This is a genomic window from Staphylococcus lugdunensis, assembly GCF_002901705.1.
Lineage (GTDB): Bacteria > Bacillota > Bacilli > Staphylococcales > Staphylococcaceae > Staphylococcus > Staphylococcus lugdunensis.
In genome coordinates, this window is the sequence record NZ_PPPV01000012.1 from 1128453 (window position 1) to 1186123 (window position 57671).

The window sequence follows — 57671 nt, forward strand, 5'->3', positions numbered from 1 at the left end:
CTTGATAATGAATATCCATGAAAGAACCTGTTGATGCAATTGCTGCACCTGCAATTGAACCAATCAAAGCATGAGATGATGAACTAGGTATACCATAAAACCATGTTACTAAATTCCAAATAATTGCTGAAATAATTGCTGCAAGTACGACAACGAGCCCATTATGTAATTCAAATGGATTTACAATATCCTTTGTAATTGTTCCTGCCACACCAGTAAATGTTAAGGCACCAATAAAATTCATAATTGCAGCTAATAGTATAGCTCTTCTCGGCGTTAAAGCACGAGTAGATACCGCTGTAGCTACCGCGTTTGCAGTATCGTGAAAACCGTTGATAAAGTCAAATATCAATGAAAAAACAACGATAGCTATCGTAATAATTAATACGTAATCCATCTTTAAGAACTCCCTTAGCTATTTTTCATAATGATTGTTTCAAAGTTATTTGCTACAACTTGGCATTTATCAGCGATTTCTTCCATGCTTTGGTAAATGTCTTTTATTTTAATTAATGTCATTGGATCAGTTTCACTATTAAATATATGCTTCATTGATTGACGTAAAATACCATCACAGTTTGTTTCAAATTCTTTAATATTAATAGAATGAATGCGCATATGTGATAATTTTTTATCTACAAGTAAGCCGACCGCTAATTTCATTTCAGCTACTGCTTTTTGAATGTTTTCAACAAATTCTGCCATATATTCATCAGTATATTCGATTGAATACATTTCAAACATTGCAGATGTTTCTTCCATTGCATCTAATACATCATCGATTGCGTTGCATAATGATAGGATATCCTCACGTTCAATAGGTGTAATGAATGTTTGATTTAAATCTGTAATAACTTGATGCATTAATTCATCACCGTGAGATTCATAAGTTTTGATATTGTCAGAATACGCTTTTAAATCTAAATGTGTATTGAAATCCATTTTACCGAATTCCATTGCTGCACGATCTAAATTGAAAACCATTTCTTCAAGTTGAACCATGAACTTATCCTTTTTCTTTGTAAACATTTTAAATCCTCCATTTAAGCGATTGAAAATCATCACTTCCGTAATTTAATACTACTAAAGACAATCCCTATTAAGAAAATTGTTACATTATAATCACTCTAACCCGATTCATTTTCTGACTTTTGTAAATATTTTGTAAGTATGTCATTATGCATCGCGAAAAAATGTTCTCAAATACTGACTTTGTCCCTCTTTGAAAATAGCATAAAATTTACAATATCACAATTCTATTTACAAATTCTTTACAATTAGACAATGTAATCGTAATGCTTGATGCAATAAGTAACTGGAATACACTTTTTAATGACTGTATTTTAAAGCAACTTAATATATGGCCATAACACCATATCTATGAATGATATATTGGCAGTAGTTGACTGGATTGAACATATGCTTATATCAAGCTTTTTCAATCCTAGTCAACCTTGCCGGGGCAGGACTACGAATTCATAATGAATGCTGTCCCGCTTCCTCTCTGTTGAGGCCCACCCCAACTTGCTTTGCTTGGGGAAACTAATTTTATTAGTTTTTTTGTGTTGGGGCCCCTATATCGAGTGGCTGATGGTGCGTTTGGTGTGGTTGTATGTGATGATTGCAAATATGGCGTATATGGTGCTGTATATGGTCATAACGATGTATATAGGGCTTGTATTATTGGTTCCTATGATGTCCATGAATCCTCTTGAGATGAAGTAGGCGTGCAGTAGTGCAATGATGAGTGGTAGACCAAAGTTGAATGTGACTTTAAGTTTTAGTCCTTTTGTCATATCGTATTGGTTGAAACCTAATTTACGCAGTATGGAATAGTTTTCGAGTTCATCTTCGGTTTCATCCATTTGTCTAATATATATAATACAGCCTACTGCGATGAGAAATGTGATGCCTAAAAATGATGTCACAAATAGCACAATTCCTGTTATGCTGGATACTTCGCTTACAATCTGACTACGTGTTTCTAGTTGATGATTCATATCATTAACAATCATCTCCAGTTTAGGTACGTCTTTCCGATGTGTTAAATCAAAGCCATATTGTACTATCTTATCTTTCTTTTTAGCATGTGTTTTGATTTTCTGATAGTCTGAATCATTCAATATAAACGTTGGGTCTCCTAAATCATTATCTTCTTTAAAATAAACGTCATGTATTACCTTGTTTAGTTTCACATTAATATGATGTTTTTTAGTACCTATACCTGTAGTACCATGTGGGTAATGTTTCATATACTGTCGAATTGTTCCATCAGGGATAATTAAATCTGCTTCACCTTTCTCTACGTTCCGATTAGGGAAAAAGGCAGCACTTGTGACATTAACATAATATGGTCTAGCAGTATCGCTATTGAATAATTTATTTTTATAAAGGTGTGTATAAATTAATTCTTTATAATTATAGTCATGTTCAATCTGTCGTTGATTTAACATATATGATAATTGATTAGCAGCAGCAGTTTGATTCGTTGTAACATCATATGGAGAGGCCAATAGTACTTCGTTCGTTAACGAGCTGCGACTTATTGCAGCAATACAAAGAACTGTAACAGTAATAGATGAAATAATCGCCATTACCGTTAAGGAAAAGGCGTTTTTACGCACACGATAGACTAAAGACGATGTAAATATGACATCACTCATATTCACAGACCCTTGCTTAAACCTTTTTAATAATTTTAAGACTAAAGATACAGAACTTCTAAAGAAAAAATATGGCCCTATTAATAATAAAATACAAATGATAAACAATACTGAAATATGTACAAAATCAACAAGATGATTCGTAATAAAGTAATAGCTTGTTGCGATCATCAGTAACCCTAATATGCCGAAGATCGCTTCCTTAAAACTCAACTTACTATTGCTTAATGCTTTAACTTCCGTGTCTTCAAATAATTCTGTAAGCGAATATCTATAAATAAAAATAATCGATTGCACCATAGTTAAGATAAACGCACTACCAATAAGCATACCAGTTTGTAACAGGGCTTCAGCACTAAATACAATTGGCGCAGTTGCTTTAGCGCCTAACAATTTCAAGACAATCATCAATAAAATTTTAGTGCTAAATAAGCCGATTAGAATACCAATAATAGACGTTACGAAATAAATAGCAATCTGCTCAACCATTACAATATGTACTAAATTACGCTTACTTAAGCCGATCACTTGATATAAAGCAAATTCTCGAAAGCGCCGCTTAACAAATAGCATATTTGAATAAATGATGAAAATAAGAATAATCACAAATAAAAAATAACTGCCAAATTGTGTTCCTTCACGGATGACATCGAAAGATTGATTAATATTAATATGGCGCACATACCTAATTGTGACAAAGCTAAAATATAAGACAATACTAATAATAAGTGACAATAAATACAGCGCATAATGCCTCATATTTTGTCTAAAGTTTTTCAAGATAATATGATTAAAATTCATGATGAACCCCACCTAAAACACTTTGTGTGCGAATAATTTCACGATAAAATGTTTCATCGTCATCATCCCCTTGATAGAGCTCAGTAAATATTTGTCCATCTTTCAACATGACTACACGATTAGAAAAGCTTGCTGCTAATGGATCATGCGTGACCATGATAATTGTCGTTTGTCGATATTTATTCATATAGACAAGTCGTTCCAATAAATCTTGAGAACTTTTGGAGTCTAAAGCGCCTGTAGGTTCATCTGCAAAAATAATTTTAGGTAATGTAATAAAAGCGCGTGCGGCAGATGTTCGCTGCCGTTGACCACCAGAAAGTTCTGAAGGGTATTTATCACCCAATTCTGCAATATTTAATGTTTCAACAACTTTATGATAACGCTTCATTGCCATCTCTTTACTAATTTTTTGTACAGATAACGGCAATAAAATATTCTCTTTTACCGTCAATGTATGTAGTAAATTATAATCTTGAAAAATAAACCCAATATCCCGCTTACGCATATCAGATAGCGCTTTATTCGACATTTTTTCTAGTTTATGTCCAGCTAATTCTACTGAACCTTGTGACATATAATCAATTGATCCCAAAATATTTAATAACGTCGTTTTTCCAGAGCCAGAAGGTCCCATTATTGAGACAAATTCACCTTCATCAACTGAAAGATTAATACCTCTTAATACTTCCTGCTGCATATCTTTACTTCCGTATATTTTAGTTAATTCTTTAACTACTAATATTGACACAACAACACTCCTTACATCCATCTTCACTCTTAATTATAACGAGTCGATATATGTAACGCCGCTATCTTAAGTAACAATACACTTATTTAATATGACAATTTTGTCACTTCTGACAACCGTTTCATAATCTCATTTTGTTTTGGGAAAATTAAAATAAATGTCGTACCTTTACCTATTTCAGACATCACTTCAATTTGGATACCTAATTGTGCTTTAACACTGTCAACCAAATATAATCCCATACCCGAAGAAGCTGTTTCATCACGATTAGCAGTTGATGTATAACCTCGATCAAAAATTCTTGGCAAGTCTTTCTGACTAATGCCTCTGCCCTCATCTTGAATTTTCAAATGGACGTGTTCACCTTTAATATAGCCTGACATATGAATATCAGAGTTTTTACTATATTTTAAAGAATTTGACAAAATTTGCCGAATCATCATGCGGCACCATTTTACATCTGTGTAGACCATTGTATTACCATCAAATGATAAGTTATAGCCAATACCTTTTGCTTGGCTAATGTGTCTTGTTAATTGTATTTCATCAATCACTAAACGTTTTAATGATACTTGTTCAAAGTACATATCTCTATTTTGAGACTCTAAGCGCGTTAAGTATAATTGTTTATCTAACATTTCATTAATTCTAGACCACTCATAAAGCAATGACTGTTTGCGCTGTTGATTTTGTTCCTGATCAATTAACAATTTCATTGCTGTCACAGGCGTTTTAATATCATGAACAAATTCAGTTATTGATTGTTCCGTTACTTTAATCTGATGTTGCTGTTTTGTTACTTTTTCCTTTTGTAAATTCAATTTGCGATACAAATAATCCACGATTTGTTCTTGAAACGGGCTTTCTGCGAGTCCTTTATGCTTTATTTCCTCTATTTCTTTATTTTCATAAAAATGTTGATATAACTTAATTTCTTTTAAAAAAGCAAAGAGTAAAAAGATAGCAGTCATTCCAATGTTTAACACCACTAAATAAATCATACTATCAACAGAAATATCGTAATCAATATAAGAAATACCCAGCATCATTAGGTTTAAAAATAAAAACCATAGCACCCAATTCTTACGTGTCTTGATAAACAGCCAAAACCATTTCACGTTATTCATGAGCCATATATCCTTTACCAACTTTTGTTTCAATCGCAGTATCCATATCTAATTCAGCTAATTTTTTACGCAAACGATTAACATTAACAGTTAAGGTATTATCACTAACAAAGGCTTCGTCTTCCCAGAGTGCTGTAATTAATGTGTCACGCGTCACGATTTGATTTTGTTTCGTAATTAACATTTCTAAGATAATCATCTCTGTTTTAGATAAATAAATCACTTTATCGTCTTTTTGAATACTATCTTTTGATAAATCGACAACTGCTTTTTGCCAATTTAAAATACGCTTTTCTTCTACGCCAAACTCATACACTCGACGATAAATCGCTTGTAATTTTGCAATAAGCACGTTGGTATAAAATGGTTTTTGCATATAATCGTCTGCACCTAATTCCATACTCATTACTTGATCCATTGGGTTATCACGAGATGATAAAAATAAGATGGGCACGTTGGACACTTGGCGCATTTTTCGACACCAATAGAATCCATCATATTTAGGAAGTTGAACATCCATAATAACAATCTCCGGTTGAACTTGTTCATATGTCTCCATCACATTGCTAAAATCTTCTACTCCCATAACATTAAAATCCCATTGCTCTAGTTCTTTTTTCAATTCTTTAAATAGCGTCTTATCGTCTTCTACGAGTAATATTTGCATGAATTTTCACCTTCATTATTTTGTGTATTTAATCTTTTCTCCATCCTGTATACGCCCTTGAAAATGTTTGATTCTACAATCAATTTCAAATCCACGCATAATTAATCCTTGTAATGGAGCTTGAATAACATAATATATTGGCCAAAATAATCGCGGAATGTAATCATATAAATGTACAATAACCATTTGGGTTCCTTTTAATTGTCTAAATTCCAATTTGCCCTGTTTTTTCAAATTTGGATGTACTAGACGACCTCCAACAAGGTTTAAAGTAATCATGCCATCTACTTCTGCACCAATTTTTATAATGGCAAGTGGTTTATGTTTAACTTTACCATAGATAATGTAATTATCTCCTTCTTTACACGTATTAACAAAAGTGCCTTTTGTATTACCTAGCCAAGTCATAAAATAATCTACTAATTGACTCAGTGTCCATTTTTTTGGCAAAACAATATGCATTGCATTTCTGACATCGTCATACTTAGAAACTTGTAATTCAACGTTAATATGTGGCCGTTTGACTATGTGCTCTGTTTGTTGTACGTTAACACCGTATGCGCTCAGACGCTCCACCGTTTCTTTGTCAAAACGACTACCAGTAATATATATAATAGTTGCCACGCTTGTCTTGGCGGCAGCACGTCCAAAATTATCAGCGGCAATTAGGTTTAAATCTCTCGCTGTTGCTTGTGTTAGCTTTGCTGAATGTTTATTTGGATCAATGTAGAAGATAGCGATGTCCATCCCTTCCATTGCACTTAGGACATCTTTATAATTATATATATCTTTCTTTAACCAAGTAATACTTTCAATTTTTGTCTCTTGAGGGTTTGGATATTTAGATAAAGCATATAAAGTTGCCTCATGTTCAATGGCAGTACCAATATGTTTACCTAAAAAGCCACTCCCCCCTGCAAGCAATACATTTGGTTTCATCTTAATATCCCCTTTAACAATCACTAAAGATATGAGCAATTATACTTTTAATATACTATACTATAGTAGAACGATAAATTCTAAACGATTGGAGGTCTACTATGGCTCCTATTATACGCGAAATAAGCATTAAAGATGTAGAAAACTTCATACAACTATTGTCGACAGTATATGATGAATCTGAATTCACATTATATAATCCAGGTGAATATGCTCCTACCATTCAACGTGCAAGTAAAAACTTAGAAAAATTTATAACATCTCCGGCAAATACGATTTTCGTGGCCGAACAAGATGAACAACTTGTTGGCTATGCCTTTGTAACTACAAAAAATTATGAACGTACAAAACATGAGGCTATTATATCCTTAGGCGTAAAATATTTATATCAACGTAAAGGTATTGGACAAGCCTTGATAAACGCTGCAGAAGCATGGGCATTAAATCGTCATATTCGTCGTCTTGAAGCTTCTATAGTTCCAGAAAATCAAAGCGCTGTCATATTGTTTAAAAGTTTAGGTTTTATTATTGAAGGCGAGTTGAGAGATAAGCTGTTCATAAATGGTAAATATTATAGCAAGTATGTGTTGGGCAAATTGTTAATTTAGTCCGTAATACCTATATAGCGTTAACGTGTTTTATACTATGATAAAGTACCACTGCTGAACCATATAATTTTATACATAATATTTAAATACGCTATAACGCCACGACCTATAATGTACTTTTTGGTCGTGGCGTTAACTCTTATTTATCATTACCTAATCGGAAATACAATTATTGTTATCATCATTCGATAGGTAGCAGATTAACTGTATTATTCTCTGGTGTATGCGTGTCTAAACTATGATTATTGCCTCGTTCAACACCTGATGAAGACGTATTTCGACTTAGAAATAGCAATACCCGCTTCATGTTTTCTTTAGATTCCGGCTTTTCTAAATGAAATTGATATTGATGATGTAAATGATGTGTACCATCGTAAAAAAGTGTCGTAGTAGGTACATGTTTACTTTTAAGTTTACGGATAAAACTTTCATTTTGGCTGTAAAATGGATCGCCGTCACCTACAGATAAATAAGTGGGAGGAAATTGCTTTGTCACTTGCTGAATCGTCGACATTTGTGAAATATTTTTAAAATCTGTTTCCCAATTGGCAGAACCAGTATAACTGCGCATAAACATTTGAATACGAGGAAATTCAGTTGCACGTACCGTCTGCATATTATAAAAGCCACCGAAAAAGATTGCTCCTTTTAACTGTTCTGGCGTGAATTGTTGTTGGAAACCCATTTCTTCACGCAATTTATCATTTGTTTGCATTGCAGTATATTGACTCATTAATTGGGCACCTGCCGAGTCCCCACCTAATATGACTTGGTCAAAATCAATTGGGAAGTCATGTTGATTATCTTTCATAAATTTTACCGCTGCATCCATTTGTTTTAACGGTGTTGGATATTTATAGTTAGGTGCTAAAGCATAATTAACATTTACAACGACATAACCCTGTTCAGCAATTTTAGAAAGCAATGGATTTTTATACTGCTTATCTCCTGCAACAAACCCTCCGCCATGCATCCAAAAGATGATTGGTAACTTGCTATTTTCATTAACTGTTTCAGGTGTAATGATATCTAATTTGCTATTAGGATAACCATGGCTATAAGTAATATCCGTAAAGACTTGGACATTTTTATTATTAATCTGTACTTTATTGTTTGTTCTATGATTATTTTGGTCTGAATCGTAATGATATTTTAAGTCAAGCGCAACCAAACTACCAATAACTAACACGCATATCAACGTAATCCAAGACCATTTTCTAGTCTCTTTCATTTTCTATCCCTTCATCCATAATCAATAGACTTCTTCTACTCAATTTAACATTGTAAAATTAAAGCAACTCGCCTTTTTCATAGTGACGAATTGCTTTTAAGATTAAAACAACTTAATTTAATTGTAAAGCGTAATTGCCATGATTCTTTACGCAATATGTTTTTTATTGTCATTTTTACGTTTAAAATATTTTATAAGTACTGCAACAACAATAAATAATCCTACAACTCCCATAATATTATAAAGTGAGTTAATTAAATCAGCAAAGCCTACGAAGCTTAAAATATATGCTGCAATCATCATGATTATTATAAAAATATGATACTTCTTACTGTACGGTTCAGTAAAACGTGCAGCAAATGAATAGCATAAACCTAATATCGTATTATACATGACAGCTAACATAATTATTGTCAATATCAATCCTAACCAAGAATTGATTTCATTAGCTAGGTTTAATGTAGGTATTGCCGCATCTTTAATATTTGGATATTCTGTTTGTAAAGCAAAGTTAATAAGTGCTAACAAAATAGTATAAACAATACCTCCAAACATTGCACCTGCCCCTGAGACGTGACGTTTTGAAGCATCACCCCCGATAGCTACAATGGTACTAAATCCAACAGCAAATGCTAATCCTCCGTATTGTAAACCTTTTAATATGCCCCAAACGATACTTGTTTTAGGAACAACTTGATCAACTTCATTTAAAGGTACTGTGCCTTTAAATAAGTACACAATAGCGATTAACACGACCATCACAATTAAGAATGGCGTTACTATTCCTAACGCCTGTACGATTTTATTGAAGTCTAAAAGTAATGTGCCGTAGATGACCAGTGTCATAATTAATGCACCAAGCCATGTAGGAATCCCAAAACTCTCAGTAAATGTAGATCCTGCACCTGCAATCATTGTAACTGCAATACCAAATAAGAAAAAGACAAGAATATAATCGAATATTTTACTAAACTTTTCACCAAAAATGTACTGAAGCGTTGATTCATGGTTTGTCGCTTCAAATGCTGTACCAATTTTAGCTACTTGGCGCCCAATGAATCCTAATATTAAACCAGATAAAACTACACCAATATATGACCATAAACCATAAGGTGTAAAGAATTGCATAACTTCTTGACCGGTTGAAAATCCTGCACCGACAACAATGCCGACGTAAGCGAAACCTATTTTAACAGCTTCTTTATTCAGCCCCATGTAAATAATTACCTCCTTAAAATTTAGACATTGAGCATTATAACGTACTGATTGCAATATGCAAGTATGCATAAAGTTGTTGTGACGGTGCAAATCAGCGTTATTGCCTATGCTAAACAGCAATAGAGCTCGTTGTAATATTACCCATTTTTTTGTTATGTAGTGCATCTTTGCTTCTGAATTTCTAATTAACCTTAATACTATAACAGTAAACACACGAAAGTAGAAGATAAGATGCAAACCGTTTTCAACAAAAGAAAAGCCCTAAACTCATCAATTGACAAGTTTAAGGGTTTTCTAACGCAGCTTAAATGATATTATGAATGTGCATCTTTATAGCGATTTAATTCGTTGAAATCTACAACAACGTTATCCATACGTTTAGCTGTCTCTTTAAGAATATTTCTTGCCACACTATTCGATGGATCTAATTTCAATATTTGTTTAGCTACTTTAAGTGCTTTTGCATCTGAAATGACTGGCTCAGGAATTGCATGTAGTAACAGCATTTGTAATAAGCTTTTCACTTCTTTACCTTCAGTTAATTGAATAGATGCTTGTGCATGATAATATGCAGAATTCAACGCACCTTCTGCTTCACTCAATGGGTAAACAAGTAATAAAAATGCTAAATCATGTAATTCAGCTGTTTCTTCATCTTTTATCATATCTAAAATGCACGTATAAAACATCATGCTTTCAACTTCATGTGCACTTGAGATATATGCTTCTTCAAATTCTAAATAATCTGCTTCGGACATTAATTCTCTTACAGCATCAAAGTTACCATTTAAAACTAAATTCTTTATTTGTTCTTGCATACTAATGTCCTCCTTTCACAGACGGACTCATTTTCCTTAGTTTAACATAAACCTTACATTTTCGCATGCACTATGCAAAAATTTCACAGTATAACTTTTACATTTTAATTTTATAATTAAAATGTTGATTTTTTGAATGAATATTGTTCAATATCATTTAATATTTTGTCAACAGTTTCTCCCATTGACAAATTTACTGTTGCGGTAAAACTACCCTCCACAATTGGCGCATTCACTTTATAAATATGAAAACTTCCACCATATGCCTCAATTGCTAAGTCTAAATTCATATCTGCCGATCCTAAGTCATAAAAACACAATGCATCTTCTTCTAATTGATTCAGTATTGTTAAAATATCGTCTGCTGACGTTCCATACTTATGATTTTCTCCACCATATGCAATAATATTAACATCTTTTGAGATATCCTTCAGTAAGTCTTTCGTACCATTTGCAATCGCTTCACTATGACTTACCAAAACAATTGCTGTCATAAGTCATCTCTCCCTGCATTTAGTATTTTTACCTTCTGCCATCTATCACAAGTTGTATTACTATAAATTATATAAAATATTACATATGAAATGCCAACATTAATTGTACTTTTCCACTTAAAACCCAACAAGATTCTACCTTCCGTTTTGACCAGGTCATATTCACTTATAAAATATACGATACATGCATTAAAATCAATCTTTCATCATTGTCGAATTTTCATTTTAAGAAACAGCTTGATATATCATTTATGGCTATATAAAGGATGCATAATGTTTTAACTGCATATCACATATTTACTACAACTACTACCAACACATAAATATAAGGAGCGGTACAAAATTCATTATGAATTCGTAATCCCGCTCCCAGCAACATCAAGTTATCAATCGTAATGTAATTTATCAAAATATAAAAAAGCAAGCACATTGGCTCATTAATACTTTTACAAATGGTATTAGCTGTATTGACTTAGCTAAATATTTTACCTTTTTGATTCATTCCAACACGAATTTTATTAAATAGATTTAGCTTTATACATTAAAAATAAGAAATAAGGTGCACCGATAATGGCTACTACAATGCCTGCAGGTATACCTGTTGGTTCTAAAACTAATTTACCAATTGTATCTGAAATAACAAGCAAGAACGCACCTATTACTACTGCTATAGGTAAGAAAAGTTGATGTCTTGGACCAACAATTGTCTTAGCAATATGTGGCCCCATCAAGCCAATAAAAGCAATCGAGCCAGCAACAGCTACGGCAACTGAAGAAAGTATTACTGCTACAAAAAACAACACGATTCTTTCACGTTCTAATTTAACACCTAAGCCTTTTGCAATGTGTTCATGTGTGTTAATTAAATTTAATTCATTAGATTTAAATAATAAATAAGGTAAAATAATCACAATCCATGGTAAGAATGCAAGTACAAATGCCCATTCGTCTCCCCATATACTTCCTGCAAACCAATTCGCGATGAACTCTGACTGATCTTCATCAAATTTAGAAGTTAACGTAATCGAGCCGCCATACAATGCTGCTTGCATTCCAACACCTACAAGCACCATACTCGATGGCGTAATGCCATCTCTTTTATTTAAACTAAATGAAAAAATTAAAAGTGCAGTTGCTACACCACCAATAATACTAATGAGTGGTAACACATAAATGAAATTATCTGGATCAACTTGCCCTATAGAAACAAAAATGGCAATGGCAAAACCGCCACCAGCATTAATACCTAAAATACCTGGTTCTGCAATTGGATTTTTAGTAACACTTTGAATAATCGCGCCACTCATACTTAATGCGGCGCCTGCTAAAATAGTAATAATCATTCTTGGAAACCTAAATTCCATCAAGATAAGCTGGTCAGTATATTCTCCAAAACCAAATAACGTCTTAAAAAAACGATCCATAGGAATTTTATATTCACCGGTCGAAACACTTAGGGCACATGCAAAAAGTAATAACACCGTGATGATAATAAATGTAATGATTTGTTTACGTCTAAGTCTTGGATCAATCATATCGAACGCCCTCCTCTTTTAACAAGATATAAGAAGTAAGGTACACCGATAAATGATATGATTGCACCCACTGGAGCATCTCCTAACATGCGCGCTACTGTATCCGCTACAATCATCAGCAAACCACCCATAATCGCTGTCAATGGCAATACTTTAGCATAATCCGTACCAACTAAAAATCGAACTATGTGAGGTACCATTAAACCAACAAATGCGATTTGCCCTACCATAGAAACTGCCACACCAGCAAGTACCATTGATAAAATTAAACTTAAGCCTCTAATCAGCGTTACATTCTGACCTAATCCTTTTGCTAAAGATTCACCTAGGTTTAAAATCGTCAACTGCTTACTTATGGTTAACATCACGATGATTGCAACAATAATGATCGGACCACTCCACCATAATTGATGCCACGTGGTACCTGATACACCTCCAGCTGACCAAAACGTCAACGATTGATTTAATCGAAATACCAATGCTATCCCTTGACTCAAAGCCGTCAACATTGCACTGACCGCTGCACCAGCTAAAATAATGCGCATGGGATTAAATCCGTCACGTCTTGACCTACCAATCATCAAGACAATCAATCCACCTATCATAGCTCCCAAAAATCCAGCCAACATCATGATTAAAAAAGGTGCACTTGGATAAAAAGCAAACGTTGTTGCCAATCCAAATGATGCACCTGAATTTAAACCAATTAAGCTAGGGTCTGCCAATCCATTTTTAGTTACGCCTTGAATGACAGCACCAGCGACTGCTAAAGCCATCCCAACAAGGACAGCACCTAAATCTCTTGGTATACGAATTTCACTAATAATATTATGCTGCTGATTATGTGGATTATAATTAAAAATTGCTTCCATGATAGTGCCAAAATCAATTTTAGCATCCCCTATTAGGATGGAGCATAATAATGCCATTATTAGCAATATTATTGTCGCTATCAAATAAACAATAAAACTGATTCTTTTCTTACTTACTTTGCTCGACATAAAAACGTATCCTTTTCAAAATATCTTTATGAGTATGTTTTATTAAACAAATCATAGGTAACTAATAATGGTTTGCCTGTACGTGGATCTTCACTTAACACAACATCAATATTAAACACCTGTTCTAAAATTTCCTTTGTAAGTACCTCTTTAGTTGTACCGTTTGCGACGATTTCCCCATCTTTCATAGCAATCAAATGGTCTGAAAAGCGAATAGCCTGGTTAATATCATGTAAGACCATCACAATGGTACACCCTTGTTCTTCGTTTAAACGCTGAACAAGTTCTAAAATTTCTAACTGGTGACAAATATCTAAGTATGTTGTAGGTTCATCCAAAAATATAATGTCGGTTTTTTGTGCTAAGGCCATTGCAATCCATACGCGTTGTCTTTGTCCACCACTTAAGTCATTAATTGAGCGGTGACGGAAGTCATATGTTCCTGTTACAGTTAATGCCCAATCAATTTCTTTTTTATCTTCAGCTGAAAGACGACCAAATCCTTTCTGATGCGGAAAACGGCCATATGAAACAAGTTCACCTACCGTTAAACCATCAGCTACTTCTGGAGATTGTGGTAAGATTGCAATCTTTTTAGCAATTTCTTTTGTTGACTGTGTATGAATACTTTCACCATCAAGTATAATTTGTCCTTTTTTTATCGACAGTAATCGAGATAAAGCTTTCAATAACGTAGATTTCCCACATCCATTTGGTCCAATAATTGATGTTATTTTACCATCAGGAATTTCTACATCAAGGTTATTAATTATCGTATGATCACCATATCCAATTTCAACTTGTTGTCCATTCAAGCGACTCATAATTCCCCAACTTTCTATTTATTCTCATTTATTTCTATTCTATATTTTAATTGTCACAACGCAATTGATAATCATTATCATAAAAGCTATTATAACATCTTTACAAGTTATTGACTAACAAACTTTTTTATTTATACAAAATGGTTGAGACATCAATATATTTTAGGCGATGAACACTATATTGACAGTAGTTGACTGAATTGAAAATACGCTTATACCACGCTTTTTTCATTCCTAGTCAACCTTGCCGGGGCGGGACTACGAATTTATAATGAATGCTGTCCCGCTCCCAACAACAATCATGTGGGATTCAACAAATATAAATAAGCACTACGTGTTCCAACATAGCATGATTATTGTGCAAAACAATACAACCTTTGTTAAGAAGTTCGATTTCTGTTCTATTCCTTTGATTATTCTTCGACAAGAAAACCATTCCCATAGACATCACGCACATCGTGAATCACTAAAAATGCATGATCATCAATACGCTTAATAATGCGCTTTGCTCTTGACACTTGCGTCTTACTGATGACCACGTACAAGACATCTTTTTGCTCTCGTGTATAATACCCATGCCCATTTAATATGGTCAGGCCTCTTCCTACCTGCTCACCAATTGCTTTAGCTACATCTTCAGACTTACTTGAAATAATGGTCATTGCTTTTTTTGTGTTTAATCCTTCAATGACATATTCCATAACTTTAGTACCTATATAGAGTGAAATAACAGTGACTAATACCATTTCTATTGGTAATACTGTTAAAGAAATCAGCACCACAATTAAATCAAAAAAGAGCAAAGCATAAGGTGTACTAACGTCTAAATATTTATTAGCAATCCGTGCAAGAATTGTTGTCCCAGCAGTTGTTCCTCCGGCTAACACGATTATCCCAATACCAAGTCCCACCGAACCACCACCAAATATGCAATTAATAATGATATTTGACGTTTTAATATGCCAGTTTTCAGTTAATCCTAAAAATACAGAGATTAATATGGTTGCCAAAATGGTTAAATACGTGCTTCGTTTACTTAGAAACTTGTAACCTGCGATGATTAAAATAGCATTAGCAACAAAATTAGTCACTGCCGGCGAAATATGAAAGGCATAGTAAAGTATGATTGCCATACCTGTCACACCACCTTCACCTAAATTACCAGAAATAATAAAGGCATTCACACCAGCAGAAAAAATAAAAGAACCTATAATAACAAATACTATATCTCTAATAAGTTTATTCACTATACTCATCCCCTCTGCAATGTCTTAGGTAAAAGCTGTAATATATAAACATCATACGAGACTTTATATGAAATTTAAACCTGTGATGATTAAATTTTCTAAAAGTTGAGACTAAAGTCGCTACTTTTAGAAAATAAGATATAAAAAAAGCGAAAGCAAAGTTCGTTACTTCTTTGCTATTTCGCTCTATTCTTTCTTAATTAATTTACAAGTCAACCGAATTTAATATAAATTACGTAAGTATATATTTCATTGAAGCTTAGAATAAAAAGATTAAAAGTGCTGTAGCGATAATTATGATATTAAATAAATTGATAAAAACGCTAATGTAGCAATGATTTTTCAAGTCATCATTGTATCGATAATAAATACTATAAATTATAGATAATAGTAATAACAGTAAACTTGTTGCACTAAAGGTAGCAACAATGTAAAATCCATAACTACTTAACGCATCTCTAAAGATAAAAATCATAGTTAAAACGATGATATAGTTAAGGATATTAATACCATATATTACACGTTCCATATCATATTCACCCACTTATATAAGTGTCCTATATGTACTTTTTATCGCCTTGCTTAAGCATTTTTTACATAATCCTTTCGATTATAATTATAAACATACCCTCTATATAACTACAAGTAGTATGAGCTTTTCAACACTTTTATGATGCACTTCATTTTCAGTTCTATACTTCTGATAACTATTCATTATAATTATTAAAAACATAAATACTATGCGTGCCATAAAATCAAGTTAAGCAATGAATTTATAAACAAATTTAAATTTTCTGAATTTTCTATTCACATTTTAGTTCTCTTCTGTTATAATGTGTATAACTTCTTATTAAGAGAAGTTATCTCCTTTGTGTTGTTTATATTAACAAACAAATTTTGCTCGAAGTACTGTGACAGTACCTAGTCCTTACCGTTACAAGTACATTAATATTCATTTCCCATAAAAACCAAGTGCAAAGAGTGTGTCCTTACTGTTCGTGCTTGGTTTTTATCTATTTACTAAACATAAGTACACCCCAATACTATACATTTAGTCATGTAATAGCATAGGGGCTTTTTATTTTTCATTACCAAGCAAATAAGCCAACAAAAGCAGCTGTTAATAATGACACTAAAATACCAGATAATAACATCATAGGCACATATTTAGACACAAAATCTGATGTCTTCTTATCGACAATGCCTTTTAATGTTCCAATAATCATTCCGATTGTCGAGAAGTTTGCAAAAGATACCAAGAATGTTGAAATCACTGCACGTCGATGTGGACTATATGTATCTATGACACTCGAAATTTTCCCCATTACAACAAATTCATTTGTCACAATTTTCTTAGCCATATCTTGTGCCACGTGCCAAGCTTGGTCTATTGGTAACCCTAATAGTAGCGCAAATGGATACATAATTGCACCTAGTATTTGGTCTAAACCAAAGCTAAATTTGAAGCCCATCCAACCAGCAATTAACCCTGTTATAAGATTAATAAAACGATCAAACAAATCTGCTAATGCTACAAAACTAATTACAAAGGCGATAATAATCAGTACTAACTTGCCTGCAGCTAAGACAGAATCGCCTAAAAATGAAAAGAACGGTTGACGTTCTTGTTTATTCGTATTAATACTATAGATAATATCTTCCTGTTCTTCAACCGTCACTGGATTGAGCAATGACGTTACAATAATAGCATTGATAATATTAAGCGGTATTGCCGTTAAGACTAAATCTCCTGGAATCATGCGAACGTAAGCGCCAACAATAGCTCCAGAAATCGAACTCATCGACATCATTGCTACGGTTAACACACGCATTTCATTCATACGCTTTAATTGCTCATTCGAAACAGCTAAAGCTTCTGTATTACCTAAAAACATCATTTCAACACCAAAGAATGATTCAAACTTTGGCTGACGCGTAATTTTTGCTAGTAACCAACCTATGCCCCCAATAATTTTAGGTAACACGTTAAAATACATTAAAATATCAAATAATGGCACAATTAACAAAATAGGAAATAATGCACTGACTGCCATGTCCATCATTTTCCCACTCACAAAACTTTTAAAGGCAAAGCCAGTTCCTTCATTCGCTGATTGAATAACCCAAGCTATCGCGTTAGCTAAACCTCTAACGACTTTTCTTCCCTGTTCAAAGTACACAAAGAACCATGCCAAAAAGAGATTAAGTGCAACTAATATTCCTATTGACTTCCATTGAATATGTTTCCGATTGCGCGAACATGCATAAGCAATGCCTAAAAATACAAATAACCCTATAATATTGATAATTAAAAACATAAGGCACCTACCTTTTTATTTCACCTTAGATGAACAATCTAAGATGAGATTTTGAATACACTTTTTAAAGTAAACATGTAAAATATCTGTAAATTCTACATGAAATATTATACCACGGGCTTACCATAAGAGGATATGACGTTTTAGCAAATTCATAATTACAACAAAATAGCATTCAGTATATAAATTGTTTCTAAACAAAGAAAATGGCAATTTCTACTTTGTTTTTAATAGAAATCGCCATTTTTTTATTAATATTATATTTATCGTGTTGTAGATCTAGTATTTTTCTTGTATTTAGTGATAATTTATCAAATTTTATATAAATAGCTATTGACTGAGGCAAGTCTTCTAGGAAATTGATATCCATCCAAAGTTATGATAGCACCCTTGAAAATTAAGACAATACTATAAATCATTAATATAAAAACACCCTAAATGAATTCTGACAATACATTTAGGGCGTCTCATTCTATGATTAATATTCTAAATTTGATTGGCGATTAATTATACTATTGATGACGATGAATATCATTATAAATATGATCACCAATAAACTGTGAAGCATGACCTTTCTCAAGTGAACAAAAGTCTTGATAAAACTTCTCAATTTTATCTTTATAGCGTTCTTTATGCTTATCAATGTGTTTGAGTTCTTCAGCTAATTTAAATTCATCAGTGATAATTTCTCCTGGTAAATCATTCATATAATCCATATAGAAGCCACGAAGGCCTTTATCATATTTTTCAATATCATAAGCAAAGAAGAATTGTGGTCGTTTTAGAATACCATAATCAAACATAACAGACGAATAGTCGGTAATTAAGGCATCTGAGATTAAATATAGTTCTGAAATATCATTGTAATTAGAAACATCTATCGCGAAATCTTCATATCCATTTAAATCTAAAGCATTTGCAATTAAATAATGCATACGCAATAAAATCACATAGTCATCACCGATTTGCTTTTGTAAGTTAGCCAAATTGATTTTTAAATCAAATAGATATTGTCCTTTTTTGACAAATTCATCATCTCGCCAAGTCGGTGCATACATGATTACTTTTTTATCTTCTGGGAGATTTAAATCTCTCTTAATTTGATTTAGATAATCTGTATCATTTTGACGTGTGACTAAGACATCATTACGTGGATATCCTATTTCCCAAATACGGGCCTCATCCATCCAAAAAGCAGTTTTAAAGATATTTGTAGAATATCTATTTGGAGACACTAAATAATCCCAGCGTGAAGCTTCAGAATAAAAGTTCTTCTTATAATTTGCTGTTGTTGTTCCTGGCATTCTGACAACTTTCATATCATTAGCCAAACGCTTAAGTGGTGTACCATGCCATGTTTGAATATATACTTGGTTTTCTTTTTTATTTAAGTACAGTGGTAGACGAGCATTAGAAACCCAATATTTTGCTTTAGCATATGCTTGATAATACGCCCTAGAACCTTTTTGCACTTTAATAGCATTTCCTGGAATGACAGTTTGTTCTGGTCTAGTACAAACCCAAATATAATTTAACTGTGGGTAGTGTTGTTGCATATATCCATAAATATATTTCGGACTGTCACTATAATTTTTACCACCAAATGATTCAAAGACAATTGTCTTGTCATCTACAATATCTTTATCATCTGTCAATTGATATCTTGAGCGTTCTTTCGCTTTGCTATTAGTAACAATATCTTTGACTAATCTCGTTTTTTTACGTAACTTATTGATATATTTCGCATGGTCCACATCATTCATAGCAAGGAAAAGCACTTCAAGATTATAAAGTAATTTACCATCTCGAATAATATTCCATTTCACTGCTTTAACCACTTTAATTAAACTGTCTTCCAATGCAACATAACGCACTTTTATATCTCTTAATGATGGATCAAATCCTTGTTTAATTTCATTTTTCATTTTATCTATTAAAAAGCTTTGAATTTTTTTATTATCAGTACGTTGCATCGCATCGAAAAAGCTCTCCACATAATCATCAAATGTCAAAACAAAATCTTGATCACTTAATGTATTGCCATTAAATGGATCATAAACTTCTCCACGATAATAAAATGGGAAGTCAAAAACTCTGACAAAATGTTCAGCGTATTTCAAATATTCCAGTGTAAATGACATATCTGTAAAAATTCTTAAACTTTCATTGAATCTAATGTGATGGGCTTTAATAATAGCTGTTCTGAATAATATATTACAAACTGTATGTTTTCGTAAAAAAGAATTAGGATTTGTTTGGTGTGATAAATACTCTAAACGTACTTTATCTTTATCAACGTACTGTGGTCGATGATTGGTAAACTTATGAATGGGAGCAATCAAGCCATCAAGTCCATTCACATGGTTTAAATAAAAGTCTATTGCATAGCTTGCTAATTGGTCATCCGCATCAAGGAACATCACATATGGGGTATCAACATAGTCTAATGCCACATTTCGTGCATGTGCATGCCCTGAGTTATGTTCGATTTGAACGAATGTCACATCTTTATCATACGTTGCTAATTGCTGTTGTAATATTTCTGTCGATGCATCTATTGAACCGTCATCGACAATAATGATATCAAAATCTTGATTTCTCTGTTTTTTTAAACTGGTGATACAATCACCAATATGGTCTTCATTGTTATAATATGTCACAATAACCGATAATTTATTCAATATGTTTCGCTCCATTTTACTTTAGTTACTTATCTCTTGGATAAGTTTTTGATAGTTTTTTACCGCTGCAGCTTCACTAAATTTTTCACTTAATTTTACATCTTCACGCTTGATATTTCTAACTTTTTCTATTCCATTAGCAAAAGCGGTCACGTCGCCCGCATCAATTAATAGCCCATTTTCACCATCAATAATCAGCTCACTAGGTCCATACCGAACGTCATATGATACCACAGGGCAACCGTTATGAATACTTTCCATAATCGTCATGCCAAAGCCTTCATATTGGCTGGTCAGCAATGACGCTGTAGCATGTTGAAAGACACGCTCTGGCTGATTTGTATGCGTATTAAACACTACATTATCACAAATACCTAATTCAGTTGTTAAGTCTTTTAAAGATAACACTTGATTGTCAACATCTTCTCCATAAATATGAAGTTGACTATTATATCCTTTAGCCAAATATTGTTGGAAAGCATGAATAAGATAATCGAGCTGTTTTTCTTTAGCAATCCTGCCAATAAAACAGAAGTAATCATCAACTTTCTCGGATGGTTCGGTCAATAATTGATGTTGAAAATGTGGAATCACTTCAATCTTATCATCACTTATATTAAATTGTTGCTGAATATCTGCCTTTTGATAGTGAGTCAACACAAGATATTTATAAATAGACGCGCTATTTTCTAAAGCCAAACCATAAGACTTTCGGATTTTACCATGTTCAAGATGATTGCTATGAAGTACTAAAATACGTTTAATATTATTTTCACACTGAATCAATGAACGATCTAATAGTCGCGCATCATTGAATACCACGCTGCCATCTGACAAAACATGATTAAAATAATAGGTAAACATTTCTTTTTCAGTATTAAAGACCCGTCGAGACTTATGCTTTGGATAATAAATAATTTGAAACAGTTTATTTTCTTGATCATTTGAAAAATGTTTTTCTAAATAAAGCGTACCCTTTTTTTCATAGTATTGTTCTTTCAACTTGAAGGTGTTTTTGGGGTTATACGTGACGATTCTGTGCAGTTTACCGTTTACAGTGTAGTCTTTACGTTGAATTTTAACTTTCGTTTCAGTTGCAAGTAACTCCTCTGTTTTCATTACGTTAGAATGCTTATAATATTTTCTAGTCATTACGTGTTGTTCATGTTGATAATAGTTAACCGTATTTCCCTTTACTTTAGAAGTCAACCCAGGTATTTTAACTGCGGTTTCCTTTGGACCTCGGTGTAATAGTGACTTCGTTTTTGGTTTTTCTAACAATTTATAATCTGCTAGCCAATCATAAATATTATCAATCTTCAAATTTTCCGTAATAATCCCTTGTTGTTTGAATTTATCATACACTTTTTTATAGTTAGGATTATAGTTTGTGGTCAATATTGTCGATGATTTGTTCAATTTTTCCTCTAAAAATTTAATTCTTTTTAATAATGATTTCGTTCTTCCACCATGCACTGGCGGTAAGGTTGAAGTCACCGTATATAACACATAATCTCCTCCAATATATCAAAGCATCACGCACAGTGATTAACGTCTGCATCAATAGCAAAAAATTTGCAAGTGATATAAAAGCCATTATAGCGCCAACTTCATATTGTCATCTTAACTTAAGATACAAATGAATTTGACGCTATTTAAAGTCGGTATTTTTGTGTCTCAACTTTAATCATCTTTGCTTTAGATATAGTTAAATTAGAGTTGATTATTTCATATTCATAAAATAATTTCAAATTAAATCTATTAATTCGTAGCTTAAAGATTGTTTATCATTTCATTGTTTTAAAGTCTAGCTCTAAAATTATTCTGATAAATTTTGAGTCGTAACAAATTTACGATATTTGTCATGCTCAGCCATTAGCTCTGAATGCGTACCCTCACCAGTTACTTGGCCTTGATCAATAAAGATAATTTGTCCTGCCTTTTTAATTGTCGATAAGCGGTGAGCGATTACAATCGTTGTACGTCCTTTCATGAGCACTTCTAACGCTTCTTGAATTTTTTGTTCACTTTCACTATCTAGATTTGCTGTGGCTTCGTCTAGTAATAAAATATCCGGATTTTTTACAAAGCTACGTGCAATATCGATACGTTGGCGTTGACCACCAGAAAGCTTAAGACCACGTTCACCTACTAACGTGTCATATCCATCATCAAATTGCATAATAAAATCATGACAATTAGCTAACTTACTATATTCAATGAGTTCTTCATCAGAAATTTGTCTATTAATACCATATAAAATATTATCGCGAATGCTCCCACTCATCATGGAGTTAGACTGCATCACATATCCTATTTTATTACGCCATTTAGACAGTGAGATATCATAAATACTTTGGTTATGATACTTGATATCTCCCCCATCAATATCATACATGCGCTCTATTAAGTTGAAAATCGTACTTTTACCAGAACCTGATGGACCTACAAAGGCACTAACCTGACCTTGTGGAATACGAAATGATACATCCTTCAATATATCCTTTACATCATATTTGAATGTCACATGATCAAATGTTAATTCTCCATCGTCAACGATGTTAATCGCTTCTTCGTCAGTGATTTCAGTCTGTTCGGTTGGCTCTTGCATAATTTCATAAATTCTATTACTAGCACCTACTGCTTTTTTGTAATCGGTAACTAATGTCGATAAATTTATCAATGGCATAGATAATTGAATCACATAAAAAATCATCGCAATCAATGTTCCGGCAGTGATGGCACCGCTGGCGATACGTATGGCACCAAATCCTAAAATGACAGCAATCGTGATTAGCATAATCACACTCGAAATGGGTTGAATAACTGCTGTAATCTTAGCTTGTTTTAAACCTAAATTATAAATAGATTGCAAGTTTCTGTGCGCGTTATCTAATTCTTTTCTCTCAGTATTAGATACTTTAACTAAACGCATTTCAGTTAATACACGGCCTAATAAACCACTAAAATTAGCAATTTCTGTTTGTGTATTTTTAGAAATATGTTGCATGATACGACCCAAAGGCATGATGATCGCAATAAAAATTGGAATCGTAATAAAGGTTAATAATGTCATTTGCCAATCCATGATAAATAGCATGATGAGAGAACCCACGAGCGTTAGAATTGATGGCAACAAATCAGGTAATTTTTGTGAAATAAATTCATTAATTACCTTTGTGTCATCTGTTAAACGACTCATAAGCTGACCGCTCTCATTTTTATCAAAAAATGGCATTTTTAGTTTAATAATATGTTCCCACAACAAAGAACGTATGGCGTAAATTACTTTTTCACCAATTTTACTTAGCAAATATAGGCCGATACCACTTAACAAAGCATTTAAGATGAAAATGCTACCAAAAATGACGGCAGTACGCCAGTTAACACTACTCATTGAAAATTTATCAACCATCTTACCGGTAAATAGTGGAATTAATAAACCACTAATGCTACCTAAACTAGTAATAATAACTGCTCCTATAATCAACCCAACTGGCCAATTAAGTTTTTTGAACAGGAAAAATAATGGATTTTGTGCTTTCATGCTTTTACCTCTACAATTTTTATCTTATTTATTATGAAGCTTGCTATTTTCTGTTATTTTGACTGTTTTCAATCATTTCTTATTTACTATCACAGTTTATTGTTACTATAACATTGCTAAGCTCTGAGTTCTATAGTATTAGTATAATACTAATATTAAAAAAACACACATTTAATATTTTTTTAAATTCAATAAAGTACTAAAACATCTTAATTATCAGATTTATAGTTTTATTAAAAGTATATTCGTGGTAAAATGTGAGCATTCTAACTTCAAAGAAAAGGACTCAATTTATGAAAAAAATTTTTATAATACTTATATTGGTGCTTGTTAGCTTTACTCAGTTTACCCCTTATCTATTCGCTGCAGAGTCGGATGCTGTGTTAAGCCCAAGTCAAATCGCTACCCAATATGGCTATACTGGCATAACTGCTGCATACGATCCAGAAGGTGCAATTAATGTCAGTCAAACTGGACAAATCTTGTATAATTACCATGGAAATAAAAAATGGTATCTTGCCTCGATGACTAAGCTTATGACGATGTATTTAACATTAGAAGCTGTCAAAAAAGGAGACTTATCGCTTGATGATAAAGTGAAAATCACACAAAATCATTATCGCATGTCAACGTTACCTGAATTAAGTAATACAAAACTCTATCGTGGAGAAGTGTATACCATTGCAGAATTACTACAAATTACTGTATCTAATTCAAGCAATGCAGCTGCATTAATATTAGCTAACAAAGTATCAGGCAACGTCACTTCGTTTACAAAGCTTATGAATAAAAAAGCTAAAGAGCTTGGAATGACGCATACATATTTCACTAACCCAACTGGGGCAGAAAACACGCAACTGCAAGAATTTGCACCTAAACTAACAACAAATGATAATAATTCAACATCTACAGCAAAAGATTATGCAATTCTTGATCAACATGTCATCGCAGATACACCGAATATACTTCACTTTACAAAACAACTCGCACCAACGCAACACGGTGTAACGTATTATACATTTAATCATTCATTAGAAGGTGCTAGCTTAAGCTTACCAGGAACAGATGGTTTAAAAACCGGTTCTAGTGATATTGCTAATTACAACCATACTATTACAACAAAACGTGGTAAGTTTAGAATTAACCAAGTTATTCTAGGCGTAGGTGATTATAATAATCTCGGTGGCGAAAAAGAGAGAAATAAAATGGGCAACGCTATAATGGAAAGTTCGTTCAATCAATATGCATACAAAAAAGTACTTTCTAAGGGCGAACATAATATCAATGGTAAAACATATTATATCAAAAAAGATCTTTACGATGTTGTTCCTAAAACATTACACGCTAAAGACTACCAATTTGTCATTAACGACGGTGAAGTCCATTTAGATTACAAACGTCAATTTATTTCTAAACAATACGGCCCACCAACCGTTCAAGTTCAGAAACCTATGATTCATAAAGCAGATACCATAGCTAAAAGCACATGGAGAGATCATCCAATCATAACATCCACCGCTATCGGTTTGCTTATCATTGCCATCGCACTGATTGTTTACCAAGTTATAAAACGTTTGTTTAAAAGAAAATAATAACAACCTAGGATACCTAGTTTAAGGAAGCGGGACAGCATTCATTATGAATTCTTAGTCCCGCTCCGGCAAGGTTGACTGGATTGAAAAAAGTTTGGCATCCGCGTATTTTCAATCCAGTCAACTACTACCAATATTTAGTTCATAGCCTAAAACATAATAATGTCCTAGACCCTCTTCATTATTTTTATATTAAGTGCCATTGCGAAACGCTTGAGGGAACAAGACAACTTCAGCCACCAATATGAAGTATTGATTATAAAAGAAGCACAAAGACGATTGTAAATTTCAAATCATCTTTGTGCTTCTTTAAGGATTTATATCTCTAACTTTTTATTTTGCATCTTTACCATAAAGCTCTTGTTTAATTTGCGTTGTAGAAATGCCTTCTGTACGTTTTAAATAAACTACTTCGCATTTATCTTTTAAGAAATCAAATTCGCCTTCCCAATCATGACCCATAACAAATGTATCTATCTCATAGCGCTCAACATCTGTTTCTTTTTGACCCCAGTCATTCTCTGGAATTACTAAATCTACGTAACGAATTGACTCAAGCATCATTTTACGTTGTTCATAATCATAATATGACTTTTTATGTTTAATCTGATTAAATTCATCTGAAGAAAGTGCCACAATGAGATAATCTCCCATTTCTCGTGCTCTTCTTAACAATTCAATATGGCCATAATGTAATAAGTCGTAAGTGCCATAAGTAATGACTCGTCTCATGATATGTTAAACTCCTTATCCTTAACTAAAAATTTACAATCTTAATGTAGCATAAATAATTTCTTTACACCATCTTTTAGATGTCACTTTATAATTATTGCATTATTTTTTTAATAACTTCTTGATTCTCTGTTTACTAGTGAAACGCACTTTTTTAGGGGTTACACTAAATTCAAAAGCCAATAAACGCTTAGGTCTTCCAACGCCAACTTCTAACAACGTTTGTCTCCACAATTTATAAGTTTCTTTAGTCCAATGCGATGCACCCTGTTCAACAGCTTGAATCACTCTAAATAAAGCATCTCCTGAATAATGCGTATGCTGCATATCTCTAATATATTGAATGATTGCTTCAATCACAGTTATATCAATTTTAGGATACTTTAATAAATAATTTTGGATCAAATAACTAACAATGAGATTATCTAAACGATGGCTATAATATATCTTCTCATTATCTAATAATAGAATTGACATCATTCTAGAACGTACTTGTCTAGCATCATTTAGATAAGGTAAAAATTGGTCTGCAATTTTAGCAGTAATAGAGTCTTCTCGTTCATTATAGCCTAATACCACGTCTGGAATTAATTGAATATCCCTAGCCTTTAAGAACACACGCCCCATAAATGTATGTTCTTCACAGTAGACGACATCTTCATCAAAGCGCTCATTTTTAAATTTAGCACTAAATAACTTAGCACTTGGTCCGATTGACTGTAGAACTTCCGAACATTCTGCTAATGTAACCCGAGCTTCTTGTTTTAAAACTTCATGCGTAGGAATATCACGCCAATTCCCTTCTTTTCCTCGTACCATTTGTCCGATAACAACATCCGTATCTTCATATTTGTTAAAATAGTGCACTAGTTTGTCGATACTTCCTGATAAATATTGATCATCCGCATCAAGGAATAAGAAGCCCTCGATATCGGCAGACATGGCTTCCAGTGCAATGTTTCTACTCACAGCGGCACCACGATTAACTTGTTTTATAATTTTCATATTTTTTACTTCTTTTTGGAGTGCTTCTAATACTTCATGCGTAGCATCTGTAGATCCATCATTTACACATATAATTTCAACATCATGCGTCGTATCAATAGATTTTACTGCCTGACGTATTGTTGTCTCAGCATTATATACAGGTATGATAACTGCTATTTTCATTTTTTCACCAACTTATCAATAAAATTCATCAATAACATTAAACTCTGTGTTGAATTATAATCATGCCAACTCTCAAATAACGGTTTAAGTTGTGTACTATCATTCTTCAATTTATTAATTATCTCCGCTTCATCTGTCACTTTGTAAACTTCAGGAATCGTCCAATAAAATTGATTTAATCCACGCTGATCATGATATTCCGTTTCATCATAAACATAAAATAATGTTGGTTTGTGTAATAAACTTGCTTCAATGGGCAATGAACTATAATCACTGATAAGCACATCAGCCATAATCAATAACTCTTGCGTAGATATTCCTGAAGATTGATGGACGATGCTTGGATGAAATTGACTAATCACACGATACTCTGGCAATGCTTGTTCAATCTTTTCACTGTTTATTTTGCGATTGTTGCCATGGTCTTCACGATATGTAGGAACGTAAACGATGAGTTTCTTCGTTATCCCATGCTGCTGTTTGAGATCGCGCTGCCTTTTTATCATATCCTGCTGTTGATAGTCTACTAAACGAGGCAGCCCAAATTTAAGCATTTGTGCTGCCTGCGCATCAAACGCACCTTCAAAGCACTTCCCCATTTCTTCTCCACCAATAAGATAATAATCTGTCGCATCGTAAACTTTTTTATATTGTGTCACCATTTGTGTGTTTGCAGTATCTACTTGATGATCTTGGAGACCAAATAATTTAAGAGCACCTGATGCGTGCCAGGTTTGAATAATCGTTTGGCCTCTTTTTTTTCGATAACCACCTAACATAAGATAATACGTATCTATTAATATTACCCTAGCTGAGCTTAATGCTTTAATATGTTGAATGACACCTTTATTACCAGCAATTAAGTAGTTTAGATGACCTAATGACTCAACCTCTTGTTGATATTTTTTAGGTCCAATAACCGTAATTTGATATGACTGTTGCACTAACGCTTTAATGATGGGCATCATATCTTCATAAAAAGTCATAAATACAACAATATGTTGCTTATTCACTTTTACAGGAAAAAACAACATATTTAAGCTACGAATAATGGCCATATAGAGTTTCTTGATTAAAATTCTCATAAGTCACCGCCAAAAATATAATATGTTTAAAATTATAAATGATTCTACAATAGATAGAAAATAAAAGCTGTACAATATGTCATAACTATTTCTTAGAAACAAGGCACGATTTTAACGTAATTCTTTTGTTGGAACCCAACTTCTTTTGCTTGTGGAATTTCTTGTCGAAATTCTCTTTGTTGGGGCCCACCCCAACTTGCCTTGTCCGTTGGCTTTCTTTTGGAAAGCCTCTTTGTTGGGGCCCCAACCCCAACTTCCTTTGCTTGTGGAAATGCGTTTCGCATTTCTCTGTGTTGGGGCCCCGCATTTTTTAGGCTGGGACATGTTTGGATGTCTCAGCCTAGTGGATGTTGATTATAGGAAGTCTGCAAAGTGATCGCGATAGCGTTTATGGAGTATTGATCCAACGATGAAGAAGAATAGTATGACTATTATATTGTATACTAATAATCTCCAATGCTGAATAAAGTACCATTCATGGAATAATATTGCGGCACGATAAGATTGAGCAATAAAGTAGACTGGATTTAATTTCATAATATTATGGATAATGCCACTCACACCGTGGTCTTTCGGCATCCATAATATAGGTGACATATAAAATAAGATCCTCATAATCGCTTGCATCATCATTTGTGTATCTCGAATTAAAATCCCAAGTGTCGATGTTAATAAAGCTACGGATGCTGTAAAGAAGAACGCAATCGGCACATAAATCAACAATTGTATGATATGAATAGATGGATAAATCCCTGCACCCATACATGCTAAAATAATTAATGTTAACAAGCCAATGTGTCCATAGAACTTACTCGTCACAATATATGTTGGAATAATAGATAATGGAAAGTTCATTTTAGCAACTTGATTAAATTTTTGAGAGATAGAACGCGTACCATCTAATGTTCCTTGATTGATAAAAAACCACATACTAATACCCACTAATAACCATAGTACGAAAGGCACGCCATCAATAGGATTGTTACTTCTAATTCCTAAACCAAACACAAGCCAATAAACCATAATTTGTAACGCTGGATTTAATAATTCCCATGCAATTCCTAAATAGTTATTATGGTTAGAAATTTTAATTTGGAATTGTGCCAAACGTTGAATTAAATAAAAGTTTTTTATATGCTCTTTTAACACAGTTAAGACTGCTGACATCGTATAAACCACACTTTCAAACGTATTACATATTTCTATTTTTACTTGACTGTCCACTGTTATTTGCGCATGCATAACCTGTGTTACACACTCATACGATAACCTGTAGTTGTAAACAGTTACCTTTTATTGTTGCACACGTTTACTTTATTACTTAACCATTATACTATCATTTAACTTAAAAAGTAGCTTTAAGTTGGCAAATATCGATAAATTTCATCCAAACTTATCGTTTTAGCAGTATCTTTCATCAATATGTAATCATCTTAATAGTCGAGTGATATCTTTTATGATGTATCACTGAAATCTTCTATTCACTTTACACCAGGTTAATAAATTTCACAACTGATGTGTGATATATTATAATCTATACAAATGCACGTAAGGAAGGTTTAATTATGAACGTATCGGTAAACATTAAAAATGTTACAAAAGAATATCGCATTTATCGAACAAACAAAGAACGCATTAAAGATGCGCTAATTCCAAAGCATAAAAACAATACCTTTTTCGCTTTAGATGATGTTTCAATTACTGCTCATGAAGGTGATGTGATTGGTCTAGTTGGAATCAACGGTTCAGGCAAATCTACGTTAAGCAATATGATTGGCGGCTCTCTATCCCCTACATCTGGCGATATTGAGCGTCACGGTGATGTAAGTGTCATCGCCATTAACGCTGGACTTAATGGGCAACTTAGTGGTGTTGATAACATTGAGTTTAAAATGCTCTGCATGGGCTTTAAACGCAAAGAAATTAAGAAACTTATGCCACAAATTATTGAATTCAGTGAATTAGGTGAGTTTATTTATCAACCTGTGAAAAAATATTCAAGTGGTATGCGTGCAAAATTAGGTTTTTCAATCAATGTAACTGTTAATCCTGACATATTAGTTATCGATGAAGCTTTATCTGTAGGCGACCAAACGTTCACTCAAAAATGTCTAGATAAAATCTATGAATTTAAAGAACAGAACAAAACCATCTTCTTTGTAAGTCATAACATTCGTCAAGTTAAAGAATTTTGTACGAAAATCGCTTGGATTGAGGGCGGTAAACTCAAAGAATTTGGTGATATTGATGACGTTTTACCTCAATACGAACAATTTTTAAAAGAATTCAGGAAAAAATCCAAAGCAGAACAAAAAGCATTTCGTAAAAACTTGGATGCAAATCGCTTTATCATAAAATAATGACACTAGCTCAAAATTTATGAAACAAAAAAATTCATAAATTTTGAGTTTTTTACTTTTCAAATAACCTAATCAGTACTATGATATAAACAGATGTAACAAATTAGACACATTTTATGCGTTTGGAAAAGTAGGTGATTGAGTCATTACTAACAAGACATCACAACAATTTGCAAACCTTGTACGTGCATACCGTAAGTCATATATCGGTAAAGGCCCAGAAAATATTAAAGTATTCTTTAAAGATAATTGGGCTGTCTGTCACATGACCGGAAGCTTAAGTAAAGTTGAAAATTTCTATTTAAGAAATGACGATTTTAAAAGCATGTTGAAATATGGCAGAACCGAAGAAATAAAAGCTTTATATCAGCAAAACCCTCCAACTGAAATGGAGAAACTTGTTGGTGCAAAATTTGTAAAATTATTTACAGATGTTGATTTAAAAACGGATGAAGTCGTTTCTATATTCGTCTTTGACAAAACAATCGAATAATTATCAATCTAAGGGATTGGTGTAAGGTACTCAGTGCTGTTTGCTAACCCACTTTTTCAAATATGCTAATCAAAGTATGCATTTTAGGAGGTGGTCGAACAAGACTGAGTATTTTTTTTACTAATTTTTAATATATTCTCATTAGCCATGAGATTAACATTTTAATTTATATAAATAGGAGCGGATTAATTATGAAAATTGTGGCATTATTCCCAGAAACAGAACAAGGTTTAGATAATCAATTATTAAATACAACAAAAGCAATCGGTCTTCCTGATTTTCTTGAACATACAGAGCATGAGCTTGTCATTTTAAAAAATGGAGAAACAGACTTAGATCAACACTTAAGTGATGCAGATATTATTATTAGCGCACCATTCTATCCTGCTTATTTAACTAGAAAACGTATCGAACAAGCACCAAAACTAAAACTTGCTATTACTGCTGGTGTTGGCTCAGACCATGTCGATCTTGAAGCAGCTAGTGAACATGACGTTGCCGTTGTAGAAGTAACAGGTAGCAATACGGTAAGTGTTGCAGAACATGCTGTTATGGACTTACTCATTATTTTAAGAAACTATATGGAAGGTCATCGTCAAGCTGTTGAAGGTGAATGGAACCTTTCTAAAGTAGGTAATCAAGCACGTGAATTACAGCACAAAACAATTGGTATTTTTGGATTTGGCCGTATTGGACAGCTTGTAGCAGAACGTTTAAAACCATTTAATGTTAACATTCAACATTATGATCCTATCAATCAAAAAGATTCTGAACTGTCTCATTTTGTAGAGTTTGAAGAACTTGTACGCACAAGTGATGCAATTACAATTCATGCGCCATTAACACCTTCTACCGACACACTATTTGATGCTGATGTGTTATCTCAAATGAAAACAGGCAGCTATCTTGTTAATACTGCACGAGGTAAAATCGTAGATACTGACGCACTTGTTGCTGCAGTTAATAGTGGTCATATTCAAGGCTATGCTGGAGATGTATGGTATCCACAACCTGCACCTGCAACACACCCTTGGAGAACAATGCCACGTAATGGTATGACGATTCATTATTCCGGCATGACATTAGAATCACAACAACGTATTGAAGATGGCGTTAAAGATATTTTAACTCGTTTCTTTAACAATGAACCTTTCCAAAAGAAAGATATTATTGTTGATAGTGGACGTATTGCTAGTTCAAGCTATACAGCAAAATAATACTCATAACTAAATCTGTTACGTTATCTTGCTCCCCCCTATTCGATCATTGCAATATAACGCCCCTGTTTGAAATTAAATGATATAAATAAAGGAAAAAGTCGAGACAAGTGCATTCGTCTCGACTTTATTTTTGCTTATTTCTTATGCTGCTCTTTATGTTCTTTATACTGTGTTTTAGCAACCTTTAACATAAATATAGGGATGCTTTTAAGACGTCCGATACGTTTCCAATCAATTAACAACCGATAAACCCATTCTATATTTAATTTTCTAAATACTTTAGGTGCTCTTTTTTTCATGCCACTAAAGACCTCAAAAGAACCTCCAACACCCATCATTACCGTATGCTTAAACTGATGTTGCTGTGCGACAATCCATTCATCTTGTTTTGGAAAACCCATACCAACAAAAATATAATCGGGATTTAATTTTTTAATTCGTTTTAATACTGTCTCATCATGTGTATCAACATATCCATGATGACTAGCAAACGTAATATATGGATAACGTTGTTGTAAACGACGTTGTGCTTTAGTCACAACTTCATTTTTCGCTCCTAATAAGAATACACGTTGACGCTTTATATTAGCCATTTTTAAACATTGATCCATAAGTTCTATCCCAGGAATACGTCGAGCTAATGGTCGTTTTAAACGCTTTGATGCTTTAACAATGCCCGTGCCATCTGCTACGACGTAATCGGCTTGATTGATTAAGTTTCTATAATGTACGTGTGTAGACGCATAATCAACAATTTCTGGATTAGCAGTTACAATCCACATATTATCGTCTTGCGCTTCATTTTCAACATATGCTGTTATGTTTTCTACCATTTCCAACATGGTCACATTATCAAATCGAACACCTAAAATATCTATTTTGTGAGGCTTGTCGTGATTACTCATAGCAGTATGCTCCTTCGAGTTTTCTATCTAATTATCGACATGCGTGATAACTATATACTTTGAATATATAGTTTATGATACATTATTCCCGTTTGCAATTGTATTCTTAAAAATACATCTAAAGTCCAAAAGTTAAAATATTCAAAGTAGCGTATAATAAAAATATCATGTACTAAAAACAAAAGATTACGAGGTTTATTATGTTGTATTTAGAAGATTTATTTACCACCGTGATAACTTTAAAATTTTATATCATTGTGTTAATTGGTATCTTATATATTTTAATTCATCATTACAGATATCATCCTGTTCTTGCCTATCTTGATATTTTATTAAATTACATACCTGTCTTAACACATGAATTTGGACATATTCTATTTAATAAAATAAGTGGCGGTCGCGCTAAAGATTTAGTTATTGTTACGCGACCATATGAAAGACAGATGACATCACAACAAGGTTATGCGATTACACAATCAACTAGTAAATTAGGTCATGGAATAACAACATTAGGTGGCTATATTTTGCCTCCAATTATGTTACTTGTTGGTGCTGCTTCGGCACATTCTGAGCATCCAATCATTTTTCTAATATGCTATATTGCTATTTTTATCTATTTTCTAATTTTAACGTCTAGAAAATGGTCTCCCATTATCATTTTGATATTGTTGGTAACATTATTATATTTATTTTTACAGCAAGCGCAGTATACTTTTACACATACAATAATGTCTTATAGTTATCATTTTATTTTAGGTGTACTATTAGGCGAAGTCATACAATCGTCTTGGACAATTGTTAAATTAACATTTCAACGTCCTAAAACCCAATGGGATGGGCAGGCATTAGCAGATATGACACATGTCCCTAGTATCGCATTCAGTTTAATTTGGATTTCGATAAACGGTTACAGTTTATATCTGTTATTCCAATACTCATTTTACTAATAACTACCCCCATCTTATAGCTTAATTTGCATCAGTAAAAATAAAAGGAGCGAGAAATCAAATTCTGACTTCTTGCTCCTACGATATATTTCTTCTTATTTTAATGAATATCCTTTGTATGATGCAGTTTTAACGCGTGACCAAAATCATTACGCTTGCTCAACAAAAATATTCTCCGCATTGTCAAAACTTAAGATTGACGTATTATCAGTCCTTTTTAAAATAAGCACTTTATTCGTCTCATCTTTAGCTACTATTTCCACTTCATTGCCAATTGAGATGTCTTTACTTGATAAATAAACCAATAACTCCGTCTTATCTCTCACACGTCTTATTATCACATGCTCTCCTGGTTCAAAATTTAAGATAGAAGTTGTATATTTCTCTTTGTATTCATTACTCCGTGGAATAATACCTCCATGTGGACAAGTGTCTGGATAGTTTAAAATCGCATCTAAGCGTTGTACAAATAAATCAGAAATTTTATGTTCTAATACCTCTGCTTCTTGATGCACTTCTTCCCAATTATACTTCAACACTTCAATTAAAAATAATTCTAACAAGCGATGACGTTTAATAATATCTAATGTATGAATTAAACCTTCTTGAGACAGTTTAACTCCTTTATACGGCTTAGTTTCCACATATCCAGCCTTTTCTAGACGACTCACCATTTCACTAACTGATGGTGGCTTAATTTCAAGATAGAGCGATAACTGCTTATTGGAAACAAATTGATGATCACCATCATTTGCAAGTATAGCTTTAAGATAATCTTCTTTTTCTTCTGTTAACATTTCTTCACCTCACAGACACATTCACCTAATTGTACCATGAAAATACTTGACATGTTAAAAGTTCAGAGTTTATCATGAAATAAATTAGGTTAACCTAAACTTTTTATTAGGGGGTGTAAACATTTTAGAAGTCTCTAACTTAACACTTCAACTTGACGGTAAAATTGTCTTGAAAGATATTTCTTTTAAAATACCAATACAAGGCGAAATAATTGGTATTATAGGTCCTAACGGTGCCGGCAAGTCATCATTAATTAAATCACTGATTGGTGAGTTTCAAGCAAGCGGGAAACAAACATTATTTAATAAACCGATACAACATCAGTTAAAATCTATGACCTATATTCCTCAAAAAGCCAACATCGATATTGATTTCCCTATTAGTGTAGAACAAGTCATCCTCTCTGGCTGTTATAAGGAAACAGGTTGGTTTACTAAAATTCCGAAAAGTGCACGTCAACATCTCGTCGAAGTTATGGACGATTTAGAACTAACACCGCTGCGCCATAAACAAATCTCACAGCTAAGCGGAGGACAACTACAACGTGTCCTTGTAGCACGTGCTCTAATGTCTGAAAGTAGAATTTATTTTTTAGATGAACCATTTGTTGGTATAGATTTTAGAAGTGAAGATATCATCATGCAAAAATTAGCAGCGTTGAAGCGAAGTGGTAAACTTATTTTTATTGTTTATCATGACTTATCTAAAACTGAAGCCTATTTTGATCGTGTGTTGTTATTAAACAAAACATTGCGCTATTTAGGTCCGACTAAATCCGTTGTTAATAGTGAACTCATCTATGAGACATTCCTCGGAAAATAACACTATTTAAGAAAGGAGTACCATTGCTGTTTATGATAGATTTTCTAAATCAAATATTAGATTACCAATTTTTACATCGTGCCTTAATTACTTCAATTGTTGTAGGTATCGCATGTGGTACTGTCGGTAGTCTAGTCATCTTACGAGGATTATCACTTATGGGTGATGCCATGAGTCATGCAGTGCTACCTGGTGTCGCGGTATCCTTTATCTTACATATACCGTTTTTCATTGGTGCAATGATTTCAGGTATGCTTGCAAGTTTATTTATCGGTTTTATTTCTGATAAAAGTAAAACTAAACCCGATGCAGCTATAGGAATTTGTTTCACCGCTTTCTTGGCACTCGGAGTTATCATGATTAGTTTAATTCAAAGTTCAACTAATTTGTATCACATTTTATTTGGTAATTTATTAGCGATTACGAATCAAGCATTTTTGTCAACACTGATAATCTGTGGACTGATTTTAGTATTAATTATTATTTTTTATCGTCCATTGAAGATTTCAACGTTCGATCCTACATTTAGTAAAATGAGCGGTTTGAACACATCATTGCTACATTATTTTGTCATGCTGCTACTTGCATTAGTTACAGTTGCCAGCATTCAGACTGTGGGTATCATTCTCGTTGTTGCCCTACTAGTTACGCCTGCTTCGACTGCATTTTTAATCACGAAGCAACTATCTACAATGATGATGGTTTCTAGCTTATTGAGTACGATATGTTCAATCATTGGTATGTTCTTTAGTTATCTATACAACTTACCTAGTGGTGCATCTATCGTTATCTGTACGTTTATTACATACGTTATTGTATTTACTTTTAAAAAATTAGCTAACAAACAGAAAAGAGGTATTTCATCATGCGAAAGTTAATTCCCTTTATACTTGCACTGTTATTAGTATTAACAGCTTGCGGAAGTAAAGATACATCGCACAATCATAAAAAACTTAACGTTGTAACAACAAACTCTATTATATATGATATGGTCAAACATGTCGGTGGTAATAATGTAAATATACATAGTATTGTTCCAGTAGGACAAGACCCTCATGAATATGAAGTAAAACCGAAAGATATTAAAAAGCTTACAGATGCTGATGTCATTTTTTACAATGGTTTAAATTTAGAATCTGGTGATGCATGGTTTGAAAATGCTTTAAAACAAGCCGGAAAATCACTGAAAGATAAAAATGTTATTGCTGTTTCCAAAGGCGTTAAACCCATTTATCTAAACGGAGAAAATGGCAATAAAGACAAACTAGACCCACATGCTTGGCTAAGCCTAGACAACGGTATTCAATATGTCAAAAATATTCAACAAGCCTTGAAAGATATTGATAAAAAACATGCTTCATCTTACGACAAGCATGGCAATAAGTATTTAAATAAACTTACAAAATTAAATAATCATAGTAAAGCAAAATTTAATGACATACCAAAAAAAGAACGAACGATGATTACTAGTGAAGGCGCCTTTAAATATTTCTCAAAACAATTCAATATTCATTCAGGATATATTTGGGAGATTAATACCGAAAAACAAGGTACACCTGAACAAATGAAACAAGCAACAAAATTTGTTAAAGATAATAAAGTAAAACATTTACTTGTTGAAACAAGTGTAGATAAAAAAGCTATGCAAAGCCTTTCTGAAGAAACCAATAAAGATATTTATGGCGAAGTTTTTACCGATTCAATTGGTAAAAAAGGAAGCAAAGGCGATTCATACTACAATATGATGAAATATAATATTGATATCATTCATAATAGTATGAAGTAATAGCAGACCTGCTTGCCCCAATCACCTTTGAGGTGAGCAGGTCACCTTTATAATATTAGTATGCTTTGTAGTCCCATATCGTGTATAAATCATACTGACACACTTTGTGTTGTAAACATCATCCTCCGTAAAACTTATAATCAACCTATACACGATATGGTGGTATAAAGCTTATACCATATAAAATTAGTGCGCGTTTGTGTAACCCATACACTCCCCAAACGCGCACTCTTTTTGTTTTAATCTGTCAAACTATCAACGATAACCATTTCATCATAATTAATCGCTTCTCTAATTTTTAATGCAGTACTTTCAGTGATTTCTTCATCTTCAACTAATGAATTTAATACGTGACGTTGCTCTCGTAATGCGTTGAGCTTGATTTTAGTCATTGTATTTTCTGCTTTAGTATTAAAGAAATTATCAGGTGTTAAGTTCTCAATACGCATTAAGTAACCATCACAGACCATACCAATTTCTAAAGTATTGTCACTTGTTGCTTCTTTTGCTAAACGACTTACGACATTATAATGTACTAATTTATTGATTCTCGCCAACTCTGTAAGGTTATCTGTAACGCTCAAAGAAGAAGATGCATTGATACGTGTCTTTACACGACTTTTAAGTAACATACCTCTCACAGCAACAATCATACGTCGGATTAATGAAGCTTGACGATAGACTTGCGTACGTTCAGCATAGCGCATATAGTTTTCAAGTGCACTCGTCGTAATGTTACCTTCCTCAGCAAGATTTTCTAATGTTTTTGTTTCTACATTAAATGCAATTTTTTGTAATCGCTCTAGTTCTTTAGAATTTTCATCATCTTTCGACATCGTTTTTAGAAATGTTAATTTATCATGATATTCTTTAATCACATTACCATATTTATAGCTAGTATCTAATGTCGCATGTTGATTTAAATAATCAATCACATTTTCTAATATATATATTCTTGCTTCTTTAAAGTTTAAACTACCGATTTTCGCTTTAGGTGCATTCGGTGTTATTAGTGGCAAAGCCACCTGAGCAATAACTAAACTAATGATGACCATCCCAGATGCAATAAATAATAAATCATTACGAAACGTAAATGCATGATGATCTGCCAATACATATGGTAATGTCAACGCGATAGCCAATGAAATGGTACCATGTACGCCACATATCGTCATGATTAAGGCATACAAACTTCTCTTTGGCGGTTTTTCATCTGTCTTATCTTCTTCTTTAGACATCATCTTTTGAAAAGGGCTGACAGATAAATAAAAATATGGATATAATACATAAACCCAAATAAACCTAAAGACATAAACAGCCAAAGCAATCAGCACGGTTATCGCAATTAAAAATGGTAAATTATGTGGTTCATTATCAATAATTCTAACCACAACTTCAGGCACTAAAAAGCCCAAAATAGAAAAAACAAAACCATTTAGTGCATATCCTAGAATATTCCATGTATGGTTATAGCTCATTTGCAATTGTGTTCTCGTTTGGGCAATACGATCTCTTTCAAAGCCATGAACTAAGCCAGCCACAACCGCCGCAATAATACCTGAAGCATGAAACATTTCAGCAACTAAGTATGTCACAAACGGTGTTAATAGTTGTATGAAGGTAAACATATTAATATTTTCAATGCCTCGACGTGTTAATGTTAAGCGGAATCTTACCAAAGCAACACCGATAATGACACCGACAATGGCACCACCAATTGAGGCAATTAAAAATTGTTCAATCGCTTCAAAAATTGAAAATACACCTGTAATTAAAACGCCCACTGCTATTTTAAATGAAATGATACCTGCAGCATCATTAAGTAAAGACTCACCTTCTAAAATAGTCATTGAACCTTTAGGTAGTATTTTGCCATTTGTTATTGCCTGCACAGCAACTGCATCTGTTGGACAAAGGATAGCTGCTAATGCAAAGGCCGCACCAATGGGCAATTCCGGCCAAATCCAATGTACAAATAATCCTACACCAAGCACTGTCGTAATTACTAAACCTAAAGCCATTAACATAACTGGTTTAATATAACGTCTTAAGTGCACTCTTGATACGTTAACACCCTCTACAAATAGTAATGGTGCAATTAGTGTAACCATAAATAATTCGGTATCAAAGTTAAATTCAACAGGAACAGGAGTTAAGAAAAGTAGCATGCCAAATGTAATTTGAATGAACGCAAGAGGTACTTTAGGTATAAAAGTATGCACAAAAGAGCTTATGATGACGACACCGAGAAATATTAGAATCGTTTCAAATATTTCCAATCTTTCACCTCTCCATTTTTTCTTTGCATAATTGAGTTATTCAATACATTGAGTAATTGCAATCACAATGTCTCTTTTATGTAGATAACAATAAACATAAGCATAGAGGATGACCATAAAGGAAGGAACTGAGCCTAAAATTGTTCTATGTCATGCATTGATTAAATTTCAATTAAACTTGTAATAAATTTTAACATGTTGTATACATTATTTTAAATGACTTGCTTAAATAATATATTTAGGTCAATATGTCATTTAATTTCTTCTAGCAGTGTTATGATGAGACCTGCTCGAAGATCATAGTTCTTATTTATCATCGCTATAATCTGATGAATCAGTTTGTTTCTTTTTTCCAACATCTTTTTGCGTAAAATCATAATATAATTTCTCGCGCCGTTCTTCTCTTAATTTAGCACGTGTTTTTAATTCCTCAGGTGTGTTAAATTCCTTTGAGCTCAGCAATATTGTTGACTGTCGTGGCACATCATCTTTGCGATACATATAAGCTCCAGTACGATAGGCAGCACGTGCTACCAAATGCATTCCTACTGGAGAAGTTAAATTAATAAAGACGATAGATAATAACAATCTCACACTAAAGAAACTTTGTTCATTAGTAAAAAATATTAATACTCCTACCAACGTTAATAGCACTGACAATGTAGAACTTTTAGTTGAGGCATGGCTTCTTAAAAAGACATCCTGAAATTTGACTAGGCCTATTGAACTAATCAATGCAATCATACTACCTAGAAATATTAGAATTGAGGCACATAAATTAATTATTTCTTTTGTTAGTTCCATTAAACACACGCCCTCCTCCTATAAATCTAGAAATTGATACAGAGCTTACAAAGGATATGATAGCAATGAGCATGATAGAATCCAAAAATGATACTGTACGATTAATAACACTCAATACGCCTACGATGGACATGATAACAGCACTCGTTGTATCAAAAGCCACTACACGATCCGCTGTTGTTGGCCCTTTAATTAATCTAAACATAGCGATAAGTAATGCAATACCAAAAACAATTAACGCACTCGTCGTAAAGAACATGGTTAAAGTCGCTATCATTATTGCATCACCTCCAAAATTAAGTCTTCATAATGTTTGATATTTCTGAGTAAAGTTGCTTTATCCTTGTCCGACACATCAATACTATGAATAAAAAATTTGTTCGTTTTCTTTGAAATGCGTATAACCGTAGAACCAGGCGTAATAATAATCAATATCGTTAAAAAGGTAATAGCCCAATCATTTTTCAATGTGGTTTCATATGTCAACAACCCAGGATTCATATCATTCGTCTTAAACAAAATATAATTAATGGTCGAGATACTTGATGTAACTAATTGGTATAAATAAACCATTAAAAATTTAAATGCTACCCACAGTTTCTTAGGATAAAATTCTTGATTGAAAAAACGATGCAAAATGTAAATAACAACGATACCAATCACATATCCAGAGAAGAACGTTGAGAACAAGAATGAATCTTCATCTTGAAATAAGACCCATAAAAATGCAATTAAAATATTTAAAACTACTTGTCTCATTTTAGTTCCTCCTTCAAGTGTGGATTAACTAGTTGATGAAATGTGTGTCCATCCATATTCATCTTTGTAGCATCTTCAGTAACATTAAGGACGATCGGTGCAGCAATTCCCATTGTAATGACAACTACAATTAGTACGCTTAAAATACTTTTACGATGTGTCGGTAATGGATTGAAATTTACTTGTTCACCATCCGCATCACCCCAATACATCACAAAAAAGATTCTAAATAAGCTGTACATCGCTATTAAACTCGTCAAAATCAATAACGTTAAACCTATATAATTGCCATTTTGAATCGCACCTTGAAAAATAAGCACCTTCCCTGGAAAACCACTAAATGGCGGCACGCCACCTAATGCAAAAATCATAATGACAAATGCTACACCATACAATGGTTCTTTTTTAGCTAAGCCATTTAAATATTTATACTCCCGATAACCAGTCATATAAACTAAACTACCTATAATGAAAAAGAGCATTGTTTTAACAACCATATCATTAGCTAGATAAAAAATAGCTCCATTAACGCCATCAAAAGTATTAGAACCAAGACCTAGAATAATAAATCCAATTGATAAGACTACTTGATAAGAAGCGATTTTCTTTATGTCATGATAAGCAATCACACCAAACGCACCAATAATCATCGTGATGCATGCCATAAATACCAGCAATGGATGCGTTACTCCAGTATGTTGATTAAACAGCAAAGTGAAAAAACGAATTAATGCATAGGCACCTACCTTGGTCATTAATGCAGCAAATAGCGCAGCCAACTCTGTATTTAACACAGCATAAGCTTTAGGCAACCACATAAAGATGACCAATGCAGCTTTGGAACCAAATGCAACTATAAAGACTAATGAAATAATAATGATTGTTTTATTATCCTGCATTTGATCAAGCCTTAATGCAATTTGAGTAAAATTCAACGTTCCTACCGTTTTGTACAACAAACCTATACCCAGCAAGAAAATCCACGAACCAATAATATTAAGTACGACATAAATAATTGCCGCTCTTAATTGTTCAACAGATTGTCCTAACGTAACTAGTACAAATGAAGCCAATAACATAATCTCAAACATCACATATAAGTTGAACAAATCAGAAGTTAAAAAGGATCCAATCACACCAACAGTTAAAAATAAAATAAACGTTGGTAAATAATAACGGTTAACTCGATTTTCACCACGACCAAACCCGTATGACATAATTAAAGTAACCACAAATGACGTTATTGTTACCAACAATAAACTAAGAGAATCGCCTAAAAATTGGATGCCGAAGGGTGCTTTCCAACCTCCAAAATCTAAAGTGATTGGCTTATGGTTCAACACATATATTAATAATGCTAAAGAAATAACGGTCGTAACAGACATCGTCCCAATATATAATATTTTTGAAGTATTGTTCTTATTTTTAGTAAAAACTAAGACAAGCGCACAGAGAAAAGGAAGAAGAATGGGTAAAATAAGTAAATTACTGCTCATGATTCTCTTCATCTCCTCTCAGCAAGTTAATTTCTACTTCTTTCGTTACACGATAAGTTCTGTATACTAAGACGAGTAGAAAAGCAGTCATCGCAAAGCCAATAACAATGGCAGTCAAAACAATAGCTTGTAATAAAGGATCAACATAATTCGTATTCGAAGTTCCAATAAGCGGCTCCGTCATATGACTACTATATTTACCCATGCTCATAATAATAAGATTCCCAGCATGCGTGTAAATTGAAATACCAATAACAATTCGAATTAAATTAAGTGATAGGATCATGTATGTTCCTATAAATACTAAGAATCCTATAACTAATAATAAAATGATGTTCATGACTTACCACCACTAATGGATAACATCACTGTAACAATCACGCCAACCACCGTCAGCAAGATGCCTAATTCAAATAAGGTAACCGTAGTTAGGTGCAATTCATCGAAAATAGGCAAATGTAAATGCGCTTCAGATTGATATAAAAACAGCTTGCCAAAAAACATAGGAACAATGGCAGTCGTAACAGAAATTAATGCACCTAAAATCATCAACTTTCTAAAATCAACTGGTAAACTTGCCAATACTTCTGACACGTCAAAGGCCAAGAACATTAGAATAAATGCCGAACTAAAAACAAGTCCACCAATGAAACCGCCACCTGGGTTATTATGACCAGCCAAGAAAACGTAAAAACCAAATGTTAATAAAATAAACACTACAATTTTAGTAACTGTTTTTAGAACTACATCATTTTCTTTCATCTTGACCCCTCCGATCTTTATAGTTAAGTAATGTGAAGATACCTAATCCAGCGATAATTAAGACCAAGCCCTCAAACATAGTATCTAATGCACGAAAATCTCCTAATATAGCATTGACAATATTTTTTCCACCCGTTAGTTGATAAGCATTAAGATAATACTTAGAGATTGAACTGATGCTTTCTCCATTTTGTGTGATGAAAATAAGCATCATTACTGACCCAGCAACAATCAATGAAATAATAATTTTAATCGTTTCTTTCATCATATTGGGTGCTTTACGAGCCACGTTTGGTAAACGTGAAAAGCTGACAATAAATAGTATCGTTGTAATTGTCTCAACAACAAGTTGTGTAAGTGCCAAATCAGGGGCTTTCATTGCAATAAAAAACAATGCCACAGAAAAGCCAATCACACCATTTAAAATAACCATTGTCAAACGCTGTCTAATAAAGACAAGCGCAATACCAACAATGCTAATTAATATAAGTAAAATCACTTCAAGAGGGCCAAATTCTGAAACATGAACTTCTGCCACTTTGGGAAAACCAACTTGAATCATGCCATAAGCAACAATCACAGAAAAAATCATCAACGTAATAATCAAATAATAATTCAAGCGATTACTCATTAATTTTCTAATACTTTGTCCAGAATATCTTTCAAACCATTGATACACTGAGCGATACGATTGTGTAATTGAAGCCGTTTTTAACATGCCTAAACGGAGATATTTCCAATCAATAAACAGTGTTCCAAGTAAACCTACAGCGATGATAACAATGGTAAAAATTAGCGGTAAATTTATGCCATGCCATTGTGAAACGTGTGGTGCGATAGCTTCAACTTCTGTACCCAACTGAGAAACACTACGTAGTGCAGGTATGACAATGTGTTGCGTAAACAAATTGGGAATAAAGAAAATAATCGGAATAAGCAGACCTAATATCACTGCAGGTATACTAAATAGCCACGGCTCGTGAATATTTTTTCGAGGGACTTTTTGCGTATCAAATTTACCCCAAAAGGTTTCTTTAACCATGTATAATGCATAAATAAAAGTAAAGAGACTTGCAATAACACCAATCGCTGTAACGATGATTGTTAACGTTATATCAAATTGTGCTAGATTACGCGCATGCACTAGTCCGTCGAAGAACATTTCTTTACTTAAGAACCCATTCAATAACGGGACCCCTGCCATGGATAATGCTGCTAATGTCATGACAATATGCATCTTAGGAAAATGATGCCTCATACCTCCAAGACGACGAATATCTCGTGTACCTGCTTCATGATCAATAATGCCTACACCCATAAATAATACACATTTAAATATGGCATGATTCATTAAATGAAATAAACCAGCAAATAAAATCATGATGTATAATTCTGCCATTTTACCTGTAGTTTGTTGTGCAATTCCACCTCCAAGACCAATCATTGACATAATCATGCCGAGTTGACTAATAGTAGAATAAGCCAATATCCCTTTTAAATCATATAATCTTAGCGCTGCGATAGCTCCAAATATCATCGTAATTAAACCGACAAATGTCACAATATAAATATAACTATCACTTAAACCAAGTAATGGTGTGAATTTATATAACAGAAATAATCCAGCTTTCACCATTGTTGCTGAATGCAGATATGCACTAACCGGTGTGGGCGCTGCCATCGCTTTGGGCAGCCATACGTGGAATGGAAATTGGGCTGATTTTGTAAATGCACCAATTAGCATTAGAAGCATAGCGGGAATAAATAGCGGTTGTTGGGAGATGTGGTGTCGTTGCTGTAAAAGCTCAGTAATCGTATTTGTTCCAGTCATCATATAAAGCATGATAAAACCTGCAAGTAGCGCTAGTCCGCCAAACACGGTGATCATAAATGATTGAATAGCACCTAGCTGACTATTTGCATTGCTATACCAATATGAAATAAGTAAAAAAGATGAGATGCTTGTTAATTCCCAAAAAACGTACATCAGAATTGTATTATTGGAAACAACAATACCTAACATGACAAACATAAATAATAATAAATAGATAAAAAACCGAGGTAAATTATCTTTTCCAGAAGTAAGGTACTGTGTCGCGTAGAAAAATACTGCCACCCCAATGAGTGAAATAATCAAACCAAACATTAGTCCAAGGCCGTCTAAACGTAAATCTACATTAATGTCTATAGATGACATCCAAGGTATATGGATGGCTGGATACTGTTCTTTTAATACTATAGGTATGTGATAAATAAAATAGCTTGATGCCATTATAGGTGCAAGTAGTGCAATGTAACCAGTATATCGTTGACTTGGCTTTATAAATAAAGTGCCTAAAACGACTACCATAACAACGATGAGTGCACCCATAAGATAAACAATGCTCATCAAAAGCCTCCTTTTATGTAAGTGATTACTTATAAATTCAATGCAATCACTGTTTGATTTTTCTCAATTTTCTTAATGCCAATAAACTTCATTGTTTCTTGCGTCGTCTGGTGACCTAAATATTTTTGTATTATCGAAATTGAAATACCCGATTCATAGGCATGATATGCAAATGTTTTGCGCAAAGTTGTTAATCCTATATGTAAAATACCTAATTCTTCTGCTGCTTGATGAATAATTCTATAGGCCTGCTGTCTTGAAAGCGCCTGATGTGTACGTATTGATTGGAATAATAATTGCTGATTAGCCAATTGATAGTCATCAATATAATCTGTCAGTTCTTGACGTAATGTTTCAGGCAACTTAATCTTAATTGACGGTACTGTGTTTTCAATCCAAGCTGTTTTAATATTCCCTCTTTGCGGATTTTTAATATCTTTCACTTCTAATTTTAATAAGTCTGTCAATCTAATGCCGGTATGAATTGCTAATTTGAAAAATAAATAATCTCGCTTAGATTTCATGCTAAGCACTTGATACATACGCTTAATATCTTCTTTATTTCTAATAGGTTCTACTTGATTCATTTGGCCACCTCATAATTGTTTCTCATTTAATAATAATACATATTTAAGTTACATAAAAGAATTATGCTTATATATTCAAATTCATTTGGCTCTTTTGATAATGCGCAACGATATATAAAGTGTAAGGAGGTGAAAATAATGAATCAAATCAATCAACTGACTGTTCAGCTTACTGAAATCAAACTTAATGATGCAGGTAAAGCACAAGAACAAAAACGACGCTTTGCAAAACTGAATCCACAAGCCACTGCAGACCAAATCAAATCATTTTCTCAAATTATAAGTCAACTTACTGGTTTAAAATTTGATAAAGTGGAAGCGATTAAAACTGAAGAAATTGTATAATAAGGAGGACATATCATGCCAAAAACTCTAGAATTAGTATTTAAAACGGCTGATAATAAAAATGCTAGACTGCAAGTTCCAAATATCGTTGCAACAACCGATGCAGATCATGTTAAAGAAGCCATGAATAACTTAATTGCATTGAAAATTTTAAATCCAACAACTGGTTTACCAGTTAAAGCTATTGCGGCTTATCTCATTGACAAATCAACAACTGCCATTTTTGAAGAAAAGTAACTTGTTCATACTAATATCCATAGCAATTGATTATTATTAACCATTTTTGACGGAGTCTGGGGCATCATTATTTTTCAGGCTCTGAACTCTATATTGATGGTAGTTAACTGGATTGAAAATACGCTTACACCAAGCTTTTCAATCCTAGTCAACCTTGCCGGGGTGGGACTACGAATTCACAATGAATTCTGTCCCGCCCCCTATCTATTTTTTAACAACTATCTTTTATCGTACTTTTATTTCAGCTATAATAAGGCCAATCACTTATTTTAAAGAAAGCGTGTTTACTTATGATATTACTATTTATATTCGGTCTTATTGCCGGTATGGTCGTACCTATTCAAACGTCAATTAATTCAAGGCTAAGCTATTATACGAAGTCATCATTTTATGCATCGACCATTTCCTTTTTCACCGGAACACTTTTTTTAGTTGTGCTTAATTTAATATTCAATCCACAGCTACTACATATCATACATACTCAACAAACTTCTTTTAATTACACATGGTTTGTAGGTGGTTTACTTGGCGTTTGTTTTCTAACAGGTAACTTACTGTTATTACCACGACTGGGTGCTGCTTTGACAGTTGTCATGACCGTAACTGGGCAAATTTTCATGGGGGTAATTATCGATACCTTTGGCATACTTGGAGCTCAGCAACATACGTTCACTACGCTCAAAGCTTTAGGTACATGTTGTTTGCTTTTAGGAATTATTTTAATGAACTATTTGCCGAAATCAAAGTTGACTGAAACCAAACAGCCACGTTTTTATTTATGGCTTATCATTGGTCTCATTTTTGGTTTTGCACCCCCGTTACAAACAACAATTAATAGTTCGCTAGCCCAACAAGTGCATTCCTCCCTTTTTGCATCTCTAGTGTCTTTTAGTGTTGGAACAATGGCTTTATTCATCTTAACATTATTATTTCATCGTAATTTACGTCTTGAGCGTTACCATGAAACGCAAGGAGCATTGCATCCGATACATTTTATCGGAGGTCTGCTAGGCGTAGCATTTGTCACTGCAAACATTGTCCTAATGCCTCATTTAGGTGCAGCTTTAACTACGATTATAGGTATGTTAGGTCAAATGCTTATGGGTGTTATTATTGATCATTTCGGTTTATTGGGGACACCTCAAAATCGTATCACTATAAGAAAAACATTCGGTCTTATCGCCATTGCTTTAGGGATTATTTTGCTGCGGCTTTTTTAATAGACATTTGTCTTGTCTCAAGCCTTAGAACGTGAAATCATTTAATATCGTTCTGAGGCTTTCAATATAGCCAAAATATTGTATAATATTTTTATAAAATAACCCCGAGGTGATTTAACTTGCCCACAATATTCAAACATCGTTTTATTTTCCCCTTACTCCTACTATTAATTGTTCTAGCTATTTGCCTGATGGTTTATCACACGTATTTTAATCAACCTAAATCTTCCCCAACTTTAATAACCGTGAAACCATACCAATCAGCCTCATTTACCGCTATGGAACAACCTAAATCCTTTTATGAATTACGTTATCACTCAAGCTATGGCTATATAGATCATATTTATGTCAAAAATCAGCAACTCATCCAAAAACAGACACCTTTATTAACTTACTATAATCCTCAATTAGAACCCCTTATTCTTGCACAAAAGAAATTGCTTACTCAAATTAATCATTCAAACGTTTCTAACACATTTAAAGATCAAGCCCGTTTAAAATTTATTAGTGATATTGCAGTTGAACAAAATCATTTAGTAACACGTTTAACTTCTCCAATCAAGGGGTATGTTTTGATAAACAACACGACGCCCTCAAAAGAAAATGATATTATCTTAACGATTACAAGTGAAGAGCATATCATCGTTGGAGATTTACCAGAAACATTCCGCAATAAATTTAAAATAGATGAAGAAGTTACATTACTAACCAGCAATAATCAACAATTTTATGGCAAAATCAATAGTATTTCTCCAATTCCTAAGGCATATCATACAAAAAATTCTGTTTATCGCGTTATAATAAAATCTGATAAAAATTGTCCTCTTGGCACACACATTAAAGTTGCACCGTACCACACAACTTTTGAACTACCACAGTCAGTATTAATTCAAAAAGATTGCGTTTTGATTTCAAAAAATAACAAATTAATTAAAAGAGAAGTAAAATACACTAAGAGTTCAAAAAAAGGGTATATTATTATAACGCAAGGTTTAAATATTAATGACCGCGTTGTAAGACATCCTGAAGCCAAAGATATTTATGATTGAGCACACTTAATGACACTTAACTAATTTTTTTATATAATGAGACTAAACTAAATTACGCCGACATTAATTTGTAATATGAAAATTCTGTTAAATAAAAACTAACTTATCTCAAAACAATATTTTGTTTTATTAAGTGTTTTTATGTTTACTTTTTATTTTTATTTAGTTATAATTAACTAAATAATATAGCATTAAGTGCATTTAAATAAGTTTTATTGACTTCAAACTATCCATAGGCAACGCTTTAATTTTTTTATAAATCTGTATGATTATTAAATTGGGTACGGTGTCTTATAGTAAATGAGGAAATATATTGGGGAGGTTTCACATATGGCAGTTTCAAAAATCAATGATTGCTTTGAATTATTAGCGATGGTTACTTATGCTGACAAATTGAAAGGTATTATAAAGAAAGAATTCTCAATTAGTTTTGAAGAATTCGCAGTTTTAACATATATCAGTCAAAATAAAGAGGATAAATATTATTTGAAAGATATTATTAATCATTTAAATTACAAACAACCACAAGTTGTTAAAGCTGTTAAAAATTTGTCTCAAGAAAACTATTTCGATAAAAGACGTAACGAACATGATGAAAGAACTGTATTAATTTTTGTTAATGCAACACAACGCAAAAAAATCGACAAGCTATTAGAGCAAGTAAACAACCGTATTACAGAAGCAAATAAAGATGCATAAGTCAGCACATAATAATGCAATATTATTGCATAAACGCGATCAGCTATAAGCTAATCGCGTTTTTTATTGACTAGAAAATGAGTGTAATAACAAACTTATTCTAGTTTTACTAATAGTATGATCAAAACACATTTCACTACACAAATTAAGCCATTAAAAACATATTTGTCCATAATCTTTTACTATAGACTATTAAATTTCAATAGATCTCAATCTCGCTTATTATCATGTTAAGAATGACTTGCATCAATAAACTGAGTTAAAAATGACAAAAAGTGATCAGGTTCTTCAATGTGTGGTGCATGTCCTGAGTATTCAAACAACTCCTTTTGGACACGCGTAAAATGGTTATCAATATCATCGTCACTAATTAATGGATCATATTTGCCATCAATAACCAATGTTGGCACATGTATAGTCGCTGGTTGTTCAGCTTGACTATTGCTTATTGAATATAATGCTCTACTGGCAGTCGCATTGTCTTCTGACGTAGCCTTATGATATAAATATTGTGCTTGGAACCATTTCATTGCCCGACTTTGTTCCTTGAAAATGTAAGGAAATAATATCAAAATAGCCTCTGAACGATTGAAACCTTGAATCTCTTCTTGATGCTCAATCATCAACTGTGTAAAACCATGGACGACGGCCTTACGTTTAGAAGAAATCAACGTTAAAGACAACACTCGGCTAGGATATTGTTCAGTAAATTCACGTGCAACCATGCCCCCCATCTCATGGCCGACTAAATGAGCCGTACAGATTCCCAAATGACGCATGATTGCTTTTAAATCCCCAATATGGTCAGATAAGTGATACACATCTGGTCTCGAAGACTTACCATGACCACGTAAATCATATGTAATAACTCGATACTGTGTTTTTAACTCTGCTGCTAAATTATAAAAACCCGCTAAATTACCATTTAAACCATGTAGTAAGATAATGGGAATGCCCTGACCTTCGTCTTTATATACTAATTCTTTTTGGTCAAACGATTTAATTTTGTCCATGACGGCACCTCCCTTTACTAATCTGTATACCCACTCCCGCTAAGAATACGCTAAGAAGTTTAAAAACACTTTATTACTTTTGTATTTATATTCATTTATTATAAAAAGCTTAGCCCATAGCATCCTACATAACATAGCAATACCTATGGCTAAGCTTTTAAAATTTTTATATTTTGGTGCGTGATGATAATTGAATTGTATAGTATATCACTAATACAACAATTAATATCCATATTACTAATGAAAATATTTGAGCTTGATGAGGGTTATGAATAACTGCATCGATTGTTTTTTGTGCAAAGAGAAGGCCTATTCCTGTAAACTCATACCGCTTTAGAAACATGCCTAATAAACTTAGCGCAATTCCTACAAAGAAGACCACTTGATGGCCATACATCGAAACTGGCACAATCCCCAAATTAAAATTGAATGCGCGCATTACAATTAAAATCATAGCTAATATAGCGATAACAACTCCCATAATCATCTCGACACGGTTGCTATATAAATAATTTTTAGCTTCTATTCTAAAATGCAGTAAAACTGTCAATGGAAATAATATAATACAATAACAAATAGACATCGTTGTTGCTGCTTGATAAATAACAAATTGTTTATCATATAAATATGAGATAAGCACAAAATTAATGATGAAGAAAATCGCCGGGTTGATTTGTAAACCAAAAATATTGCGTTGAATGGTCAAGATAATTTGTGCCGGCGACTTCCCTCTATACTCAATATAATCCTCGTTTTTTGCTTCAGATTTAGCTAAATCATGACGATATTTTTCTTCAATATCATCAATAATATTTGAGGGTAAACCTTTATGTGTGAAGTAATCATCGATATTTTCTAGTAATATTTTATCATTAGGACGCATGATAAACTCCTTTACGTAACTGATTCAATAATCAATTGTATCATAAGTTATTCGCATTTACTTAAAGTTTAACATAAGTCACATGACAAAAAGAAAGCGACAAAATACAATCATTTAAAACATGTATTTGTCGCTTCTATTATTAATATGTCAGTGTTGCACAAAAAGTTATTTTGCAATATCTATACGATATAATTTAATATTTTTATCTTTTGGTGAATTTGATGCAAATTGATATGTTGTTTTACCATTTTCAATATAGCCAAAGTTACCACTTACGCTATTGTATTGCACGCGTGCAATCGCTTTGTTACCCACTAGGTGCTTAACATGCTTATATGTTGGGCCATCTGCTTTATTATAAGTCATAGAAATACGTGTAACATAACCATGGTCTTTTTGACCATTTGCAGTAACAACTAAAACACCTTTACTTGTGCGATACTCATAATAATGTTCTTTGCCACTTGGCTCTTTTGAATAGATAGGTGTGCCATATTTTTTAGTTACTTTATTAATAGATTCGCCTATATTAACATCTTCTAAATTTTTTTGTCCATGCGTTAATTGTTCTACAGTTTGAGAAGTATTTCCAGATGCAGCTTCAACATGATATATGCCTACGCCACTGATTACCAAGCCAGAAACTAATAATGATGCCATTAATTTTTTCATAAGCTTTCTCTCCTTCTATTGTTTCTATCTTTCATTTGCTCATTCATATTATACCCTACATATTACTAAAATAACACTACTATTACAAATATATTACAAAAATATGTATTTTGTAATATAATAAATATATAACCTGCCGTTTCTTTACTTACTATTGTTGAGGTATATGTGCTTTAATAAACGAACTAACCTGACTAATAAAGTGTTCTTGTTCTTCAATAAAAGGATACAAACTAGAAGCATTAAACACTTCAAACTGTGGTTGTCCTACTAAATCTGCAACTTCTTTTGCCTCTACACTTGTAACTTGCTCACCATGTTCTCCAGAGATAATGTATGTAGGTTGCGTTACTTGGTCAAATGACTGTGCAATTCCTGTTGTTTTAAATACTTCTTCAACCGCTTCTATCTCTTCTTTAGTGGAAATCGCATTTGTGTCTTCAATATGTTTTAAATATTTGTTTAAATGACGCGGTTTATAATATCTATGTTTATCTAAAAATTTCTCTTGTTTATTGTCTTCCCAATTTCTTATTTCATTAGCATACTTACGGAACAAACGTTCAGCAGGCAATTCACCCTCTATTAACGTCGGATTGACTAGCGTTAATGAAGAACAATATTCAGGATAGCGTACGGCTAAATCAGCTATAATGTTAGCTCCTAATTCGTGACCTATAAACGCTGCTTGCTCGATATATAAATAATCGAGCAATAAAATGATATCATCTGCAAATTCATTAAATTTAATGATTCTTGGCTTATCAGAATAACCATGCCCTCTCAAATCTATCAGCACAACTTGAAATGATTCTGCTAACTTCTTAGATAAATCTTTAAATATAGCTGCGTTATCATATGCCGTGTGTATTAATACTACAGGATAACCTTCACCTGCAGTATGATAATGAATCGTAATACCACCTTTTCTTGTAAATAACTCCATTTATTATTCTCCCTTCCCTGCTGATTGTTGAGGTAAAATGTCTAATATTTCTTCAATCGTTGTTATCGTGTAATCTACTTCTTCAGCTAATGGCTCAATTTCCGCATCTTCTTGTTTAAACCATACACTAACCATGCCCATCGCTCTTGCTGGTGCTACATCGTTTAGTGCATCATCACCTACATACATCATTTCATTTGGTGTAACTCCTAATTGAGCAATCATATCTTCAAATATTTTTGGGTGTGGCTTACGGTATCCTACCATTTCCGAGGTCGATAGATAATTAATTACATGTTCAATTCCTAGAGAGTGAAGTCTAAATTGTTTGATCTTTGACTTACCATTGGCAATCACACCAGTAAGATAATTTCGTTCTGTTAACTGTTCTAAAGTGTATAGCGTGTCGTAGTATGGAAAGACATAGCGATAAAAATGCATTTCAAAATCTCGAAATAAATCTTTCCATGTTAAACGATCAATATGAAATTGTTTAATAATTTCTTTATAGAGATTTGGTTTATCGTTGTCCTCATCATCATCTAATTCAATAAATGTCTTTTTAAAATCTGCTAATTGAACATGCACGAAGTAATCATGGAAACGTTCATATTGTTCTTCAATAAACTTATCTCTTGATTTCTTTCTATCTAATAAAGTGCCTTCTAAATCAAATACAACTGCTTTAATACCACTTAAATCCATGTTTGTCCCTCTTTATTATATAATTTGTATTATCGTAGCAAAGACTTATTGTCATCTTAAAAAACGTGCAGATTTTATCAACATTAAAAATAACACGGGGATCCCTATGATGGCTAAAATAATACTTGCCGGAATTTGAACTGGTGCAATAATAATTGCGCCTAGCCAATCGGTTATCACCATCATAGTCCCACCAATTATAATATTCAATATCATTTGAATATATAGTGAGTAACGATGATGTATCCTGCGACTTAATTGCGGAATAATCATACCTATAAAACCTATTATCCCTACATATGCTATTACAATAGCAGACATCATTGAGGCTATAATTAAAACATAGAAAGTAAGCGTGGTTACATTTAAACCTAATGATTGTCCTTTAAGATCTCCAACTTGTAGTAATTTTATTCTCGGTATCATAATAAATAAACATAGTAATAAAGGCAAACATACCACAAGCATTATCCAAGATTCATAAAATTCTGCCGTAGCAAAGCCTCCAAACATATAATTTGCTACATTATTAAGTTGTTTAGGCTTAATCAGTATTAAAATATAAAGTAATGCATTAAACAATGCACCAATCATTAAACCTGTAATAATTAATAATCGCATTGGTTGTTGTTTAGCCATCGTATAGACAATTGCTAGAACTAAGATAAGTGTTAACATGCTTGTACCAATGGAGAAGACAGGTATCCAGAGTACGCTGATACCAATAAATAGTGGTAACGCCGCACCAAATGTGGCACCACTTGCTAAGCCTAATGTGAAGCTATCTGCCAACGGATTATTTAATACAATTTGAAACAGTTGACCAGCTACAGTTAAAACAGCACCAGCTATTAACGCTTCAAGTACCCGTGGTATGCGCACCTTTAGCAATATCATTTGATTAAATTGATCTAATATTGAGCCTAAGTTCCATAACAGACTAGTGCCTATAACTAAACATAATAACACTAGCCAAAGACTTACTACCTGATATCCTTTCATTATCGTCACTCTTTATCTTTTTTATTAAAACCTCACTTGACCACAGTAAATAAGCTATATACTATAAGCAATAAATTAATATACAAAGCAAGCTATATTTTCCAAACATACTGTTTAATTATTAGTCTTACAGCAATAGCCCACACATTTTTACCAACTTTATTATCATTTATAGATGGCTTCTTTTAAATCCTTTAATCCCTCATCAATACGTGGACCAGGTCGTGAAACTTCGTCACCATTCACAACTTCAACTCTACCATTTTTCACTGCTTTCACTTGATTAAATCCACCTCGTTTTTTTACGATATCGTTGTATTCAGATTTTGAAATACCTTCTGTAGATATTAATATATCTGGATTCTTTTTAATAATAGCTTCTTTGCTAACAGCTTTCCAACCTTCAATTGAACTAAAGCTATTTCGTGCATGTAATATAGTTAACATATCGTTAAAAAATGTCTGCCGCCCTGCAGTATAAATGTCTGGTTTAGAGGACACTTCTAAAAACACCTCTTGTTGTCGTTGATGCTGCGGTATACTATCAACTACTTTTTTAATGTTTTGTTTTGTGTCTTGTATCAAAGCTTCTGCTTGCTGCTCGCGATGAGTTACCTTACCTAGTTGTTTAAATGTTTGATACATCTCATCGATAGATTGAGCATCTTTCACATAAATCACTTTGACACCATTTTTTTGTAGCGCTTTAAGTACTTTATCAGATGATGCTTTTTGTGATTCATGCGCAACAATTAAATCTGGTTTTGCTTTTAATAACGCCTCTTTATTTAGATTCATCGCATCAAATTGTTTTCTTCCTTTTTTAATATCTTTAGGATAATCATCCACAGTAGAAACGCCAATGAGTTGTTTCTTCAATCCTAATTCATATAATATTTCTGTATTGCTTGGCATCAATGACACTATTCGTTGATACGGTGTATGCGATTGTTTATCCGCATTTTGATGTTGACTACGTTGCGTTTTATCTGATTGACTACAACCACTTAATATAAGCAGTATCGATAGCAAAAGTATAACCCCATATTTTAACTTCATTATGTTACCACCTTTATATTTATTTCAATATTCATCATATCAAATTTATTAAGCTAATATTATGTGATTTTCAAAAATATTAAAAAAGCACAAAGACGATTTTCAATTTTTTAATCATCTTTGTGCGATTATGTTGGGATTTGTATCCTAGTCTCTACATTATAAACCTTTAAAAATTTTGCACTTATAATTTGTAGGTATATTAAAACTTGTATCTTATTACAGCCTAGTGCACTTCAGGTTCTGCACCATATTTATTAGGACCTTTATCACTTTCTAATAGACAGACAATAAGCGCATATAGCGCAGTCACAATAAATGTTATAGTATATACTAAACCAATGAATAGTCCAATATTTCCTGCCATTTCAAATAATGATTT

At 33.0% G+C, this 57671-nt stretch carries 58 protein-coding genes (2 of these 58 cut by a window edge); 14 read left to right on the forward strand and 44 right to left on the reverse strand.

Annotated features, from left to right (window positions below):
• The 7 genes from CD041_RS06100 to CD041_RS06130 form a co-directional block, all read right to left on the reverse strand.
• On the reverse strand, positions 1 to 397 hold the start of the coding sequence (locus CD041_RS06100) for an inorganic phosphate transporter (protein ID WP_002459804.1). Its footprint begins 605 nt before the window's first position; the window shows 397 of its 1002 coding nt (coding positions 1-397); its start codon is at positions 395 to 397; the stop codon falls past the left edge of the window.
• Positions 398 to 411: 14 nt separating this feature from the next.
• Positions 412 to 1029: a DUF47 domain-containing protein gene (locus CD041_RS06105; protein ID WP_002479389.1), complete on the reverse strand. Its 618-nt coding sequence runs from the start codon at positions 1027 to 1029 to the stop codon at positions 412 to 414.
• 545 nt (positions 1030 to 1574) lie between these two features.
• Positions 1575 to 3464 carry an FtsX-like permease family protein gene (locus tag CD041_RS06110; RefSeq protein ID WP_070647835.1) on the reverse strand — a complete coding sequence of 630 codons (1890 nt, stop codon included), beginning with the start codon at positions 3462 to 3464 and terminating at the stop codon, positions 1575 to 1577.
• Positions 3454 to 4215, reverse strand: a complete 762-nt coding sequence (locus CD041_RS06115; RefSeq protein WP_002479391.1) for an ABC transporter ATP-binding protein — start codon at positions 4213 to 4215, stop codon at positions 3454 to 3456. The genes CD041_RS06110 and CD041_RS06115 overlap by 11 nt, the downstream gene beginning before the upstream one ends.
• 86 nt (positions 4216 to 4301) lie before the next feature.
• Positions 4302 to 5342: a sensor histidine kinase gene (locus CD041_RS06120; protein ID WP_002459808.1), complete on the reverse strand. Its 1041-nt coding sequence runs from the start codon at positions 5340 to 5342 to the stop codon at positions 4302 to 4304.
• Positions 5335 to 6009, reverse strand: a complete 675-nt coding sequence (graR, locus tag CD041_RS06125; protein ID WP_002459809.1) for a response regulator transcription factor GraR/ApsR — start codon at positions 6007 to 6009, stop codon at positions 5335 to 5337. Before graR ends, CD041_RS06120 begins: the two co-directional genes overlap by 8 nt.
• A gap of 15 nt (positions 6010 to 6024) precedes the next feature.
• The gene (locus CD041_RS06130) at positions 6025 to 6948 is read right to left on the reverse strand and encodes a Rossmann-fold NAD(P)-binding domain-containing protein (RefSeq protein WP_070647834.1); all 924 of its coding nucleotides are present in this window, start codon (positions 6946 to 6948) and stop codon (positions 6025 to 6027) included.
• A gap of 101 nt (positions 6949 to 7049) precedes the next feature.
• Between CD041_RS06130 and CD041_RS06135 the strand changes: the two genes are divergently transcribed.
• Entirely contained in the window at positions 7050 to 7556 is a 507-nt protein-coding gene (locus tag CD041_RS06135; RefSeq protein ID WP_002459811.1) for a GNAT family N-acetyltransferase, read from the forward strand.
• 181 nt (positions 7557 to 7737) lie between these two features.
• On the opposite strand, the gene CD041_RS06140 is transcribed toward CD041_RS06135, so the two are convergent.
• From CD041_RS06140 to CD041_RS06205, 13 genes are all read right to left on the reverse strand, one after another.
• On the reverse strand, positions 7738 to 8787 hold the full coding sequence (locus tag CD041_RS06140; protein ID WP_060795731.1) for an alpha/beta hydrolase: 1050 nt from the start codon (positions 8785 to 8787) through the stop codon (positions 7738 to 7740).
• Positions 8788 to 8934: 147 nt separating this feature from the next.
• On the reverse strand, positions 8935 to 10002 hold the full coding sequence (locus CD041_RS06145; RefSeq protein WP_002479394.1) for a YkvI family membrane protein: 1068 nt from the start codon (positions 10000 to 10002) through the stop codon (positions 8935 to 8937).
• A 317-nt stretch (positions 10003 to 10319) separates the two neighbouring features.
• On the reverse strand, positions 10320 to 10823 hold the full coding sequence (locus CD041_RS06150; RefSeq protein WP_002459814.1) for a hypothetical protein: 504 nt from the start codon (positions 10821 to 10823) through the stop codon (positions 10320 to 10322).
• A gap of 116 nt (positions 10824 to 10939) precedes the next feature.
• A complete protein-coding gene (gene dhaM / locus CD041_RS06155) occupies positions 10940 to 11317 on the reverse strand; it encodes a dihydroxyacetone kinase phosphoryl donor subunit DhaM (RefSeq protein ID WP_080606629.1) in 378 nt (125 codons plus the stop codon).
• A gap of 518 nt (positions 11318 to 11835) precedes the next feature.
• Complete coding sequence (locus CD041_RS06160) at positions 11836 to 12852, reverse strand: FecCD family ABC transporter permease (protein ID WP_002493018.1); 1017 nt, start codon at positions 12850 to 12852, stop codon at positions 11836 to 11838.
• Complete coding sequence (locus tag CD041_RS06165; RefSeq protein ID WP_002459817.1) at positions 12849 to 13853, reverse strand: FecCD family ABC transporter permease; 1005 nt, start codon at positions 13851 to 13853, stop codon at positions 12849 to 12851. Before CD041_RS06165 ends, CD041_RS06160 begins: the two co-directional genes overlap by 4 nt.
• Positions 13854 to 13879: 26 nt before the next feature.
• Positions 13880 to 14677: an ABC transporter ATP-binding protein gene (locus CD041_RS06170; protein WP_070647833.1), complete on the reverse strand. Its 798-nt coding sequence runs from the start codon at positions 14675 to 14677 to the stop codon at positions 13880 to 13882.
• Positions 14678 to 15090: 413 nt separating this feature from the next.
• Complete coding sequence (locus CD041_RS06175; RefSeq protein ID WP_002459819.1) at positions 15091 to 15933, reverse strand: YitT family protein; 843 nt, start codon at positions 15931 to 15933, stop codon at positions 15091 to 15093.
• A 250-nt stretch (positions 15934 to 16183) separates the two neighbouring features.
• Entirely contained in the window at positions 16184 to 16453 is a 270-nt protein-coding gene (locus CD041_RS06180; RefSeq protein WP_002459820.1) for a hypothetical protein, read from the reverse strand.
• Positions 16454 to 17012: 559 nt separating this feature from the next.
• Positions 17013 to 18242: a NupC/NupG family nucleoside CNT transporter gene (locus CD041_RS06185; protein WP_002459821.1), complete on the reverse strand. Its 1230-nt coding sequence runs from the start codon at positions 18240 to 18242 to the stop codon at positions 17013 to 17015.
• A gap of 512 nt (positions 18243 to 18754) precedes the next feature.
• On the reverse strand, positions 18755 to 20923 hold the full coding sequence (locus CD041_RS06195) for a bifunctional glycosyltransferase/CDP-glycerol:glycerophosphate glycerophosphotransferase (RefSeq protein WP_080606630.1): 2169 nt from the start codon (positions 20921 to 20923) through the stop codon (positions 18755 to 18757).
• A gap of 21 nt (positions 20924 to 20944) precedes the next feature.
• Positions 20945 to 22432: a glycosyltransferase gene (locus CD041_RS06200; protein ID WP_080606631.1), complete on the reverse strand. Its 1488-nt coding sequence runs from the start codon at positions 22430 to 22432 to the stop codon at positions 20945 to 20947.
• A 310-nt stretch (positions 22433 to 22742) separates the two neighbouring features.
• On the reverse strand, positions 22743 to 24470 hold the full coding sequence (locus CD041_RS06205) for an ABC transporter ATP-binding protein (RefSeq protein ID WP_002479400.1): 1728 nt from the start codon (positions 24468 to 24470) through the stop codon (positions 22743 to 22745).
• Positions 24471 to 24763: 293 nt separating this feature from the next.
• On the opposite strand from CD041_RS06205, the gene pbp4 reads away from it, so the two are divergent.
• Entirely contained in the window at positions 24764 to 26062 is a 1299-nt protein-coding gene (pbp4, locus tag CD041_RS06210; protein WP_080606632.1) for a penicillin-binding protein PBP4, read from the forward strand.
• Between the two features lie 333 nt (positions 26063 to 26395).
• Here pbp4 and tagD read toward each other — a convergent pair whose 3' ends face one another.
• The 5 genes from tagD to CD041_RS06235 form a co-directional block, all read right to left on the reverse strand.
• Positions 26396 to 26794: a glycerol-3-phosphate cytidylyltransferase gene (gene tagD, locus CD041_RS06215; protein WP_002459827.1), complete on the reverse strand. Its 399-nt coding sequence runs from the start codon at positions 26792 to 26794 to the stop codon at positions 26396 to 26398.
• A gap of 102 nt (positions 26795 to 26896) precedes the next feature.
• Entirely contained in the window at positions 26897 to 27964 is a 1068-nt protein-coding gene (locus tag CD041_RS06220; RefSeq protein WP_070815386.1) for a glycosyltransferase family 2 protein, read from the reverse strand.
• Positions 27961 to 29049 (reverse strand): teichoic acid glycerol-phosphate primase TarB, encoded by a 1089-nt coding sequence (gene tarB / locus CD041_RS06225; protein WP_002459829.1) that lies wholly within the window; start codon positions 29047 to 29049, stop codon positions 27961 to 27963. Before tarB ends, CD041_RS06220 begins: the two co-directional genes overlap by 4 nt.
• A gap of 92 nt (positions 29050 to 29141) precedes the next feature.
• A complete protein-coding gene (locus tag CD041_RS12145) occupies positions 29142 to 29333 on the reverse strand; it encodes a hypothetical protein (RefSeq protein ID WP_062078620.1) in 192 nt (63 codons plus the stop codon).
• Between the two features lie 70 nt (positions 29334 to 29403).
• Complete coding sequence (locus CD041_RS06235) at positions 29404 to 30216, reverse strand: ABC transporter permease (protein WP_002492956.1); 813 nt, start codon at positions 30214 to 30216, stop codon at positions 29404 to 29406.
• 398 nt (positions 30217 to 30614) lie between these two features.
• On the opposite strand from CD041_RS06235, the gene tagH reads away from it, so the two are divergent.
• From tagH to CD041_RS06250, 3 genes are all read left to right on the forward strand, one after another.
• Positions 30615 to 31409, forward strand: a complete 795-nt coding sequence (gene tagH / locus CD041_RS06240) for a teichoic acids export ABC transporter ATP-binding subunit TagH (protein WP_002459832.1) — start codon at positions 30615 to 30617, stop codon at positions 31407 to 31409.
• A 145-nt stretch (positions 31410 to 31554) separates the two neighbouring features.
• Positions 31555 to 31902, forward strand: coding sequence for a Na-translocating system protein MpsC family protein (locus CD041_RS06245; protein ID WP_014533359.1), 348 nt, complete (start codon positions 31555 to 31557; stop codon positions 31900 to 31902).
• A gap of 191 nt (positions 31903 to 32093) precedes the next feature.
• Complete coding sequence (locus CD041_RS06250; protein ID WP_002492941.1) at positions 32094 to 33119, forward strand: NAD-dependent formate dehydrogenase; 1026 nt, start codon at positions 32094 to 32096, stop codon at positions 33117 to 33119.
• Between the two features lie 137 nt (positions 33120 to 33256).
• Here CD041_RS06250 and tarA read toward each other — a convergent pair whose 3' ends face one another.
• Positions 33257 to 34027, reverse strand: a complete 771-nt coding sequence (gene tarA / locus CD041_RS06255) for an N-acetylglucosaminyldiphosphoundecaprenol N-acetyl-beta-D-mannosaminyltransferase TarA (RefSeq protein ID WP_002459835.1) — start codon at positions 34025 to 34027, stop codon at positions 33257 to 33259.
• Between the two features lie 200 nt (positions 34028 to 34227).
• Here tarA and CD041_RS06260 point away from each other — a divergent pair, with 200 nt between their 5' ends.
• Positions 34228 to 34974 (forward strand): M50 family metallopeptidase, encoded by a 747-nt coding sequence (locus tag CD041_RS06260; protein WP_002479405.1) that lies wholly within the window; start codon positions 34228 to 34230, stop codon positions 34972 to 34974.
• Between the two features lie 149 nt (positions 34975 to 35123).
• On the opposite strand, the gene CD041_RS06265 is transcribed toward CD041_RS06260, so the two are convergent.
• Positions 35124 to 35771 carry a metal-dependent transcriptional regulator gene (locus CD041_RS06265; RefSeq protein ID WP_002459837.1) on the reverse strand — a complete coding sequence of 216 codons (648 nt, stop codon included), beginning with the start codon at positions 35769 to 35771 and terminating at the stop codon, positions 35124 to 35126.
• A 121-nt stretch (positions 35772 to 35892) separates the two neighbouring features.
• On the opposite strand from CD041_RS06265, the gene CD041_RS06270 reads away from it, so the two are divergent.
• From CD041_RS06270 to mntC, 3 genes are read left to right on the forward strand one after another with little or no spacing between them, the layout of a single operon-like run.
• Positions 35893 to 36594 carry a metal ABC transporter ATP-binding protein gene (locus CD041_RS06270; RefSeq protein ID WP_037540836.1) on the forward strand — a complete coding sequence of 234 codons (702 nt, stop codon included), beginning with the start codon at positions 35893 to 35895 and terminating at the stop codon, positions 36592 to 36594.
• Between the two features lie 32 nt (positions 36595 to 36626).
• Positions 36627 to 37472, forward strand: a complete 846-nt coding sequence (locus CD041_RS06275; RefSeq protein ID WP_037540834.1) for a metal ABC transporter permease — start codon at positions 36627 to 36629, stop codon at positions 37470 to 37472.
• Positions 37460 to 38380 carry a manganese ABC transporter substrate-binding lipoprotein MntC gene (gene mntC, locus CD041_RS06280; RefSeq protein ID WP_002459840.1) on the forward strand — a complete coding sequence of 307 codons (921 nt, stop codon included), beginning with the start codon at positions 37460 to 37462 and terminating at the stop codon, positions 38378 to 38380. Before CD041_RS06275 ends, mntC begins: the two co-directional genes overlap by 13 nt.
• Positions 38381 to 38619: 239 nt before the next feature.
• On the opposite strand, the gene CD041_RS06285 is transcribed toward mntC, so the two are convergent.
• The 9 genes from CD041_RS06285 to CD041_RS06325 form a co-directional block, all read right to left on the reverse strand.
• Complete coding sequence (locus CD041_RS06285; protein WP_070647827.1) at positions 38620 to 40659, reverse strand: cation:proton antiporter; 2040 nt, start codon at positions 40657 to 40659, stop codon at positions 38620 to 38622.
• Between the two features lie 306 nt (positions 40660 to 40965).
• On the reverse strand, positions 40966 to 41463 hold the full coding sequence (locus CD041_RS06290) for a Na+/H+ antiporter subunit G (protein WP_002459842.1): 498 nt from the start codon (positions 41461 to 41463) through the stop codon (positions 40966 to 40968).
• Entirely contained in the window at positions 41438 to 41740 is a 303-nt protein-coding gene (gene mnhF2 / locus CD041_RS06295) for a Na+/H+ antiporter Mnh2 subunit F (RefSeq protein WP_002459843.1), read from the reverse strand. The genes CD041_RS06290 and mnhF2 overlap by 26 nt, the downstream gene beginning before the upstream one ends.
• Positions 41740 to 42222: a Na+/H+ antiporter Mnh2 subunit E gene (gene mnhE2, locus CD041_RS06300; RefSeq protein WP_002459844.1), complete on the reverse strand. Its 483-nt coding sequence runs from the start codon at positions 42220 to 42222 to the stop codon at positions 41740 to 41742. The genes mnhF2 and mnhE2 overlap by 1 nt, the downstream gene beginning before the upstream one ends.
• Positions 42219 to 43718, reverse strand: a complete 1500-nt coding sequence (gene mnhD2 / locus CD041_RS06305; RefSeq protein ID WP_002459845.1) for a Na+/H+ antiporter Mnh2 subunit D — start codon at positions 43716 to 43718, stop codon at positions 42219 to 42221. The genes mnhE2 and mnhD2 overlap by 4 nt, the downstream gene beginning before the upstream one ends.
• The gene (gene mnhC2 / locus CD041_RS06310; protein ID WP_002479408.1) at positions 43708 to 44058 is read right to left on the reverse strand and encodes a Na+/H+ antiporter Mnh2 subunit C; all 351 of its coding nucleotides are present in this window, start codon (positions 44056 to 44058) and stop codon (positions 43708 to 43710) included. Before mnhC2 ends, mnhD2 begins: the two co-directional genes overlap by 11 nt.
• Entirely contained in the window at positions 44055 to 44480 is a 426-nt protein-coding gene (mnhB2, locus tag CD041_RS06315) for a Na+/H+ antiporter Mnh2 subunit B (protein WP_070647825.1), read from the reverse strand. Before mnhB2 ends, mnhC2 begins: the two co-directional genes overlap by 4 nt.
• Positions 44467 to 46869: a DUF4040 family protein gene (locus CD041_RS06320; RefSeq protein ID WP_080606633.1), complete on the reverse strand. Its 2403-nt coding sequence runs from the start codon at positions 46867 to 46869 to the stop codon at positions 44467 to 44469. Before CD041_RS06320 ends, mnhB2 begins: the two co-directional genes overlap by 14 nt.
• 29 nt (positions 46870 to 46898) lie before the next feature.
• Positions 46899 to 47456: a tyrosine-type recombinase/integrase gene (locus CD041_RS06325; RefSeq protein WP_002492948.1), complete on the reverse strand. Its 558-nt coding sequence runs from the start codon at positions 47454 to 47456 to the stop codon at positions 46899 to 46901.
• A 138-nt stretch (positions 47457 to 47594) separates the two neighbouring features.
• Here CD041_RS06325 and sroA point away from each other — a divergent pair, with 138 nt between their 5' ends.
• The 5 genes from sroA to sarA all read left to right on the forward strand — a co-directional run bounded on the left by sroA (position 47595) and on the right by sarA (position 51006).
• On the forward strand, positions 47595 to 47801 hold the full coding sequence (gene sroA, locus CD041_RS06330; protein ID WP_002479411.1) for a sigS mRNA-stabilizing protein SroA: 207 nt from the start codon (positions 47595 to 47597) through the stop codon (positions 47799 to 47801).
• Positions 47802 to 47816: 15 nt separating this feature from the next.
• Positions 47817 to 48038, forward strand: coding sequence for a DUF2922 domain-containing protein (locus CD041_RS06335; protein ID WP_002459851.1), 222 nt, complete (start codon positions 47817 to 47819; stop codon positions 48036 to 48038).
• 290 nt (positions 48039 to 48328) lie between these two features.
• Positions 48329 to 49258, forward strand: a complete 930-nt coding sequence (locus tag CD041_RS06340) for a DMT family transporter (RefSeq protein WP_002479412.1) — start codon at positions 48329 to 48331, stop codon at positions 49256 to 49258.
• A gap of 119 nt (positions 49259 to 49377) precedes the next feature.
• A complete protein-coding gene (locus CD041_RS06345) occupies positions 49378 to 50307 on the forward strand; it encodes an efflux RND transporter periplasmic adaptor subunit (protein WP_002479413.1) in 930 nt (309 codons plus the stop codon).
• A 330-nt stretch (positions 50308 to 50637) separates the two neighbouring features.
• Positions 50638 to 51006 carry a global transcriptional regulator SarA gene (gene sarA / locus CD041_RS06350; protein WP_002459854.1) on the forward strand — a complete coding sequence of 123 codons (369 nt, stop codon included), beginning with the start codon at positions 50638 to 50640 and terminating at the stop codon, positions 51004 to 51006.
• Between the two features lie 230 nt (positions 51007 to 51236).
• Here sarA and CD041_RS06355 read toward each other — a convergent pair whose 3' ends face one another.
• The 8 genes from CD041_RS06355 to CD041_RS06390 form a co-directional block, all read right to left on the reverse strand.
• On the reverse strand, positions 51237 to 52019 hold the full coding sequence (locus CD041_RS06355; RefSeq protein WP_037540832.1) for an alpha/beta fold hydrolase: 783 nt from the start codon (positions 52017 to 52019) through the stop codon (positions 51237 to 51239).
• Between the two features lie 166 nt (positions 52020 to 52185).
• The gene (locus tag CD041_RS06360; RefSeq protein ID WP_002459856.1) at positions 52186 to 52902 is read right to left on the reverse strand and encodes a hypothetical protein; all 717 of its coding nucleotides are present in this window, start codon (positions 52900 to 52902) and stop codon (positions 52186 to 52188) included.
• Between the two features lie 168 nt (positions 52903 to 53070).
• Entirely contained in the window at positions 53071 to 53577 is a 507-nt protein-coding gene (locus tag CD041_RS06365; protein ID WP_002459857.1) for an SA0570 family protein, read from the reverse strand.
• A gap of 151 nt (positions 53578 to 53728) precedes the next feature.
• Entirely contained in the window at positions 53729 to 54523 is a 795-nt protein-coding gene (locus CD041_RS06370; protein WP_002492978.1) for an alpha/beta fold hydrolase, read from the reverse strand.
• Between the two features lie 3 nt (positions 54524 to 54526).
• A complete protein-coding gene (locus CD041_RS06375) occupies positions 54527 to 55228 on the reverse strand; it encodes an HAD family hydrolase (RefSeq protein WP_002459859.1) in 702 nt (233 codons plus the stop codon).
• Between the two features lie 51 nt (positions 55229 to 55279).
• Positions 55280 to 56230, reverse strand: coding sequence for a FecCD family ABC transporter permease (locus tag CD041_RS06380; protein WP_002459860.1), 951 nt, complete (start codon positions 56228 to 56230; stop codon positions 55280 to 55282).
• A gap of 165 nt (positions 56231 to 56395) precedes the next feature.
• Positions 56396 to 57289, reverse strand: a complete 894-nt coding sequence (locus tag CD041_RS06385) for an ABC transporter substrate-binding protein (RefSeq protein WP_002493019.1) — start codon at positions 57287 to 57289, stop codon at positions 56396 to 56398.
• Positions 57290 to 57515: 226 nt separating this feature from the next.
• Positions 57516 to 57671, reverse strand: the 3' portion of a protein-coding gene (locus CD041_RS06390; protein WP_002459862.1) for a DUF805 domain-containing protein. The gene runs 339 nt beyond the window's last position; only the last 156 of its 495 coding nucleotides appear in the window; its start codon lies off the right edge, out of view; the stop codon is at positions 57516 to 57518.

Coding starts and splice junctions, on each gene's coding strand:
- CD041_RS06260 (WP_002479405.1), top strand. CDS start 34,228: ATGTTGTATTTAGAAGATTTATTTACCACCGTGATAACTTTAAAATTT.
- CD041_RS06275 (WP_037540834.1), top strand. CDS start 36,627: ATGATAGATTTTCTAAATCAAATATTAGATTACCAATTTTTACATCGT.
- CD041_RS06150 (WP_002459814.1), bottom strand. CDS start 10,823: ATGCAAGAACAAATAAAGAATTTAGTTTTAAATGGTAACTTTGATGCT.
- mntC (WP_002459840.1), top strand. CDS start 37,460: ATGCGAAAGTTAATTCCCTTTATACTTGCACTGTTATTAGTATTAACA.
- CD041_RS06175 (WP_002459819.1), bottom strand. CDS start 15,933: ATGAGTATAGTGAATAAACTTATTAGAGATATAGTATTTGTTATTATA.
- CD041_RS06370 (WP_002492978.1), bottom strand. CDS start 54,523: ATGGAGTTATTTACAAGAAAAGGTGGTATTACGATTCATTATCATACT.
- CD041_RS06120 (WP_002459808.1), bottom strand. CDS start 5,342: ATGAATAACGTGAAATGGTTTTGGCTGTTTATCAAGACACGTAAGAAT.
- CD041_RS06325 (WP_002492948.1), bottom strand. CDS start 47,456: ATGAATCAAGTAGAACCTATTAGAAATAAAGAAGATATTAAGCGTATG.
- mnhE2 (WP_002459844.1), bottom strand. CDS start 42,222: ATGAGACAAGTAGTTTTAAATATTTTAATTGCATTTTTATGGGTCTTA.
- CD041_RS06185 (WP_002459821.1), bottom strand. CDS start 18,242: ATGTTTTTAATTATCAATATTATAGGGTTATTTGTATTTTTAGGCATT.
- mnhC2 (WP_002479408.1), bottom strand. CDS start 44,058: ATGAACATCATTTTATTATTAGTTATAGGATTCTTAGTATTTATAGGA.
- CD041_RS06355 (WP_037540832.1), bottom strand. CDS start 52,019: ATGGACAAAATTAAATCGTTTGACCAAAAAGAATTAGTATATAAAGAC.
- CD041_RS06135 (WP_002459811.1), top strand. CDS start 7,050: ATGGCTCCTATTATACGCGAAATAAGCATTAAAGATGTAGAAAACTTC.
- tagH (WP_002459832.1), top strand. CDS start 30,615: ATGAACGTATCGGTAAACATTAAAAATGTTACAAAAGAATATCGCATT.
- CD041_RS06340 (WP_002479412.1), top strand. CDS start 48,329: ATGATATTACTATTTATATTCGGTCTTATTGCCGGTATGGTCGTACCT.
- tarB (WP_002459829.1), bottom strand. CDS start 29,049: ATGAGAATTTTAATCAAGAAACTCTATATGGCCATTATTCGTAGCTTA.
- CD041_RS06375 (WP_002459859.1), bottom strand. CDS start 55,228: ATGGATTTAAGTGGTATTAAAGCAGTTGTATTTGATTTAGAAGGCACT.
- mnhF2 (WP_002459843.1), bottom strand. CDS start 41,740: ATGATAGCGACTTTAACCATGTTCTTTACGACGAGTGCGTTAATTGTT.
- mnhB2 (WP_070647825.1), bottom strand. CDS start 44,480: ATGAAAGAAAATGATGTAGTTCTAAAAACAGTTACTAAAATTGTAGTG.
- CD041_RS06220 (WP_070815386.1), bottom strand. CDS start 27,964: ATGAAAATAGCAGTTATCATACCTGTATATAATGCTGAGACAACAATA.
- dhaM (WP_080606629.1), bottom strand. CDS start 11,317: ATGACAGCAATTGTTTTGGTAAGTCATAGTGAAGCGATTGCAAATGGT.
- CD041_RS12145 (WP_062078620.1), bottom strand. CDS start 29,333: ATGCGAAACGCATTTCCACAAGCAAAGGAAGTTGGGGTTGGGGCCCCA.
- CD041_RS06385 (WP_002493019.1), bottom strand. CDS start 57,289: ATGAAGTTAAAATATGGGGTTATACTTTTGCTATCGATACTGCTTATA.
- graR (WP_002459809.1), bottom strand. CDS start 6,009: ATGCAAATATTACTCGTAGAAGACGATAAGACGCTATTTAAAGAATTG.
- tagD (WP_002459827.1), bottom strand. CDS start 26,794: ATGAGACGAGTCATTACTTATGGCACTTACGACTTATTACATTATGGC.
- sroA (WP_002479411.1), top strand. CDS start 47,595: ATGAATCAAATCAATCAACTGACTGTTCAGCTTACTGAAATCAAACTT.
- CD041_RS06130 (WP_070647834.1), bottom strand. CDS start 6,948: ATGAAACCAAATGTATTGCTTGCAGGGGGGAGTGGCTTTTTAGGTAAA.
- CD041_RS06140 (WP_060795731.1), bottom strand. CDS start 8,787: ATGAAAGAGACTAGAAAATGGTCTTGGATTACGTTGATATGCGTGTTA.
- CD041_RS06250 (WP_002492941.1), top strand. CDS start 32,094: ATGAAAATTGTGGCATTATTCCCAGAAACAGAACAAGGTTTAGATAAT.
- sarA (WP_002459854.1), top strand. CDS start 50,638: ATGGCAGTTTCAAAAATCAATGATTGCTTTGAATTATTAGCGATGGTT.
- CD041_RS06105 (WP_002479389.1), bottom strand. CDS start 1,029: ATGTTTACAAAGAAAAAGGATAAGTTCATGGTTCAACTTGAAGAAATG.
- CD041_RS06180 (WP_002459820.1), bottom strand. CDS start 16,453: ATGGAACGTGTAATATATGGTATTAATATCCTTAACTATATCATCGTT.
- pbp4 (WP_080606632.1), top strand. CDS start 24,764: ATGAAAAAAATTTTTATAATACTTATATTGGTGCTTGTTAGCTTTACT.
- CD041_RS06320 (WP_080606633.1), bottom strand. CDS start 46,869: ATGAGCATTGTTTATCTTATGGGTGCACTCATCGTTGTTATGGTAGTC.
- CD041_RS06145 (WP_002479394.1), bottom strand. CDS start 10,002: ATGGGGCTGAATAAAGAAGCTGTTAAAATAGGTTTCGCTTACGTCGGC.
- CD041_RS06335 (WP_002459851.1), top strand. CDS start 47,817: ATGCCAAAAACTCTAGAATTAGTATTTAAAACGGCTGATAATAAAAAT.
- CD041_RS06205 (WP_002479400.1), bottom strand. CDS start 24,470: ATGAAAGCACAAAATCCATTATTTTTCCTGTTCAAAAAACTTAATTGG.
- CD041_RS06265 (WP_002459837.1), bottom strand. CDS start 35,771: ATGTTAACAGAAGAAAAAGAAGATTATCTTAAAGCTATACTTGCAAAT.
- mnhD2 (WP_002459845.1), bottom strand. CDS start 43,718: ATGAGCAGTAATTTACTTATTTTACCCATTCTTCTTCCTTTTCTCTGT.
- CD041_RS06165 (WP_002459817.1), bottom strand. CDS start 13,853: ATGTCGAGCAAAGTAAGTAAGAAAAGAATCAGTTTTATTGTTTATTTG.
- CD041_RS06360 (WP_002459856.1), bottom strand. CDS start 52,902: ATGCGTCCTAATGATAAAATATTACTAGAAAATATCGATGATTACTTC.
- CD041_RS06235 (WP_002492956.1), bottom strand. CDS start 30,216: ATGTCAGCAGTCTTAACTGTGTTAAAAGAGCATATAAAAAACTTTTAT.
- tarA (WP_002459835.1), bottom strand. CDS start 34,027: ATGAGTAATCACGACAAGCCTCACAAAATAGATATTTTAGGTGTTCGA.
- CD041_RS06160 (WP_002493018.1), bottom strand. CDS start 12,852: ATGATTGATCCAAGACTTAGACGTAAACAAATCATTACATTTATTATC.
- CD041_RS06170 (WP_070647833.1), bottom strand. CDS start 14,677: ATGAGTCGCTTGAATGGACAACAAGTTGAAATTGGATATGGTGATCAT.
- CD041_RS06380 (WP_002459860.1), bottom strand. CDS start 56,230: ATGAAAGGATATCAGGTAGTAAGTCTTTGGCTAGTGTTATTATGTTTA.
- CD041_RS06365 (WP_002459857.1), bottom strand. CDS start 53,577: ATGAAAAAATTAATGGCATCATTATTAGTTTCTGGCTTGGTAATCAGT.
- CD041_RS06290 (WP_002459842.1), bottom strand. CDS start 41,463: ATGGAACTAACAAAAGAAATAATTAATTTATGTGCCTCAATTCTAATA.
- CD041_RS06110 (WP_070647835.1), bottom strand. CDS start 3,464: ATGAATTTTAATCATATTATCTTGAAAAACTTTAGACAAAATATGAGG.